Raw genomic sequence first — 57,487 nt, 5'->3', positions numbered from 1 at the left:
TGGAGATTTACCCACTGACCGAGAACATCCACACCAACGGTATCTTAAGCGTGTCGGTGGCAGCTGGCGACAATGATGCAGTTCAGGCTCAGGCTGAAGCCATGTTTAAAGCGGTGGCAGATACACTGGATTATGTCGGCGTATTGGCGATTGAATTTTTTGATGTCGGCGGCAACCTCAAAGTGAACGAGATTGCGCCGCGCGTGCACAACTCCGGTCACTGGACACAACAAGGTGCTGAGGTCTGTCAGTTTGAGAACCACCTTCGCGCTGTCTGTGGCTTACCGCTTGGCAGTGCCAAGCGCATCCGTCCGACGGCGATGATCAACATCGTCGGTGAAGTGACTGTCCCGATGAATGTCGTGGGACTGGCGCATGTACATTGGTACGACAAAGCGCCGCGACCAGGCCGTAAAATTGGCCACATCAACCTGTGCGCAGAGAGTGCAAAGGCGTTGGGTGAAGCACTTCAGGAAGTTGCCAAACACTTGGACGACACTGAGTTTCCCGCCCTTCAAAGTGCCGCAGAAACATTAAGCTGAATGAGCCAAGCCCAAAACGAGAAAAGCCGCTGCTAGCGGCTTTTCTTTTTTCGAATACCAAGCAAGTTGACTTTAGGTCATTGCCCCTGTTTGTGCTGACACTTTTTATCCGCACAGACTTTCACGATGCCCGCCGCCAGTTTTTTCTCCAGCAGAAGCGGATATCCGCAAACCTCACAGTTGCCCTTAATAGGCTTAAGGTTCACGGCGAATTTGCATTTCGGGTAAGCGTCACACGCATAGAAGGCTTTACCAAAACGCGATTTCTTCTCGTGCAGTTTTCCTTTGCGGCACTCAGGACAGCTGATGTCCATAGTTTCCGCTTCAGGTTCTTGATCGCGCTTTTCGATATGTTGGCATTCCGGATACGCCGAACAGCCAATAAACATACCGAAGCGCCCTTGGCGGAGCACCAACTCGTTACCACATTCCGGGCACGGCATACCAAGCTCTTTCACTATGTGTCCGTCATTGTGGTTCAGTGACTCGATGAAATCACAAGCCGGGTAGCCAGTACATGCTTTGAAAGGGCCGCGTTTACTGTGCTTGATAACAAGAGCGCTGCCACATTTAGGGCAGCGCTCTTCATTTTCCAGCGCATGTTCATGGGCGCTGAACAGGGAATCGTCAATTTTTCCAGCCAAAACAGACCAGCCTCAAATCAGTGAAGGTATTCATCTTCCGCTGTGCTGTAGAGTAACTCTTCCATTTGATCGTACGCGCTCTCGTTGCCAGGCACATTAAACAGCACCATCAGGATCACCCATTTCAGATCTTCCAGCACAAATTCCTGCGTATCGAGCTCCATAACACGGTCAATCACCATTTCACGGGTTTCAGGGCTCAATACACTAATTTGCTCAAGGAAAGTCAGAAAACCTCGGCTCTCAGTATCCAGTCGATCCATCTCTTTCGGGGTGTAGATACGAACAGAAGTGAGCGCACCGCCAGTAAGGTATGGGGTTTTGTCGGCGTCTTGAAGTAACGCCAGCTTTTCAAGCCAGTTCAGCGCTTTGTATATATCGTCTTGATGAAATCCAGCTCTGGAGAGTTCATCAGCCAGTTCGTCCTGATCCACCATCAACTCAACATCGCTGTGGATATAGGTTTCAAACAGGTACATTAAGATGTCCATCATGGCTATCCCCTCCTCGTTCTGACATAACCACCGGGTACCGCTGTTACCAGCCCCTGTAGCTCAAGTTCTAACAACTGCATCATGATTTCGTGAACGGGTTCATCGCAGATCTCTGCAAGCACATCGACACATCTTGCTTCATTTCCTACGTTAGCTAACAGTTCAGGAAATGGCAATTCTTCTTGCAAAACTTGGGCCTGATCGACCTCCAACTGGTGGTTAATTGCGCAGCCAGCCAATGCGCCAACCTGCTCTAAAATGTCGTCTACCGACTCCACCAGAAAAGCACCCTGCTTTATCAAGCCGTTACTGCCTTTCGCATGTGGGTTATGGATAGAGCCCGGTAAAGCAAAGACATCCCGCCCTTGTTCAAGCGCCAGCCTGGCGGTGATCAGCGAACCACTCTTCATTGCCGCTTCCACCACCAGCACTCCTGTAGATAGACCGCTGATAATGCGATTTCGTCTCGGGAAAAATGCAGGTTTTGGCGGCGACCAGGGCCAAAGCTCTGACACCAGTGCGCCATTATCCCTGATATCGTCAGACAGTTGACGGTGTCTGGCAGGATAAATTTTCTCAAGCCCCGAGCCCAACACGGCAATGGTTTTCCCTTTGCCATCGAGTGCGCCGCGATGAGCACGGCCATCAATACCCAGCGCCAAACCGCTGGTCACGATGACATCGTGAGCGGCAAGCTCTTTAGCAAAAGCATGGGCCAGTGATAAGCCATCGTTGGATGCATGACGACTGCCAACCATCGCTAGTTGCGGCAGTGACAGTATATGGGGATCGCCGTCGACAAATAAAAGAGGGGGAGCACCGCTGATTTGCTTTAAGAGGTAAGGATAGCGGGAATCGGTCAGCGAGATGATATGCCTGCCTGGTGCTGATGCCCAGGTCAGGCATTTGTCGATAATGGAAAAGTCAGGTTGTCGCAGCGCCTGAATTTGAGCGGGCTTTAAGCCAAGTGCTGCTAGCTCGATGTCCTCCAGCTCGTCCAGTTTGTGCGGTGGGTACCGGCTGATGATCTTACTGACCGCCTGACTGCCGAGGCGGGGAACAGCGGCGAGCCTAAGCCACCAATCAAGCTCGCGAGACATCTTATCCTTCCGCTGCGATAACCGGCATATCCGCTTTCAGTGGCTTATCGGCTTCCACCACCATGGCAAGACTGAAGAAAGGATAGCTGCGGATAACCAATAAAGTGCCTGCCGATGTTGATGGCAAGACTTTCACCAGTTCGCCGCCACCGTTGTCGATATCGCTGTCGTAGAGCATCTCACCCTTAGTGCCTTTCATTGCCACACCCGGCACCACCACCGAAAGGGTATGCCCTTCATTTAGGCCGTCCTGTTCGCCCAGATCGACCACTACGATTTGACGGTGTCCAACATAGTTGCTGCCGTAAAGGTGTCCAACCATTCTGCCTTCAACACCCTCAGGTGCGGGTTTGGGGTGGAAAATCTCTCCGGTTTTCGCACCAAGTGCAGGCAATAGAATATCGTTAGGTTTGATTTCCTGATTTTGGTGGGTCAGCGTCATCTCAGCAATATCATCGAGCGAGCGCACCAGCTTGGCTTCCCCGACTTTCTTGAGGCTTATCATGCGAACCATCGCATCCCCCTTCTCCCGCTGGAAATCCGTCACAGTGCGGTAAATAAACCACTCTTCCGTGTCTAAAGACTTATCAACAAAAAACGGCGTGCGTTTAGAGATGTAACTCCATCCTTCCTGCGTGCCCAATACTCGCGGAGCGAGCAAATACTCACGCTCATGAATGAGGGTGTCATAGGTCAAGAACTGGCGCAGAACCGATGGCGAAGTGCTGTTGATAGGGGTTGAGTCGGTACGGTTAGCCCCTGCCGTATAAGAAAGCACAGGTTTGCCATCAAGCCAGCTCAGGCGAAGTTTGTCGCCCGGATAGATAAGATGAGGATTTTTGATTGCCGGATTGTGTTGCCAAAGCGTCGGCCAGTGCCAAGGTTTTTCAAGATACAGGCCCGCAATATCCCAAAGGGTATCGCCTTTTTTCACCGTATAGTTTTCAGGCGCATCAGCGCTCAAACGCACTTCTGACGCAGCTATCACGCCTGGCATCCCCAGCGCCAGACAAAAAATGATAAGCTTTTTAAACATCCCTTGTCTCCAAAAGCGTACTTTCGATTTGGATGCTGTCATTTGAATAGCAAAATGTCTAGAATTAGCCCAATTACCGAAGCCGGATACGGCGCAGTTCAACATATTTAAGAGACGTTTATGAGTGTATTGCAGGTTTTGACCTTCCCGGACGATCGCCTACGCACGGTGGCGAAACCGGTAGAGAGCGTCACACCAGAGATCCAGACCATTGTTGATGACATGCTGGAAACCATGTACGACGAAGAAGGCATTGGCCTTGCGGCGACTCAGGTCGACATCCACCAGCGCATCGTTGTGATTGATATTTCAGAAACCCGCGACGAGCCTATGGTGCTGATCAACCCGGAAATCATCGAGAAGCGCGGTGAAGACGGCATCGAAGAAGGCTGCTTGTCTGTTCCCGGCGCACGCGCGCTGGTGTCCCGCGCATCAGAAGTGACGGTTAAAGCACTGGATCGTGACGGCAACGAATACCAGTTCGAAGCGGATGACCTTCTGGCTATCTGTGTTCAGCACGAGCTGGACCACCTTGAAGGCAAACTGTTTGTTGATTACCTGTCGCCCCTGAAGCAACAGCGCATCAAACAGAAGCTGGAAAAAATCAAACGCGCCAACCAAAAAGCCAGCTGAGGTTTCCTTGAGCGACTCATTGAAAATCGTATTTGCCGGTACGCCGGATTTCGCCGCCCGTCATCTGGCGGCGTTGTTGTCTTCACACCATGAGGTGGTAGCAGTTTATACCCAGCCTGACCGTCCGGCGGGCCGTGGTAAGAAATTGACTGCCAGCCCAGTCAAGCTGCTGGCGCACGAACACAACATTCCTGTTTATCAGCCAGCAAGCCTGAAAGCAGAAGACGCGCAGCAAGAACTATCTGCCATTGGTGCGGACATCATGGTCGTAGTGGCTTATGGCCTGCTGCTACCTAAAGTGGTGCTAGACACACCTCGCCTCGGCTGTATCAATGTTCACGGCTCTATCCTGCCACGCTGGCGTGGCGCTGCGCCTATCCAGCGCTCAATCTGGGCGGGCGATGCAGAGACAGGCGTCACCATCATGCAGATGGATGAGGGGCTAGATACCGGCGATATGCTGAAAATCGCAACCCTGAACATCGACGCCAAAGAAACCAGTGCCACGCTTTATGAAAGATTGGCGGAAATGGGCCCTGAAGCCTTGGTGGAATGTCTGGGTGATATTGTTTCTGGCAAAGCCGTTGCTGAAAAACAGGACGATGAGCTTGCCAACTACGCGAGAAAGCTCAGCAAAGAAGAAGCTCAAATCGACTGGACCATGAGCGCCGACGCCATTGAACGTTGCATCCGCGCCTTTAACCCATGGCCGATGAGTCACTTCTCTGTGGCGGACAACAACATCAAAGTCTGGAATGCCGAGGTCGAAACAGAAGACAGCGGCAAAGCACCAGGCACCATTTTGTCTGCCGACAAGAAAGGTATCCGAGTGGCAACCGGAGAAGGCGTGTTGCGCCTGACATCCATCCAGCCACCGGGCAAAAAAGCCATGAGCGCGGCAGACATTCTGAACTCCCGCCGCGACTGGTTTGAACCTGGCACCCAACTGTAATTGAGAAGGCCAGCTTGCTGGCCTTTTTTAGTGGCTCGCATTCACGTGAGCAAACACTGAGGTATATTCATGAACGTTAGAGCTGTCGCTGCACAGGTTATTTATCAGGTTGTCGACCAAGGACAATCCCTGTCAGCCGCCCTGCCGCCTGCCCAACAAAAAGTCGCCCCGCGCGATGGCGCCCTGCTGCAGGAGATCTGCTACGGCGTGCTGCGCTGGCTGCCGCGTCTCGAATCCATCACCCAATCACTGATGGACAAGCCACTCAAAGGCAAGCAACGCGTTTTCCATCATTTGATTTTGGTCGGCCTGTACCAGCTCAACTACATGCGCATTCCAGCCCACGCGGCGGTCGCAGAAACCGTGAATGCCACCAAGGTGCTGAAAAAACCTCAACTCCGCGGCCTTATCAATGCCGTGTTACGTAATTACCAACGCAACCAGGAAGCTTTAGATGCCGCCGCTGTCGCGCACGACGCGGGTAAATACGGTCACCCTGGCTGGTTGCTGAAACTGCTACAAAAAGCCTATCCAAGTGATTGGGAACTGGTGGTTGAAGCCAACCATGAAAAGGCGCCAATGTGGCTGCGTGTTAACCGCACCCATCACACCCGCGATGCTTACAAAGCGCTTTTAGATGAAGCAGGCATTGAGACTGCAATACATCCTGAAGCGGACGATGCACTGAAACTGGCAACACCTTGTGATGTCACTGCCCTCCCTGGCTTTTCAGAGGGCTGGGTCTCGGTGCAGGACGCGGCGGCGCAGCTGTCGGTCAACTACCTTAAACCTCAGGCTGGTGAACTCATCCTTGATTGCTGCGCAGCGCCGGGGGGTAAAACCTGTCACATCCTGGAGCACGAACCAACTGCAAAAGTCGTGGCAATGGATGTGGACGCCACCCGTCTTACCCGCGTGGAAGAAAACCTCAAACGCCTGAAGCTCGACGCGCAGGTGATTTGTGGCGATGCCCGCACTCCGAGTGAGTGGTGGCAGGGAGAGCAGTTTGATCGTATTCTGCTCGACGCGCCTTGTTCAGCTACCGGTGTTATTCGCCGCCATCCGGATATTAAGTGGCTTCGCCGCGCCGACGACATCGATCAGTTAGTGTCGCTGCAGTCTGAAATTCTTGATGCAATGTGGGCGCAGCTGAAATCTGGTGGTACGCTGGTCTATGCGACTTGCTCGGTCACCCCGCAAGAAAACGCAGAGCAGGTGAAAGCTTTCCTCGCCCGCGCATCAGATGCAACATTGGAAACCGGCACACCTGAGCAACCGGGCCGACAAATCCTGCCAGGTCAGGAAAACATGGATGGGTTCTATTACGCCGTCCTCAAAAAAGCGTAATGGAGTCAGCGCGGGCAACAACCACTGCCCGCGATAACAATAAAAAATTGAACCGAGGTTCACGCAGACGTTATGAAAATCATCATCTTGGGGGCTGGACAGGTCGGTGGCACACTGGCTGAAAACTTGGTGGGCGAAAACAACGACATCACCATCGTCGATAAAGACCCCGAGCGACTCAGAGAGCTGCAGGACAAATATGATCTTCGTGTGGTGCAAGGCTACGCCAGCCACCCCACCACACTGCTGGAAGCCGGCGCACAGGATGCCGACATGCTGGTCGCGGTGACCAACTCCGACGAAACCAACATGATCGCCTGTCAGGTTGCTTTTACCCTCTACAACACGCCCAACCGTGTAGCCCGTATTCGAAGCCCGGAATACCTCGCCACTAAAGACCAATTATTCCAGACCGACGCTTGCCCGGTTGAATACCTGATTGCGCCGGAAGAGCTGGTGACCCAGTACATTCAGCGTCTGATTGAATACCCAGGTGCACTGCAGGTGGTGAACTTTGCCGATAACCGAGTCGGTCTGGTTGCGGTTAAGGCCTATTACGGTGGTCCGCTAGTGGGTAATGCTCTGTCAGCCCTTCGCGAACACATGCCACATGTCGATACCCGCGTGGCGGCGATTTTCCGTCGTGATCGCCCTATCCGTCCGCAAGGCACGACTATTATCGAGGCGGACGATGAAGTCTTCTTCGTGGCAGCAAGTAACCACATCCGCTCAGTGATGAGTGAACTTCAGCGCCTTGAGAAGCCTTACAAGCGCATCATGATTGTCGGCGGCGGTAACATTGGTGCCGGTCTTGCACGAAGCCTTGAACGTGCATACAGCGTGAAGCTGATTGAGCGCAACCCAAGACGAGCAGAGCAACTGTCAGAAATTCTCGAGAACACCATTGTATTCTGCGGTGATGCGGCGGATCAGGAGCTTCTGAGCGAAGAGCACATTGACCAGATTGATGTCTTCATTGCTGTGACCAATGAAGACGAAGCCAACATCATGTCTGCGATGTTGGCCAAACGTTTAGGTGCCAAGAAGGTGATGGTGCTTATCCAGCGGGGGGCTTACGTCGACTTGGTGCAGGGCGGTGTTATTGATATTGCAATATCTCCGCAGCAGGCGACCATTTCTGCTCTGCTGACCCACGTACGTAAAGCCGACATCGTGAACGTTTCTTCGCTGCGCCGCGGCGCAGCAGAAGCGATTGAAGCCATTGCACATGGTGATTCCAACACATCGAAAGTAGTAGGGCGTGCCATTGGCGACATTAAGTTGCCACCAGGTACCACCATCGGTGCGATTGTTAGGGAAGAGGAAGTCCTGATCGCCCACGATAAAACCGTTATTCAGCAGGACGATCACGTGGTGATGTTTCTGGTGGATAAGAAGTATATCCCGGACGTGGAAAGGCTGTTCCAGCCAAGTCCATTCTTCCTCTAAAGACAAAACGCATCACAGTGTATGGTTAACTTCAAACCGGTACTGTTCGTCATAGGGCTGGTCTTATCCAAGATCGCCCTATTTATGTATGTACCCACCCTAACTGCCTTTTTCACCGGTACCGCCGGCTTTCTCGACTTTAGTCTTTCGGTCATCATTACCCATGTCGCTGCGTTTGCTTGTCTGACGCTCGGGAAAACCGAGGACTTCCGGCTAAACGCCCGCGACATGTTTGTTATCACCACCATGGTGTGGCTAATTGCCAGTGCCTTTGCAGCGCTACCTTTTGTCTTCATTAACCACATCAGCTTTACCGACGCCTATTTTGAGACCATGTCCGGTATTACCACCACGGGTTCTACCGTACTAAGTGGCCTTGATAATATGGCGCCGTCGATTCTGCTTTGGCGCTCCATACTGCAGTGGCTCGGTGGTGTTGGGTTTATCGTGATGGGCGTCGCCATCTTGCCGTTTTTGAACGTCGGTGGTATGCGCCTGTTCCAGACCGAGTCTTCCGATTGGTCCGCAAAATCCAGCCCACGTACCAAAAACGTTGCCATCAGTATCATGAAGGTTTATGTCTCACTGTCAGCACTCTGTTTTGTCGCCTACTGGCTGACAGGCATGACGGCGTTTGAAGCGGTAAACCACGCCATGACAACGTTATCGACCGGCGGCTACTCCACCTCAGACAGCTCAATGAACCATTTCAGTCATGCCGCGCACTGGGTCGCCACCTTGTTTATGTTCGCCGGTGGCCTGCCATTTCTTCTGATGATTAACGCACTGCGCCGACGGGAGCCCAGCATGCTGGTGAACGATGCACAGGTGCGAGGCTTTACCTATCTGGTACTGGCAACGGCGTTGATGGTGGCAATCTGGCTGGTACTGACCAAAGACTATGGAGTGATGGACGCAGTGAGAGTTTCGCTGTTTAACATTGTCTCCGTGGTAACAACCACTGGCTTTGGACTGGATGACTTTACCGCGTGGGGACCTTTCGCGTCGGTGATTTTTGCTTTTATGCTGATCGCTGGTGGCTGCTCAGGCTCAACCTCAGGCGGCGCAAAAATATTCCGCTTCCAAATTGCACTCGCCTTGCTGAAAAAACAAATCCAGCAACTGGTGCATCCTTCAGGCGTTTTCATCCAGCGCTACAATGGACGCCCGGTCAACGAAGACATCGTGCGCTCTGTGGTGGCATTCGCCATTACCTACATTATGACCATACTGGTGGTTGCGATGGTACTGGCCGCCACCGGGCTTGATGGTATCACTAGCCTGACAGGGGCAATGACTGCGGTAGCTAACGTGGGGCCAGGCATGGGCACTATGATTGGGCCAACAGGAAATTTTGCCGGATTATCTGATACTGCCAAATGGGTGCTCAGCATCGGCATGTTGATGGGACGGTTGGAAATTCTGACTGTACTGGTTTTACTGTTTCCGGTTTTCTGGCGCGACTAAGCGCGCCAGTTCACTCATACGGGCTGCACGTACCAGTAAATAGCCAGGAAGTGCAGCACCGTGCCGCCCAGCACAAACAGGTGCCAGATAGCATGGTTGTAAGGAATACTTTGCTTCACATAGAAAATCACGCCCAGCGAATACACCAAGCCGCCCAAGCCCAACAATACCATGCCGGCTGTCGGCATCACCTGCGCCAACTGATAAACCACTACCAGAGACAACCAACCCATTGCCAGATAAGTCGCCAGTGACAACGATTTAAACCGGTACACGAAGGCAATTTTCAGGATCACCCCGACCAGTGCTATACCCCAAATCAACGCCATTACCCAGTTTGCCAGCGGCGTTCTGAGACTTATCAGCATAAAAGGCGTGTAGGTGCCCGCGATGAGCAGATAGATGGCGCAGTGGTCGAACGTTTTGAGTGCGCGCTTCGCACCGTCAAAGGGAATCGCATGGTAGAGCGTGGATGCCAGATAAAGCAGGATGATACTGGCGCCATACACACTGTAGCTGGCAATACTGAGCGCGTCGGCATGCTCACCGACGGCTTTCACGAGCAGCATGACTAAAGCCACGATGCCAAAAATCACACCCAGGCCATGGCTGACGCTGCTGGCAATTTCTTCTTTCACCGAATATTGAGACGCAGAAGCCGCTGTTGTCATGCGACAGTCTCCTTAATTGCTAACGCATTTGAGAGGTCCAGCGGCGAGTATGACACATTTAAGCGTACACGTGTAAGCTTAAATTATTGCGAGATTTGCTCTAGCAACGTTTTAACCTCAGCAGCGACTTCCTCAGCGCTTCCTGTGACGGTTAGCTCACGGGAAAGCTTGTTGGCTCCGACAAATCGCCCTACTGCTGCCCCAATACCTTCACCCTGTCGTCCAAAGGTCATCGCAAGATGAAGGGAGCCATCAGATCTTGTCGCTACCAGCGTCATGTCCCTGAACACGGATTGATAAGGCTCCAAAACTGGCGCCCACTCGAACTGCTGCTCAAAGGGTATGGGCTGTCGCTCGACTTCTTCGTTTTTTACTTTTTCAATGCGAAAGCCTGAATCCTCAAGCGCGGAGAAAGCCGCATCTAATTGGGTATCCGGTTTCACCGTCAACTCGGTTTTCGATAAGGTGTCTTTACCCATCGGAATATCGAGGTTCACTTCAAGCCAAATTTTGCCATCCCCCATCGACAAAGGCGCATTCAGTGGAAGGCCCATGGTTGACTCAAAGCGCTGAGATTTACCCGGCTCAGAGGTAAATGCGTCCGGAAGAAACCACTTTGCCAAAACATGGGTTTTACGACGACGCTGCTTCTTTCTGCCTTGTTCGCCTTGGGTTCTGAGCTCTTCCCATCCCATGTAGTCACAGCAAACCTTGAGTTCAACCGCATCCACCTGTTGGACAACATCTCCGCCTGTTACCGTCACCAACACCTTGGTTTGCTCACCCTGCATCAAAGTTGTGGAATCCAGTTCAACGCTGACTTCTGCGCTGCCAAAACCCACTTTCGCCAACGTTTTTTTCAACCACCCCATGTTTTTCAGTCCTTATTTTTGCATACAGGCAATCAACGAAGTCTAGACACCAAACAATGACTAAGCTGTCACAGCAACGCGCTAAATTCAGTCTAAGATTATTAGACTGGTAACGTACGGCGGTCTTGCCTCGAAAAATGACGGAGAATAAGTCAGCCATGTCAAAAGAGATTTTTGCGCAAAGTTCTGGATATTTGAAGAAAGTTGTTCCCCTTCTAATGAAGTACCAAGTTCCCGCAACACCACCTAATTACGCACTTTGGTACACCTACGTCGCTAATGCCGATATCGAACTTTCCAAAAAGATTGATGAATCCATAAAAGAAATAGGGACGTTAAGTCCCACACTCAGTGAAGAGCTGTACAACGATCATGTCGCTGACGAGAAGGTGAAAGATGTCGACGAGTTCCAGCGCGGACTTCAAGCGCTGGCCCTTGAAATGAGTAACACTATGGAAGATACGCTCAAAGATACCGCCACTTTCCAAAGCACATTAGACAAGACTTTCTCCCAACTTGCCCGTGTTGGTGAAGAAGCCCTGTCGATGGAAGAAACCGTTGCCGTGGTCAGAAAAGCCGTGAAAAGCTCCAATGAACTGCGTCAGTCGACTAATTTCTTTAAAAGCCAGTTAGCTGATGCGCAAGAAGAGATATCCCGACTTAAGGAAACACTACAGCAGGCCAACGAAGATGCGCTTCACGATGCACTCACGGGTATCTACAACCGTCGCGCCTTTGATACCGAGTTAGAGTCTTTGGCTACCAGTCCGCCACCGAAAGGCTTCAGTCTGTTACTTTGTGATTTGGACCACTTTAAAAGTTTCAATGATACCTACGGCCATTTGATGGGTGATCAGGTGTTAAAACTCACCGCTAGGCGCCTCTCTGATTATTGCCGTGACGGAATACATGCTTACCGTTATGGTGGGGAAGAGTTTGCCTTGCTTGTACCCAACCGCCCACTGAGTGGCGGATGCCGCGTTGCTGAAACCATCCGAGCCACCATCGATAAACTTGCGATTAAAGATAAGAAAACCGGCAAGAAACTCGACAGTATCTCGGTCTCTATCGGTGTCGCTGAATATGAAAAAGGCGAGAGTATCCGAAACCTCATCAGCCGTGCCGACGCTCAGTTATACGAGGCCAAAAACTTGGGTAGAAACCGTGTCATGCCCGTGACATAAGGGCGAGACAATTAAGTGTAAAGGTGAGTTTACTCCGCTTTTTTTCTACGCGAATTATTTTTCCCGCTGCTGCTTTTTTCGGCAATTCTTTCCTGTTATTATCCGCGCAAATTCGCACTTCGCGAACCCCAGAGTGAACACGCAGTAAGGCTAGCAGCCATCGGAAACCCTGACGCCACTCTGTAAGAGAACCCTGTCATGGATGCGCAGCCAATGAGAACCTTAAATGCGCCCTGTTACTGTCCGTCCTGTTCGTGTTACCCGCACTCCTTCCCGCATGCGCGCTCACTTTTTTGCGCCAGCGTTCAAAAGCAAAACCAACACTGACCTGAAAGGTACTCCAGATCTGACCCTGGTGCGCCCAACACCTGTCATGGTTGAAATGACAGAAGGTGAGGCGGCTTAATTGACCCTTGCTGTGATTGGTCTGCCCGTCTGAATCTGTTACTGTAAGCAGATAAGTCACATAAAAAGTAAGGCCAAAATCCGGCCAGTTGGAGTCTTCAAAAATGAAATGTCATCGCATTAATGAACTTATCGAACTGCTTCATCCTGAGTGGCAGAAAGAGCCTGAACTGAACCTGCTCCAAATGATCGTTAAGTTAGCTGAGGAAGCCGGCTACGAAGGTAAACTAAAAGACCTGACCGATGACGTGCTGATTTATCATCTGAAAATGCGTAACAGCCAGAAAGATGACATGATCCCAGGTCTTGCAAAAGACTGCGAAGATGACTTCAAAACGGCGATTCTGCGCGCACGTGGCATTATCAACTAACGACTGCGCAATAAACCAGACATAAAGGCGAAGCTTCAGGCTTCGCTTTTTTATTTTCAAAACAATTGGCTGTTACACTTCAGTGGTGTGATTGCCCGGTTATTTTCCCACCATACGCACAGAATTCGTCTCTCCTCCTCAGATATAATCTGGCGTCTATGATTGAAGTGATAGTTAACTATCAAAGTGTTGAGTGTTAATCGATGAAAGGCACTGACAATGTATCAGTGTCAGCAATGTTCGGGAAATCCCGATAGCCCAAGGAATGCAGCTGTCATGAGCAAGGATAAAATTGAAGTCAAAGACGTTACCCCAAAAGAGTACAACCCTAAAACCCATAAAACGAGTGGCGATCGTTTCAACCCAGGTAACCGCATCTACGTGCGGGCAATGAGTGGGGTATTCCAGAAGCTGCGCCGTAAGATGGGCTGGTTCTTTATGCTGTTGTTCGTGCTGACGCCATGGATCCCATATGGCGATCGCCAGGCGATCCTGATTGATATCGGCAAACAGCAATTCAACTTCTTCGGCACCACACTTTGGCCTCAGGATCTTACCCTGCTTGCCACCCTGTTTATGATCGCCGCCTTCGGTCTTTTCTTTATCACCACCTTTTTAGGGCGGGTCTGGTGTGGGTATCTCTGCCCGCAAACAGTTTGGACGTTTATCTACATCTGGTTCGAGGAAAAGCTCGAAGGTACGGCCAACAAACGAAAGAAGCAGGACTCACTACCAATCACGAAAGAGTTATTCCTTCGAAAAACGGCTAAACATATCTGCTGGTTTGCCGTCGCGCTCCTCACCGGTCTCACATTCGTTGGCTACTTTGTGCCGGTCAAAGAGCTCTTCATTGATTTCTTTACCTTCAACAGCAGTTTCTGGGTCGCCTTCTGGGTGCTGTTTTTCAGTGTCTGTACATACGGAAACGCAGGCTGGATGCGCTCTATCATGTGTATTCACATGTGCCCTTACGCACGTTTCCAGTCAGCTATGTTCGACAAAGACACCTTTATCGTTGGTTACGACCAGAAACGCGGAGAAGCACGAGGCCCAAGACCACGGAAAAAAGATCCAAAAGAGCTGGGCCTTGGTGATTGTATCGATTGCAACCTGTGTGTTCAGGTCTGCCCGACAGGCATCGATATCCGTGATGGCCTGCAATATGAGTGCATCAACTGTGGCGCCTGTATTGATGCCTGTGACGAGACCATGAACAAAATGAACTATGCCAAAGGCCTCATCAGCTACACCACTGAGCACAAACTTGAAGGCCATAAAGTCGATGTCGTCAGACCTAAGCTGATTGGCTATGGAATTGTGATGGTGGCCATGCTGGGGTTGTTTGTCATGCTGTTTTCCGCGGTGCAACCAATGGGATTGGACGTTATCCGTGACCGCACACAGCTGTTCAAAACCAACAGTGAAGGCCTGATAGAGAACACCTACACACTGAAAATTCTCAACAAAACCCAATCACCGGAAACCTACTCGCTCACCGTGAAAGGTTTGGATGGTGTGGAATGGTATGGCAAGCAAGAAGTCACTCTGACCGCAGGTGAGATCTTCACCCTACCAATCAGCCTGGGGGTTGACCCCTATGAGCTGAGCACGCCGGTGGCCAATATCACCTTCGTGCTGGAGCGCCAATCGGGGGACGATAAGAAAATCATCGAAACAGAAAGCCGCTTTATCAGTAAGATGTAGCGCACTTTCCCGAAAAAACGGACGCCACCTGAGCGTCCGTTTTTTATCTTCGGCGGCAAACTCTGCTACCATCACAACCCACACACCTTAACCTAGCCAACTCTATGAGCGACGCCCAATTTAGCTATGAACATCTCACGCCAGACACCTTGCTCAATGCATTGGAGTCGGTTGGTATTCGCCCGGAATCAGGCCTGCTGGCATTGAACAGCTACGAAAACCGGGTCTATCAGTTTCAGGATGAAGAGCGCCGTCGATTGGTGACCAAGTTTTACCGTCCACAGCGCTGGAGCCGAGAGCAAATCCTCGAAGAGCACGCCTTTGCCGATGATCTCGAGCAGGCTGAAATTCCCGTCGCTGCACCTATGAAAATCGACGGAGAAACTCTGTTCAACTTCGAAGGCTATCAGTTTGCGGTTTTCCCAAGCGTCGGCGGCAGAACGTTCGAAGTGGACAACTGGGATCAGCTTGAAATGGTGGGTCGCTTTTTAGGTCGTATCCACAAAGTCGGCGCCAGTAAACCCTTTGTACACCGCCCGACCATTGGTCTGGATGAATACCTCTTCACGCCACGAAAAGCGCTGGAAAATTCTAGCTTCATCCCAATGCATCTCGAAAATGCCTTTTTTGCAGATCTGGACCGCCTGATCAGCGTATTGAAGGACCGCTGGAATCCAGATGTGAGCACCCTGCGTTTGCACGGTGACTGTCATCCCAGCAACATTCTCTGGCGCGATGGCCCCATGTTCGTGGACTTGGACGATGCCAGAAACGGTCCGGCGATTCAGGATATCTGGATGCTGCTCAACGGTGACCGACACGATCAGCTGGCACAGATCGATACCATTTCCGAGGCATATTCAGAATTTCACGATTTTCCCGCCAATGAGTTGCAACTTATTGAACCATTGCGCGGTCTGAGAATGGTGCATTACATGGCATGGCTGGCAAAACGCTGGGAAGATCCTGCATTTCCGCGTGCATTCCCATGGTTTGCTGAGGCAAAATACTGGGAAAATCAGGTACTCGCCTTTAAAGAACAATTGGCCGCCCTTGAAGAACCGCCACTCACACTGGTTCCTCAATGGTAAGCAGCCATGAATAACACTCAGGGAGAAAAGACGTTATGTTGAAAAAAATGTTGGCTGTAGCTGCAGCAGCAATGTTGGCCTTTTCGGCGCAGGCAGCGCGCTTCAACGCGGGTGAAGACTACCAGGTGCTGGATCTACCAAAGAGCGATACACCCAGTGTGGTTGAGTTTTTCTCATTTTATTGCCCACACTGCTTTAAAAGCGAACCACTGATGCAAGAGCTGAAGAAGAACATTCCAGATAATGCTAGCTTCACCAAAAACCATGTGTCATTTATGGGTGGCAATATGGGGAAAGCTCTGAGCAAAGCCTATGCAACCGCAGTGATGCTGGATGTGGAAGACAAAGTTGTGCCTGTAATTTTCAACCGTATCCACCTGATGCAGAAGCCACCACGCAATGAAGAAGAGCTTCGCCAGATGTTTATCGATGAGGGCGTGGACGCAGACAACTTTGACGGCACGTTCAATAGTTTTGCAGCGAATGGTATGGCAAACCGTTTCGATAAAGCGTTTCAGGAATCAGGCCTTCGTGGCGTGCCGGCACTGATCGTAAATGGCAAATACCACGTGACGCCAAAAACAGTGAAGACCAAAGAAGATTACTTCGCGCTGGTTAACTTCTTGCTGACACAGTAAGAGCTAACAACATGAAAAAAGGGCCATCAGGCCCTTTTTTGTTATCTATGACTTTTTTCAACTTTAACTTTCTAAACCGCGGTTTTCCGTCGCTCTGGGATTTCCACTTCAGGCTGCTCATCCCCATAGATTCCATCTAGTCTGACATCTTTCTCTTCCCAAACATCATTGAGCCACTGATGGAAGCGGCGCTTGAACACTTTGTCGTTGAAGTAATCGCCTTTGACGTTTTCATCCACGGGTAGTGTGTCGATGCGCACCACAATCTTTTTCATTTTGCCGCTCAGTAAATCCCTAAAAGGCAAATGACGGTTATCCGGATACGCCAACGTGACATTGATGATGGCGTCAAACTGATCGCCCATTGCGCCCAAAGTGTAAGCAATGCCGCCGGTTTTAGGAGGCAGTAGGTTGTTATATGGCGATCGAGTCTGACATTTCTTGTCATCGGTAAATCGGGTGCCTTCAACAAAGTTCACGACCGTGGTTGGAGTGTAGCGGAAGCGCTCACAGGATTTTCGGGTGGTTTCCAGATCACTGCCGCGCTTTTCAGGATGCTTTAACAGGTACTCGCGCGAATAGCGCTTCATGAATGGCATATCAACCGCCCAGCAAGCCATGCCGAGAAAAGGGACGTACAGCAACTGCTGTTTGAGGAAAAACTTCGCCATCGGAATGCGGTTTCTGAATACTGAAAAAATCACCACGATGTCCGTCCAACTGAGATGATTACAGATCAGCAAGTACCACCCATCTTTTTTCAGGGTCTCTCCTCCCTGAATGTCCCACTCAACATCAGAAGTGAAACTCAGTAGTTTATGGTTTCCGGTCGCCCACGCCCACATCATACCGTTGCAAAGTCGGGTTACGCACCGTTGCAAAGCCGGAATGGGTAACAACATTTTGATCAGGGCAAAACAGCAGATCAGCACTGACCAAAACGCAGTATTCAAGCAGACCAGAAAGGCGTTCAGATAAAGTAACAATGTCTCGATCTCGCGTTATATTCACTGAGTTATCATTCAATGGTCATAATACGACGCAGAAATAAAAAACACCATTCAGTTACAAGTGGTCACATCAGTCTATCCATGTCACTGACTGGGCTAACTCGCCAGTGATGTCAGCTGTTTAAGAAGCCTATCCATCGAGCGGTATCCCAACGCCTCGGCCAAATGACCACGCTGAATATTTGCCTCGCCGGACAAATCCGCAATGGTACGTGCCACTTTGATAATCCGGTGATATGCGCGGATAGACAGCCCTAATCGATGCAGTGCCGTTTCCAGAAAATCCGCGTCTGCTTTATCGAGCGGACAGTAGGTTTCAATCTCTCGACTGGAAAGCAAACTGTTTACCTTGCCAGATCGTGCGAGCATCACCGCTCTTGCTCTTTCTACCCGCGCTTTAATCACTTCTGTCGGATCGCCGCGATCGCCGCCTTCCGTTAACGTACCTCGCGGCAGTGCGGGGATTTCAATCGAAAGATCAAAGCGGTCAAGAAACGGACCTGATAAACGGTTGAGATAGCGAAGTGTCGCCTGTGGATTGGAGCGCGCCAACTGGCCTTCATAGTGTCCGGTCGGACTGGGGTTGAGTGCACCAATAAGCTGGAAGCGCGCAGGAAAACAGGTTTTACCGTTTGCACGGGAAATAACCACCTCACCAGATTCAAGAGGCTCACGCAGTGAATCCAACACCTTTCTTTCAAACTCAGGCATTTCATCGAGAAAAAGTAAGCCATTGTGCGCCAGCGATATTTCACCCGGTTTCGGGGTGCTACCACCGCCCACCAATGCGGCCATTGAACTGGAATGGTGTGGGGTGCGAAAAGGCCGTTTGCGCCAGTTACCCTCGTGCAATGGCTTTTCTGTCAGGGAAGTGATCGCCGCAGTTTCGAGCGCTTCTTTGTCACTCATTGGTGGCAACAGATCGGCCATACGTGAAGCCAGCATGGTTTTTCCGGTTCCAGGCGGGCCAAGGAACAAAAGGTTATGAGAGCCTGCTGCCGCAATCTCCAGCGCGCGCTTTCCTTGCTGCTGGCCGATAATGTCCTGCATACAGCGCCCAACGGTATTTGGCGTTACTTCGTCATCTTCAGGTTCTTTGAGCATCAGGCTGCCCTGTCCGCTTAGGTGACGGCAAACAGAAATCAGATCCGGCGCGGATACATGAATATCCCGACCCACCAGCGCCACCTGTCCACCATTTTCATCTGGCACCACCAAACTTCTCTTCGCTTCTCGGCACGCCACGGCAGCAGGCAAAGTGCCTTTTACTGCGCGTAGCTGGCCGGAAAGGGCCAACTCTCCTGCAAATTCATGACTATCGAGCTTGGTCATCGGAATTTGACCGGAAGCAGCCAAAATGCCGAGCGCGATGGGTAAATCAAACCGACCCCCTTCTTTAGGTAAATCCGCTGGGGCAAGATTGACTGTGATGCGTCTTGCGGGAAATTCAAAGCCCGAGTTCACAATGGCGCTGCGCACCCTGTCCCGCGCTTCTTTGACCGTGGTTTCGGCAAGGCCAACTAGCGTGAACGCAGGTAACCCATTGCTGATATGGACTTCGACTGTCACCTGTGGCGCTTCGACACCAACACAGGCGCGACTATGGATAATGGCAAGATTCATAGGGCGTAATCAGTAACTATTTAACTATCAATAAGTTATTTGCATAAACCATTAGTATTACTGCATTACGAAGCATAAATTGGAAATTCGAGCCACTTTTTGCTTGTCATGCGACAGAAGTCTGTGATACCACTATGAGCAGACAACAACTGTGCAAACAAACGTTGACATAAACATACAGCGCCGACACAAACGGCGCTCAAAGAGACAAAATGAATCATCTATCTCGCGCCCTAGTCATTATTATTTCAATTATCGTGGTGGTACTACCGCGAGGGGCAGCGACGGCTAGAACATAGCAAACAAACATCGCAACAGCCCCCGCATCGAAAGGTCCGGGGGCTTTTTTCACATTTGGACGTGCGGTTGTAAGACGCAAAAGGAAAACGCGGTATGGGACCATATCAGGAAGCAGAGCAAACAACCTCCTTAGCAGGACTTAACGGGAGGCCACAATGACAGGTGCACAGTTCGTCGTTGAAGCTTTGCGAAAGCAGGGTGTAACGACAATATTTGGTTATCCGGGCGGTGCGATCATGCCCGTTTACGATGCCCTTTATGACGGCGGCGTTGATCATGTCCTTTGCCGTCATGAGCAAGGCGCTGCCATGGCCGCTATCGGTTATGCGCGATCCACCGGCGGTGTCGGTGTATGTCTTGCCACGTCTGGCCCAGGTGCCACCAACCTTATCACTGGCCTTGCGGATGCCATGATGGACTCTGTGCCCGTCGTCGCTATCACAGGCCAGGTTGCCAGCCCACTTATCGGCACCGATGCCTTTCAGGAAGTTGATGTTCTCGGTCTTTCCCTTGCCTGCACCAAACACAGTTTTCTGGTGACCGACACATCTAAACTTGCTTCCACATTGGCTGAGGCCTTCGTAGTGGCCAAAGAAGGCCGTCCTGGTCCCGTCCTGGTAGATATTGCTAAAGACGTGCAGCTTGCCCAAATCGAAGAGGCATTTGCAGCTATCGCGCATCAGCCCGAGTCGCCTGAAGTGTCTGAAGCCTCGCTGCAGGAAGCCAATGCTTTAATTGCAGAAGCCAAGCAACCAATGGTGTATGTCGGCGGTGGTGTACAATTGGCTCATGCAACAGACACCCTTCGCCAGTTTTTAAATCACAGCCAAATCCCAGCCACCAGCACTTTGAAAGGGCTCGGTTCGGTAGACAAAGATTACCCCTATTATCTCGGCATGCTCGGTATGCATGGCACCAAAGCGGCGAATCTGGCAGTGCAGCAGTCTGATTTATTGATTGCCATTGGCGCACGCTTTGACGATCGCGTCACTGGCAAGCTGGATACTTTCGCGCCTAACGCCAAAGTCGTTCACATCGATATTGATGCTGCAGAATTCCACAAATTGCGCCGCGCCAATGTCGCGCTTCGCGGCGAGCTGAATACCGTGTTGCCGCAGTTGGGCGAGCCTTCTGATATTCAAGCATGGCAAGACAGCGTGCTGACCATGAAAAAGGACTTCGGCTGGCGTTATGACCACCCGGGCGACCCAATTTTCGCGCCGCTCCTTCTTAAACAACTGTCTGACATGATGCCGGACTCCACCGTCGTCGCGACCGATGTTGGCCAACACCAAATGTGGGTGGCGCAGCACGTTGAGCCACGTCGCCCAGAGAACCTGTTAACCTCCGCAGGTCTCGGCACCATGGGCTTTGGTTTGCCTGCTGCTATGGGTGCCAAAATGGCCCGTCCCGATGATGAAGTTGTATTAGTTTCTGGAGATGGTTCATTTATGATGAACATTCAGGAACTTGGCACCCTGAAACGCCGCAATATTCCGGTAAAAATGGTACTGTTGGATAACCAACGTTTGGGGATGGTGCGTCAATGGCAGCAGCTTTTCTTTGAAGAGCGCTACAGCGAGACCAACTTATCGGATAACCCTGACTTCGTGACATTGGCATCAGCCTTTAACATCCCAGGGAAAACCATTACCCGTAAAGACGAAGTGATCCCGGCATTGCAGGAGTTATTGGCGAGTGATAAAGCCTACCTGCTGCATGTTGCTATCTCAGAGGAAGAGAACGTATGGCCACTGGTTCCACCCGGTGCCGCTAATCAGGATATGTTGGAGCGTACATGAGCCAATCACACACTCTGCTAATCAATGCTGACGACCAGCCAGAATTGCTGGAGCGTCTGCTGCGCATTGTCCGTCACCGCGGATTCCGCCTGACAAGCCTCGACATGCATCATACCGATGACACCAATGCGGTTGAAATTACCCTGCAAGTGAAGAGCGATCGTCCTATCGCCAATCTTCAGAGCCAGTTAGACAAATTATGGGATGTCTCACGCGTACGTCTGCTCCCGCTAGAACAACAGTAATGCGTTATAAGGATTAATAAGAATGGCAAACACAGCGGATTATATCTGGTCAAACGGCGAACTGATCCCATGGCAAGATGCCACAGTTCACGTACTGACCCACGCCATGCATTATGGCACTTCGGTTTTTGAAGGGATTCGTTGCTACGATACCCCGAATGGCCCAGTGGTCTTCCGTCACCGCGAACACATGCAACGTCTGAAAGACAGCGCAAAGATCTACCGCTTCCCTATTCCTTACTCAGTTGATGAACTAATGGAAGCGTGCCGTGAAACATTGCGAGCCAACAACCTGAACTCTGCTTACATCCGCCCGCTGGGGTTTGTGGGTAATGTTGGTCTGGGCGTTTGTCCGCCGCCAGACACCAAAATGGATCTCATCATTGCTGCCTTCAGCTGGGGCACTTACCTCGGCGAAGATGCGCTGGCTAATGGTGTCGATGCCATGATTTCAAGCTGGAACCGCGCCGCGCCGAACACTATCCCTACCGCAGCTAAAGCGGGTGGTAATTATCTGTCGAGCCTGTTGGTCGGTGGTGAAGCCCGTCGCCACGGCTATGCTGAAGGTATTGCCTTAAGTGTGGATGGCTACCTGTCAGAAGGGGCTGGTGAGAACCTGTTCGTGGTGAAAAATGGCGTGATTTCAACGCCACCAGCGACCAGCGCCATCCTTCCTGGCATTACCCGTGACTCCATCATGACCATCGCCAAAGACATGGGTTATGAGGTGCGTGAAGAAAACATCGCGCGTGAAGCTCTTTATCTGGCAGATGAAGTCTTCATGACGGGCACAGCAGCGGAAATCGTGCCGGTTCGCAGCGTAGACCAAATCACTGTGGGTGAAGGCAAACGTGGCCAAGTCACAGAGAAAGTACAAACCGCCTTCTTTGGCCTGTTCAATGGCCAAACCGAAGATAAATGGGGATGGCTGGATCCGGTCTCTCCGGACGCCAAATAAGTAGTTTTAGAGGATAAGGAAATGCCTAAGTACCGTTCAGCCACCACCACTCATGGCCGTAATATGGCGGGTGCCCGCGCCCTTTGGCGTGCCACCGGCGTAAAAGATGAAGATTTTGGTAAACCTATCATCGCAGTGGTGAACTCCTTCACCCAGTTTGTACCAGGTCACGTTCACCTGAAAGATCTTGGCCAGCTGGTGGCGAAAGAAATCGAAGCAGCAGGCGGCATTGCAAAAGAATTCAACACCATCGCAGTCGATGATGGCATTGCTATGGGTCACGGTGGCATGCTTTACAGTCTGCCATCACGTGAGCTGATTGCTGACTCTGTGGAATACATGGTGAATGCCCACTGCGCTGATGCCATGGTGTGTATCTCCAACTGTGACAAGATCACTCCGGGAATGTTGATGGCGGCAATGCGCCTGAATATCCCAGCCATTTTTGTCTCCGGTGGTCCAATGGAAGCGGGGAAAACCAAGCTTTCGGATCAGATCCTGAAGCTGGATTTGGTTGACGCAATGATCCAAGGTGCCGATCCAAACGTGTCAGATGAGCAAAGCGAGCAGATCGAGCGCTCAGCGTGTCCAACCTGTGGCTCTTGCTCAGGTATGTTTACCGCCAACTCCATGAACTGTCTCACCGAAGCGCTGGGTCTCAGCCAGCCGGGCAACGGTTCTATGCTGGCAACCCACGCCGACCGTGAGCAGCTTTTCATCACCGCAGGTCAACGCATCGTTGAGCTGACCAAGCGTTACTACGAACAAGACGACGAGTCTGCTCTTCCGCGTAACATTGCCAGCAAAACCGCATTGGAAAATGCCATGGCATTAGATATCGCCATGGGAGGCTCGACCAATACTATCCTTCACCTGCTCGCAGCTGCGCAGGAAGGCGAGATAGATTTTGATATGACTGATATCGATCGTCTTTCCCGTCAGGTTCCGCACCTTTGTAAAGTGGCACCTTCCACGCAGAAATATCACATGGAAGATGTTCACCGTGCAGGTGGTGTCATGGGAATTCTGGGTGAGCTGGACCGTGCTGGTCTTCTGAAGACCGATGTGCCGAATGTTCTGGGTGAAACCCTTGCAGATACACTGGCGAAGTACGACATCACGGTAACGGACAACGAAGACGTGAAAACCTTCTACCGCGCTGGCCCTGCCGGTATCCGTACCACAAAAGCCTTCTCTCAGGATTGCCGTTGGGACACGCTCGATGATGACCGCACTGAGGGCTGTATCCGCACTAAAGAAAATGCCTACAGCCAAGATGGCGGACTTGCTGTACTCACAGGTAATATCGCTCTTGACGGCTGTATCGTGAAAACAGCGGGTGTGGAAGAAGAAAATCTGACCTTCCGCGGTCCGGCGCATGTTTTTGAGAGCCAGGAAGACGCTGTCAACGGTATTCTCGGCGGTGCAGTAAAAGCCGGTGAAGTCGTGGTTATCCGCTACGAAGGGCCAAAAGGCGGTCCAGGCATGCAGGAAATGCTCTACCCAACCACTTACCTTAAATCCATGGGTCTGGGTAAAGCCTGCGCACTAATTACTGATGGCCGCTTCTCAGGCGGTACCAGTGGCCTGTCCATCGGTCACGTTTCTCCGGAAGCTGCAAGCGGCGGCACCATTGGCCTGGTGAAGCAGGGCGACATCATCGCTATCGACATTCCAAACCGATCTATCGTGCTGGAAGTCGACGAAGCAGAACTTTCTGTACGTCGCGCCGAGCAAGATGCGAAAGGCTGGAAACCTGAGTCACGTGTGCGCGAAGTGTCGTTTGCATTGAAAGCGTATGCCAGCATGGCAACCAGTGCTGATAAAGGTGCTGTGCGCGATAAAAGCAAGCTGGAGGGGTAATCATGAGTCAGGCCCGCCAACAACACAGTGAACCTGCACCGCTCAGCAATGCCGACTACCTGCGTGATATTTTGCGCGCACCTGTGTATGAGGCAGCCATTGTCAGCCCATTGCAGGATATGCCGCGAATTTCGCAGCGTTTGGGCAATACCATTCAGCTGAAGCGTGAAGACCGCCAGCCGGTGCATTCATTCAAGTTGCGCGGCGCCTATAACATGATGGCGCAGTTAACTGAAGATCAGCAAAAAGCCGGTGTTATCGCCGCTTCTGCAGGTAACCACGCGCAGGGCGTTGCTCTGTCCGGCCATAAGCTGGGAATCAAAGCCACCATCGTGATGCCGCGCACCACACCAGACATCAAAGTAGCGTCAGTGCGTGGTTTTGGCGGCAATGTGGTTTTGCATGGCAACAACTTTGATGAAGCCAAAGCCAGAGCGGTAGAGCTATCAGAAGAACACGGCTACACCTTTGTGCCACCTTTTGATCACCCGTTGGTGATTGCGGGTCAGGGAACCATGGGTATGGAAATGCTGCAACAGAATGGTCATCTGGACTATATCTTCCTGCCTGTGGGCGGGGGAGGTATTGCCGCGGGCGTAGCAGTTATCGTGAAACAACTGATGCCACAGGTCAAACTCATTGCCGTAGAAGCGGAAGACTCTGCCTGTCTGAAAGCTGCATTGGATGCTGGAGAGCCTGTCACTCTGGATAATGTTGGCACCTTCGCAGACGGTGTGGCAGTCAAACGCATTGGAGATGAGACCTTCCGTCTGTGTCATGAGCATCTCGATGACATCATCACTGTGTCGAGTGACGAAATCTGTGCAGCTGTGAAAGATATCTTCGAAGATACCCGCGCGATTTCTGAGCCTGCTGGCGCCTTGTCTCTGGCCGGTCTAAAGAAATACACCGAGCAGCATCAGCTCAAAGGCAAGAAGATGGCCGCCGTGCTTTCCGGTGCGAACACCAACTTCCACAGCCTGAGATATGTCTCTGAGCGCGCCGAACTGGGCGAGAAACGTGAAGGCCTACTGGCCGTCACCATTCCTGAACGTACAGGCGCTTTCCTCGAGTTTTGTAAGATACTCGGAGGCCGCGCAGTTACAGAGTTTAACTACCGTCATAGTGACGATACGCTGGCAAACATCTTTGTGGGTGTGCGTTTGCAAAATGGACAGGAAGAGCTCGACGGCATCATCACCGATCTGCGAAAAGGCGGGTATCCGGTGCAGGACTTGTCTGACGATGAAATGGCGAAGGTTCACATCCGATACATGATTGGCGGACGCCCAACTAAGGCGATGAAAGAGCGTCTGTACAGCTTTGAGTTTCCGGAATACCCAGGAGCACTGCTACGCTTTCTCAACACGCTGGGAACACATTGGAACATCAGTATCTTCAATTACCGCAATCACGGCTCTGACTACGGTCGCGTGCTGTGTGGCTTTGAACTGGATGACAAAGACATCTTGTCGTTTACCTCGCACCTGCGCGAGCTGGGGTATGCCTGGAAGGATGAGACGGATAACCCATCCTATAAATTCTTTCTGGCTAAATCCCAGTGAACAGCTTTACCAAGAAGACAAAAAAGCCCAGCATTGCTGGGCTTTTTGTTATTTTTACTTATTGATCTCTTTCCAGCGACGTCATGTTTATCATGTACTGTGCCAGTAGCAATGCCTGATCCATCACGAGGTTACGCGCTGACTCCGGTAGCTGACTGAATAGCGCCAACAGGGTATTGAGATCATCCCTGTGTGTAAACGCGATGTCGCTTCGCGTGCTTTCGCCGTACAAAAACCAGTTTAATGGACGGCCGGTTACATCAGCGATGATTGCCAGAGAAGACACTTTGGGTTCCGTTTTACCGGATTCAATATCTAAATAGGTCTGACGGGCGACATCTAAATGCTGTGCCATCTCCACCTGTGTGATATCCCGATACTCCCGCGCTTCCCTAATGCGCTGTGCAACATGAGCTTTGACAATAAACATCGCTTGCCCCACAACTCGGCGCCTAGGAACAGATTCATTAGCACTGTTCACAATGACGCACTTTACTGCTAGAACTGCATTATGCACAGGGTCGATTTCTACACATGCAAAGCGTTGTTGAAGTGTGAAACAGGGCTGCTCTTGCCTAAACCAGATGACAAGGAAAATCAGCAATACCTATTTTGGCAGGCAAGGTTCTACCGAGCTTGCCAAGTAAGTAAGTGCTTAACTTCTTTGCGCTGATTTCGAGTAATTCACCAGGAATGATGCCATGTTTACGCTCTGATTTAGAATAGCAGTACGAGCCTCATGAGGCAGCTTGGAGAAATGTTCCAGCAAGCGATTAACATCCTGTTTGTACTGCACGTCGTGTAGTTCAACATCAGCATCACCATAAACGAACCATACCAGTGGACGTTCAGTGATTTCTGCAATTTCTGATAACATTCTGACACGTGGCTCGGTTTTACCAGTTTCAATGTCCAGATATGTTTGGCGAGCTACTTCGAGTAGTTTGGCCATTTTCACCTGAGTGATCCCTTTCCACTCACGTGCTTCTTTGATACGTTTTGCTACTTGTGCTTTCGAGTCGATCATACTTCACTCCCTACGACTTACAGCTATCTGTTATGTAGTTGTGCTGTTTATCGACAATATGCACAATGCAGGCCAACTATTTGGGCATCAAATAATGTATTTAATATCAATTACTTATTTTTACATAAAATTGACATGTTAATATTTCTGGACTCAGTGTCTTATTATGACTGCGAAATGATTTGCAAAATGCAAATAAGACAGAGTCACCGACAGTTGCAAAAAGCAAATCAGACAGATCCTGTACTGTATACAAGACATAAAAAGGAGCCATACGGCTCCTTTCCAGTTTTTACTTCTCACTAATAAGCGGTTTTATTCCACTGTTACAGCCTTAGCAAGGTTTCGAGGCTGATCGACATCTGTCCCTTTAATAAGGGCGACGTGATAAGACAAGAGCTGCATTGGCAAGGTGTAGAAAATAGGTGCACATACTTCATCAACATGCGGCATCGCCACGATAGTCATGCCTTCACTCTCTTCAAAGCCTGCATCTTTATCTGCAAACACATAAAGCTGCCCACCACGAGCACGAACTTCTTCAATGTTGGACTTGAGCTTTTCCAGCAACTCATTGTTCGGTGCCACCACAATCACCGGCATGTCAGCATCAATCAGTGCCAATGGGCCATGTTTAAGCTCACCTGCTGCATAAGCCTCTGCATGGATATACGAGATTTCTTTCAGCTTCAGTGACGCTTCCATAGCGATAGGGTAGTATTCTCCTCTACCCAGAAACAATGCATGGTGCTTGTCCGCGAAATCTTCCGCCAGCAGTTCAATCTCTTTATCATACGCCAGCGCTTGCTCCATGGTCGCAGGCAAGCGGTTCAATGCCTCTATGATGGTTTTTTCTCTCCCTGCATCAACGTTGCCTTTCTGTTTTCCCACTGCCGTCACCAACATCAACAATGTCGCCAACTGTGTAGTAAATGCCTTAGTAGACGCCACACCAATTTCAGCACCTGCACGGGTCATAAACGCTAAATCGGATTCACGAACCAAAGAAGAGCCAGCCACATTACAAATGGTCATTGCGCCCATAAAGCCCCGCTCTTTGGCTTTACGTAGCGCGGCCAGCGTATCCGCGGTCTCTCCGGATTGGGAAAGGGTAATTAACAAACTGTTAGGACGGGTAGCAAAATTTCGGTAGCGAAATTCAGAAGCTATCTCAACATCACAACTCACACCAGCAATGTCTTCGAACCAGTAGCGGGCAACCATACCTGCATTGTAGGACGTACCACAGGCGACTATCTGGATGTGCTCGGCGCGCGTGAGAATATCTGCCGCGCCATGACCAATACTCTCCACCAGCACGCTGTTGCCATCAATACGCCCTTCCAGGGTGTTAATGAGTGCAGAAGGCTGCTCAAAAATCTCTTTTTGCATGTAGTGGCGGTATGGGCCTTTGTCTGCAGCATCATGTTCAATGGACGACTCATGAACCTGACGTTCAACACACTCGCCATTCACATCGGTAATGCTGACTTCGCGTCGGGTGATTTCAGCCACATCGCCTTCTTCAAGGAAGATGAAGCGTCGGGTGACATTGAGCAGTGCCAGTTGATCGGACGCCAGAAAGTTTTCCCCAATACCGAGACCAATCACTAAAGGGCTACCAGATCGCGCGGCAATGAGGCGCTCGGGATCGCGTCTGTCCATCACTACCGTGCCGTAAGCGCCTTCCAGCTGTTTGACCGTGCGCTGGAACGCCTCCATTAAGGTGTGGCCTTGAACCAACTCCCAATCCACAAGGTGTGCGATGACCTCAGTGTCAGTTTGGGAGGTGAAGGTATAGCCACGGCCTTTGAGAAGCTCACGGAGTGATTCGTGGTTTTCAATGATGCCGTTATGGACGATGGCAATGTTATCGCCCGACATGTGCGGGTGTGCATTGGCTTCGCTTGGTTCACCATGGGTTGCCCAACGGGTGTGAGCAATACCGGTACCACCAAGAACAGGCGTTTCCTCCAGAGCTTCAGCCAGATTCTGAACTTTGCCCAATCGACGCAACCGACGCAGTTGTTGCTCGCTGTCAGTTACCGCTAGACCCGCAGAGTCATATCCGCGGTATTCTAACCTACGCAGACCTTCCAGCAAGATTTCAGCAACGTCCCTTTGCGCAACCGCGCCCACAATTCCACACATATCTTTCCCCGTATCTAGTCAGGGGCGCAGAACACCTCTGTGCCCGTCTTTTCAATGGCAAGTTTGGTGGTGGCATCAAGCTTACTGTCGGTGATCACTGTAGTGATGGCATCCCACGGCAATTCAAGGTTCGGAATTTTGCGGCCGATTTTATCGGATTCAATCAAAACCAAAACTTCCCGAGACACTTCCGACATGACCCGGCTCAGGCCGACAATTTCATTAAACGTTGTCGTACCGCGATTAACATCTATGCCATCAGCACCAATAAACAGCTGGTCAAAGTCATACGCACGCAACGCCTGCTCTGCGACCTGCCCCTGAAATGCTTCAGAATGTGGGTCCCAGGTGCCGCCTGTCATTAGTAGCGTCGGCTCGTTTTCCAACTCCTTAATGGCTTGTGCCACATTCAGGGAGTTGGTCATCACCACCAATCCGCGCTTTTGATCGAGAAGAGGGATCAAAGCTGCCGTCGTTGAACCACTGTCCACCACAATGCGATTATGGTCGCGAATCCTGGTTGCCGCCATTTTTGCGATCGATAACTTTTGTTCCGAAACTTTTACTGCGTTTTCCGAAACCATTTCATGAGGAACAGGAACTGCTCCGCCATAACGACGCAGCAGAAGTCCATTTTTCTCAAGCTCAGCAAGGTCTTTACGGATCGTTACCTCTGATGTTTCAAACAGAGTTGAAAGCATATCTACGCTGACTTCACCCTGTTCAGTCAGCATGGCAACAATCGCATGGCGACGTTGTTGAGTATTACGTTTCGACATGTAACCACCAAACTTTCGTTTCGAAAGATAATATAAACTTTAAATCAAAGATCAAGGATGAAATGCGATACACATCACTTCTAGTATGATCTGCAACACAGATTGAGAATTATACAGAGAGTTAGGCGCAGAGAGCGCGAGAAAAGAAGGTAAGAGAGTGGGTTGCAAACTGCAGATAGAAAAAAAGCAGGCTAAAAAGCCTGCTTTCAATCATGGTGCGGAAGGAGAGACTTGAACTCTCACACCTTGCGGCGCCAGAACCTAAATCTGGTGCGTCTACCAATTTCGCCACTTCCGCAAATTGTTTTACCTAATCCTTCTTGTTGAAGGCTTAAGTGATGTTTGGTGCGAAGGGAGAGACTTGAACTCTCACGTCCGTAAGGACACTAACACCTGAAGCTAGCGCGTCTACCAATTCCGCCACCATCGCAATTTTTTCGCCTGATATTGAGTCTATAACTCGTAGACACTGGTAGTGTGTCTTATCTGGCAGAAAGTCAGAGACTTTCGAAATAAGTGGTGGCTACGACGGGATTCGAACCTGTGACCCCATCATTATGAGTGATGTGCTCTAACCAACTGAGCTACGTAGCCAACCTGAAATATGGCTGGGGTACCTGGATTCGAACCAGGGAATGGCGGCATCAAAAGCCGCTGCCTTACCGCTTGGCGATACCCCAACAGCAACCACACTGGAAAGCATGATCTTTAAATAATGGTGCGGAAGGAGAGACTTGAACTCTCACACCTTGCGGCGCCAGAACCTAAATCTGGTGCGTCTACCAATTTCGCCACTTCCGCATACCTAATTGTTCATCTCACCTCTGGAAAGGAAGAGATGGCGCGTCCGGGAGGATTCGAACCTCCGACCGCCTGGTTCGTAGCCAGGTACTCTATCCAGCTGAGCTACGGACGCGCTGTTGGCTGGGGTACCTGGATTCGAACCAGGGAATGGCGGCATCAAAAGCCGCTGCCTTACCGCTTGGCGATACCCCAACAGAGGCGCGTATAATATTGCGGATTCAGAGGAGCGTCAACCCCCTATTTTTCGTTTGATGACGATTTAATCGCTTCAATAAAAAAACACCGCTTTTGCGGTGTTTTTTTATGCATAACAAGCGCTATTTCTGCTTAACCGGTCTCTTCCAGCCATCAATTGCACGCGCTTTTGCACGGGTAATAACGAGTTGGCCCTCTTCCACATTACTGGTCAGTGTCGTACCTGCACCAATCGTTGCGCCTTTTTTAATGGTCACCGGAGCTACCAACTGGCTATCTGAACCAACAAACACGTCATCTTCAATCACAGTTTTGTGTTTATTCGCGCCGTCGTAATTACAGGTGATAGTACCTGCACCGATATTTACGCGCTCACCGATTTCAGCATCACCAAGGTAAGTCAGATGATTTGCCTTAGAGCCTTTACCGATACGTGCATTTTTCACTTCAACAAAGTTACCCACATGTGCATCATCCACCAACTCAGCCCCTGGACGCAGACGAGCAAAAGGACCCACGGTACAATCTTCACCCACCGAAGCACCTTCAATCACGCTGTATGGGCGAACGACGGTGTTGTCGTCGATTTCACAGTCTTTCAATACACAGCCAGCGCCGATGACCACGTTGTCGCCTAAAGTGACTGAACCCTCAATCACGACGTTCACATCGATTTCGACATCAGTACCACACTGTAGCTGACCACGTAGATCAAAGCGTGCCGGGTCACGCAGCATCACACCGCTTTCCAACAACTTTTCTGCCTGGGCGGCTTGATAAGCACGTTCCAGACGTGCCAGCTGGATACGGTTGTTAACGCCTTCTACTTCAATCGCGCTTTCCGGGTGAACAGCTTCGACAGCACGGCCTTCATCGTGGGCGATCGCAATCACGTCCGTCAGGTAGTATTCGCCCTGTGCATTGTCGCTTTTCACTTCGTTCAGCCAACGGCGTAGATCACGTCCGGTAGCGACCATCACACCAGTGTTGATTTCTTTGATAAGCTTTTGCTCTTGAGTGGCATCTTTATCTTCCACGATCGCCACCACAGGCCCGTTACGGCGAATGATACGTCCGTAGCCCGCTGGCTTATCCAGTACCACTGTCAGCAATGCAATGCCGCCGTCCGGCTGCGCATCCAACAGGTTTTCGATGGTTTGCTCTGAAATCAGCGGCACATCGCCATATAGAATCAAAACCTGTTCATCATCAGCAAACTCAGGAGCAGCCTGATTCACTGCATGACCTGTACCTAGTTGTTCTGCCTGAAGGACCCAGTTTACCGGCTCTTCTTCAAGCGCTGCTTTCATGGCATCTCCACCGTGGCCATAAACAAGATGGATGTTTTTTGCACCTAACGAAGAGCAAGTATCGATAACGTGCTTAGCCATAGGTTTACCGGCAAGGGTATGCAGCACCTTAGGTAGGTTGGAGTACATACGGGTTCCCTTACCCGCAGCCAGAATCACAGCACTGAAATTCATGGAGAGTTGTCCTTGGTATTGAGGGTCTACTACAAATAATGGCGCTTATTGTAACGGTTCACTTTGTAAAACGGGATTCAAACCTATAAGAAATTCATAAATTTCCGTCATCTTGTAGCAATTTTCAGGCGATACCTCGCAGATAATCACTTAAGAAAACCCACATATGAATTTACGTTAACTTATTGATAATTAACTCATAAAAACTGAGCGTATCTTTTTCTGCCAAGGTTTAAAGACCGGAAAATTAGGCGATTGGAAAACGAGAAAAACAAGTATAAAAAAGGCGACCTATCGGTCGCCTTTCAGTCTTTGGGTGATACCTGGTACTTAGCGTGCCTTTTTGGTCAGCTCGATAACTCGTAGCTGGGCAATCGCCTTGGCCAGATCACTGGCCGCCTGAGCAAAGTCCATATCGCCATGTTTATTGAGGATACGATCCTCTGCACGGCGCTTCGCTTCTTCTGCCTTAGCTTGATCCAGATCGACGCCGCGAATTGCGGTATCTGCAAGCACAGTTACTGTGCTTGGTTGCACTTCCAGCATACCACCAGAAAGGTAAATTACCTCTTCATGGCCGTGTTGCTTAGTAATGCGGATCATGCCCGGCGTGATAGCGGTCAGCAGCGGGGTGTGGCTTGGGTAAATACCCAATTCACCTTCGCTACCCGTTACCTGGATTGCTTCAGCACGGCCAGAAAACAATTGTTTCTCTGCGCTTACTACATCCAGGTGAAAGGTCATCGCTGCCATGTCGCCTCCTACCAGCTATTACAGGTTCTTCGCTTTTTCCAGTACTTCTTCGATACCGCCACAGTACAGGAATGCCTGCTCAGGGATATCGTCGTACTCACCAGCCAACAGACCTTTGAAGCCTGTGATGGTTTCTTTCAGCGAAACATACACACCAGGTTGGCCTGTGAAGACTTCTGCTACGTGGTAAGGCTGAGTCAGGAAACGCTCAATCTTACGTGCGCGGGCTACTGCCAGCTTGTCGTCTTCAGACAGTTCATCCATACCCAGGATGGCGATGATGTCTTTCAGTTCTTTGTAGCGTTGCAGTACAGACTGCACACCACGTGCAACATCATAGTGCTCTTGACCGATAACCAGTGGATCCAGCTGACGTGAAGTCGAATCCAGTGGGTCAATGGCTGGGTACAGACCCAGTGCAGCGATGTTACGTGAAAGTACAACGGTCGCATCCAAGTGCGCGAACGTGGTTGCTGGAGATGGGTCAGTCAAGTCATCCGCAGGTACGTATACCGCCTGTACAGATGTGATAGAACCACTCTTGGTCGAGGTGATACGCTCCTGAAGAACACCCATCTCTTCTGCCAGTGTAGGCTGATAACCTACCGCAGATGGCATACGACCCAGCAGTGCCGATACTTCGGTACCTGCAAGGGTGTAACGATAGATGTTATCGATGAACAGCAGTACGTCACGGCCTTCATCACGAAACTTCTCAGCCATTGTCAGGCCAGTCAGTGCAACGCGCAGACGGTTACCCGGTGGCTCGTTCATCTGACCGTAAACCATTGCTACTTTCGATTCTGCTGGATTCTCAACGTTTACAACGCCCGCTTCCTGCATCTCGAAGTAGAAGTCGTTACCTTCACGAGTACGCTCACCGACACCTGCGAATACAGACAGACCAGAGTGCTGCAGTGCGATGTTGTTGATAAGCTCCATCATGTTAACGGTCTTACCTACACCTGCACCACCGAACAGACCGATTTTACCACCCTTCGCGAATGGACAAACCAGGTCGATAACCTTAACGCCGGTTTCCAGCAGTTCGGTTGCATTTGATTGGTCTTCGTAGCTTGGCGCTTCACGGTGGATAGAGTAACGCTCTTTCTCACCGATTTCGCCACGCTCATCGATTGAGTCACCCAGAACGTTCATAATACGTCCCAGTGTCTCAGTACCTACTGGTACTTCAATCGGTCTACCAGTATTTTCTACTTCCAGTCCACGACGCAGACCATCGGACGAACCCATTGCGATGGTACGAACGATACCACCACCAAGCTGCTGCTGAACTTCCAGCACCAGACGCTCGCCTTCACGTTTCACGTTCAGGGCATCATATACCTGTGGCACAGATTCCTGTGGAAACTCTACGTCGACTACCGCACCGATGATCTGAACGATCTTACCTGTAGCCATCGTTATTCCTCTAAAATAGTTCGTTGGCCCTTGCCTTACACCGCAGCCGCACCGGAGACAATCTCCGACAGCTCTTGGGTAATTGCAGCCTGACGGGCTTTGTTATACACCAGTTGCAGTTCATCAATCAGATTCCCTGCATTGTCTGTTGCAGCCTTCATCGCAACCATTCGCGCTGCTTGTTCACACGCGAGGTTTTCGACCACGCCCTGATAAACCTGAGATTCAACATAGCGAACCAACAAGGTATCAAGCAGTGGTTTTGGCTCAGGCTCATAGATGTAGTCCCAAGCATGGTTGCGCTGCATTTCTTCGTCTTCCGACTTAGGCAAAGGCAGCAATTGATCGATCACTGGTTCCTGCGTCATGGTGTTCACAAACTTGTTGTAAACCAAATACAGGCGATCCAGTTGGCCTTCATCATATTTCTTCAGCATCACACCAACGGTACCGATCAAATCTTCCAGTGAAGGGTTGTCACCCAGACCAGAAACTTGTGCGGATACGTTGCCGCCGCAGCTGTTAAAGAATGCAGTTGCTTTCGCGCCAATCAGTGCGGTTTCAACTTCCACACCCTTCTGGCTGTAAGCCTGCATATCTGTAATGACACGTTTGAACAGGTTGATGTTCAGGCCACCACACAGACCGCGGTCTGAAGATACGATGATGTAACCGACGCGCTTGGCTTCACGCTCTTCCAGATAAGGATGGCGATACTCAAGGTTACCAAGTGCGACATGACCGATCACTTTGCGCATAGTAGTCGCGTATGGACGGGAGGCTTCCATGGCGTCTTGCGAACGACGCATTTTAGAAGCGGCAACCATTTCCATCGCTTTGGTGATCTTCTGTGTACTTTTTACACTTCCGATCTTGTTACGAATTTCTTTTGCGCCGGCCATCGTTACTCTCCGTTATTAGAAGGCCGCTGAGCGGCCTTCTACGCATTACCAGGTTTGCGTTGCTTTGAAGTCTTCAACCAGCTTAACCAGTTGCGCTTCAATGTCGCCGTTGTAGTCGCCAGTCTCATCGATCTGTGCAACCAGCTCAGCAAACGTACCTTTAGCGTATGCAAGCAGAGCAGATTCGAAATCAGCCAGTTTGGTCAGCTCAATGTCTGCCAGATAGCCTTTTTCCGCAGCAAAAATCATCAATCCCTGCTCAAACACAGACATTGGTGCGTATTGCTTCTGCTTCATCAGTTCAGTTACTTTCTGACCGTGATCCAGCTGCTTCTTGGTTGCCTCGTCCAGGTCAGAAGAAAACTGAGCAAATGCTGCCAGTTCGCGGTACTGAGCCAGAGCGGTACGAATACCACCAGATAGCTTCTTGATGATCTTGGTCTGTGCTGAACCACCTACACGAGATACTGAGATACCTGGGTCAACTGCCGGACGGATACCTGCGTTAAACAGTTCCGATTGCAAGAAGATCTGACCGTCGGTGATCGAGATAACGTTGGTTGGTACGAACGCAGATACGTCACCCGCTTGGGTTTCAATGATTGGCAGCGCGGTCAAAGAACCGGTTTTGCCAGTCACTTCACCATTGGTGAACTTAGCAACGTAATCAGCGTTAACACGCGCAGCACGCTCCAGCAGACGAGAGTGGAGGTAGAAAACGTCACCTGGGAATGCTTCACGGCCTGGTGGTCGACGCAGCAACAGAGAAATCTGACGGTAAGCAACAGCTTGCTTAGACAGATCATCGTATACGATCAGCGCATCTTCACCGCGGTCACGGAAGTATTCACCCATCGCACAACCTGCGTAAGGTGCAAGGTATTGCAGTGCAGCTGCTTCAGAAGCAGATGCAACAACAACGATGGTGTTTTTCAGTGCGTCGTGCTCTTCCAGTTTGCGAACCACGTTAGCGATGGTTGACGCTTTCTGGCCGATAGCAACATAGATAGAGTAGATACCAGAGTTCTTCTGGTTAATGATCGCATCGATTGCCAGCGCCGTTTTACCGGTCTGGCGGTCACCGATAACCAGCTCACGCTGACCACGGCCGATTGGGATCATTGCATCAACTGCTTTGTAACCGGTTTGTACTGGCTGGTCTACCGACTGACGAGCAATTACGCCAGGTGCAATCACTTCTACAGGAGAAGTCAGTGCTGCGTTGATAGGACCTTTACCGTCAATTGGCTTACCTAGGGTGTTAACCACACGGCCCAGTAGCTCAGGACCTACTGGAACTTCAAGAATACGACCAGTACCGGTTACCTTCATGCCTTCCTGAAGGTCGGCATAAGGACCCATAACAACCGCACCTACAGAGTCACGCTCAAGGTTGAGCGCCAGTGCGAAACGGTTGCCAGGTAGTTCAATCATTTCACCTTGCATAGCATCTGCAAGGCCATGGATGCGAATGATACCGTCGCTGACTGACACGATGGTACCTTCGTTGCGTGCTTCACTAACAACGTTGAATTTTTCAATACGCTGTTTGATCAGATCGCTAATTTCCGTGGAATTAAGTTGCATGCTCCAATTCCCCAAATCAAGACTGCAATGCATCGCTCAGACGGCGCATACGGCCGCTAACTGAGTTATCGATGATCAAGTCTCCAGCTCGAATCACAACCCCGGCAACCAGGGTCTCGTCTACACTACAGTTCAGCTTCACTTTTCGCTCAAGGCGGGCTTCCAGCTTGCTTTCAATAGCATCCAGTTGCGCTTGTTCCAGCGCGACAGCAGAGGTGACCTCGACGTCAACTTGCTTTTCTAATTCACGGCGAAGTGCCATGAACTGGACAGTTACTTCCGGCAACGCTTTTAGGCGTCCGTTTTCAGCCATTACCTTCACCAGGTTCTGGCCGAATTCATTGAGCTGCTCACCGCACACTGAGAGAAAAATCTCAGTCAACTTTTCAGCTGAATAAGAACCATCGAGAAAGTCTGCGATGGTTTCATTGCGGGCAACTTCAGCAGCAAAAGCCAGCATTTCAGACCACTGGTCCAATTCGCCTTTTTCTACTGCCAGATCGAAGGCTGCTTTAGCGTAGGGGCGTGCGATGGTAGTCAGTTCAGACATAGCTGCCCCTCCTTCTTAAAGTTCTGCAGTGATTTTATCGAGAATATCTTTATGAGCATTTTCGTCGATTGAACGCTCAAGGATTTTCTCAGCACCGATTACGGCCAGAGTTGCAACTTGTTTGCGCAGTTCATCGCGGGCACGGTTACGCTCAGCTTCCAGTTCAGCCTTTCCTTGGTTAAGGATGTTTTCGCGTTCAGCAGATGCTTCTTCGCGGGCTTCATCAAGAATTTGTGCTTTACGCTTGTTCGCCGAATCGATGATCTCAGTTGCAGCGCGCTTTGCTTCTTTCAGTTGATCAGAAGCATTAGCCTGGGCCAAATCCAGGTCTTTCGCGGCACGCTCAGCCGCCGCAAGACCGTCAGCAATTTTCTTCTGACGTTCTTCAATCGCTTGCATGATTGGTGGCCACACATACTTCATGCAGAACCACACAAACATGGAAAACGCGATCGCCTGGCCGATAAGAGTAGCGTTCATATTCATAACTGCTTCTCCATCTCCCAATAGTTAACTACAGGTATAATCAGGCGACTTAACCCAGCTGACCAACGAATGGGTTTGCGAAGGTGAACAGCAGTGCGATTACGATACCGATCATTGGAACCGCATCCAGCAGACCAGCGATGATGAACATCTTAACTTGCAGCATTGGAGCCATCTCTGGTTGACGAGCCGCACCTTCAAGGAATTTACCGCCAAGCAATGCGAAGCCGATCGCTGTACCCAGGGAAGCAAGACCTACAATGATGCCAACGGCAATTGCAGAAAAGCTCAATAAAGTTTCCATCACTATCTCCAGTTTCTTGTTGTCGGCTTATATGCCGGAAGGTCGAACAAAGTTGCTTACTAAAAAATCTTTTATTAATGCGAATCTTCATGTGCCTGAGACAGGTACACAATGGTCAACATCATAAAGACGAACGCTTGGATGGTAATAACCAGAATGTGGAAGATTGCCCACGGTAATGAACCCAACCATTGCGCCCACCACGGCAGAAGAGCCGCAATAAGGATAAATACCACTTCACCTGCAAACATGTTACCGAACAGACGCATGCCGAGTGAGATTGGTTTCGCCAGTAGCGATACCACTTCAAGCAGCAGGTTGAACGGGATCATAAGTGGGTGATTGAACGGGTGAAGAGCCAGCTCTTTTGCAAAGCCACCTAGGCCTTTGATCTTGATGCTGTAGTAAATCATCAAGAAAAACACGCCCAGCGCCATTGCCAGTGTGATATTTACATCAGCTGTTGGTACGACCTTCATATAAGGAATACCAAGCTGTTCCGCTGGATAAGGAATAAAATCGATAGGAACAAGGTCCATCGTATTCATCAGAAATATCCAAACGAAAATGGTCAGAGCCAAAGGCGCGATCAGTGGATTCTTTCCATGGAAGGTTTCGCGAACGTTTTCATCAACGAACTCCACCAACATTTCCACAAAACACTGAAGCTTGCCTGGAACTCCTGTTGTAGCTTTTTTCGCTACTGCTCGGAACAGCCATAGAAAGCCGATACCGATGGCAATAGAGAAAAACAGGCTATCAATATGCACCGACCAGAAGCTACCTTCCTCCACCAGACCAAGCTTGTCCGAAGACAGGTTGGTTAAATGGTGGGAGATATAACCGGAGGGTGTAAGCGCTTCACCTGGCGCAGCCATAACTCATCCTATTTGTTGTTGTTAATGAATAAAACTGGCGCGAGGATATTAATTCCAAGTACCAGCAAATAGGTCAGTTTGAGGGGAACAAGTTCCACCTCGGCATACAGGTAAACAACGGAAAACAGCGCGACGGTAAGTAGAATTTTAAGCACTTCCCCGCTGTAGAAGGATGCCACAACGAGCTTTGCTGCTCTCGCTCCACTAAAGAGGAATGCACACAATGCAAAGGCTGCGTTGGCGATTACGAAAATGCCACCGCCTATGAGTGCGGAAATTCCCCAGTCGACATTGATGGTGGTGACCATCAAGATTGCCGTTGCTAACACGACGCACGCCTGTAACAGCAGCAACCTTTTCGCAAGCTTGCGACCTGGTCGCGTGAGCGTCGATACCATGTATTCGTTCCTCGATTCCTTTCCTCTTAGCACCTTGTCGTGCTGGGAAAACTGCAAAAATTATACGGGTCGCCCTTTTGAATGCAATCTCATCACATCAAAAAGGGAAACTAAATTTTACAACAGGGTAACCTGATCACAGTAAGCAAAAATATGTAACAAAAACCCAACGCGTCACGTCACAATTCCTCACCTAGAATTGCAAGAATTTGCATAAGTTTTTCGTTCTGATCAAAGGTGATAACCAACTTACCACTACCACTCCTGCTTTGGGACAGACTGACAGATGTGCCTAGCTTGTCAGTCAGCCTATCCTGTAACTCCACCAATTTTGGTGATACGGGTTCCTGTGTTTTTTCTACCGCCGGGGTCAGGGCTTTTTTCACTAAGGCTTCGGTCTGCCTAACTGTGAGTTTTTTATTGACGGAGACCAATGCAGCCTCGATCTGTGCATTGCCATCTAATGCCAGCAAAGCACGCGCATGACCCATTTCCAACTGACGCCCAGACAACAGTTTCTTTACGCCAGCTTCAAGGCCGTTCAATCTCAGCAGATTACTGATGGTAGTACGGGATTTGCCCAGCGCTTCGGCCAGTTGTTGGTGGGTGAGAGAGAAGTCATGGATCAAACGATCCAGCGCTTCCGCTTCTTCCATGGCGTTAAGATCTTCACGCTGGATATTCTCAATCAGTGCGATGGCGCTCGCAGCTTTGTCATTTAGATCTCGGACCAAACAAGGAACATGGGTCAAGCCAGCGATTTTTGATGCTCTGAAACGGCGCTCACCGGCGATAATTTCGTACTGTTTGTCACCGAGGTGGCGCACAACCAAAGGTTGGATAACGCCTTGTGCGCGAATAGACTCCGCCAGCTCTTCCAATGCTTCCTGCGCCATATCCTGACGAGGTTGATACACACCAGGACGCAATGCCGCTAATGGCAAATGCTGAAGCTCACTGTTGTTAACAGCTTCCTGAGTATCGTTATTCAGATCGACACGCGCTTGTGCCCTAGCACTAGTGGCCAGTAGCGCATCGAGTCCTTTACCCAATCCACGTTTGGTAGCGTTCATTCACGTTCCTTTAAGACGCGTTGGCAACAGCCTGCCTGGCCTGCTCTTCCCGTCGCAATATTTCACCGGCTAATGCCAGATAGGATTTGGCACCGCTGGAATATTTGTCGTAGTACATGGCAGGTTTGCCGTGACTAGGCGCTTCAGCCAAACGGACATTACGCGGGATAACTGTACGGTAGACCTTGTCTCCAAAGTGTTTTTTGATCTGTTCAGACACTTCTGTCGCCAGACGATTTCGCGGATCGTACATGGTTCTGAGCAAGCCTTCCACATGCAAGTCAGCGTTCACTACGCTTGCAAGCTTACTGATGGTGTCCATCAGTGCGGTCAGGCCTTCCAATGCAAAGTATTCACACTGCATCGGCACCAGTACGGAGTTTGCCGCCGTCATGGCATTGATTGTAAGAAGGTTAAGAGAAGGGGGACAATCAATGAAGATGAAATCATAGTTTTCACGAATGTCGGCTAATGCGCTGCGCAGCCTCACTTCGCGGGCAAACACTTCCATGAGTTTGATTTCTGCCGCAGTAACATCACCATTGGCCGCTATCAGGTGATAACCGCCCGTCGTTTCTGTCACCACCACATCGTTAAACGGGGTCTCTTCAACCAGCAAATCGTAGGCAGTGGCATGAACATCGTATTTGTCCACACCACTCGCCATGGTTGCGTTGCCCTGCGGGTCTAGGTCAATTACCAATACCTTACGCTGAGTCGCTGCCAGCGAAGCAGCCAGGTTGATACAGGTCGTTGTTTTACCAACGCCTCCCTTTTGGTTTGCTATAGCAATGACTTTTCCCACAAGACGACCTCGCCTAATAATCCTATCTAGCCAAGACTACTAGATGACGTTGACCTTCCAATCCCGGAACAGTCAAAGGTTTGATATCTGTCACAGAACATCCGGCAGGAAGTTCATCAATTTCGACTTGATCCACTTGTCCCTTCAGAGCAAGGAACCTTCCTTGAGCTGAAGGCAGGTGATGACACCAGTTTACCATGTCACTCATAGATGCAAATGCTCGGCTTAATACGCCGTCAAATCCCTGTTCAGGTTGAAAATCTTCCACGCGGCTCTGTACCGGCGTGACATTGGTGATTTTCAGCTCATGAAGAACCTGACGGATGAAGCGAATACGCTTACCCAAGCTGTCGAGAAGCGTGAAGGATTTTTCCGGGTTGATGATTGCAAGCGGGATCCCTGGCAATCCAGGCCCCGTACCCACATCAATGTAACTTTGGCTATCGAGGTGCTGACTCACCACGATGCTGTCCATGATGTGTTTGACGATCATCTCGTTTGGATCGCGCACCGAAGTGAGGTTGTACGCTTTGTTCCATTTGTTGAGCATTTCAACATAGCCAATCAATTGGGCTTGTTGCTCAGCAGGGATATTCATCCCTGCCTGTTCAATCAGTTTTGCTAGACGTTGTTTCACAGAAACTCAGGCCCCTTTTTTCAGCATGCCTTGTTTTTTCAGATGGACCAGCAGGATAGAGATCGCTGCAGGCGTGATACCGGAAATGCGTGACGCCTTGCCAATGGTCTCTGGACGGCTGTCTTTCAATTTCGCCACCACCTCGTTCGACAAGCCTTTGATTTGGGAATAATCCAGCTCTATTGGCAAATGGGTATTTTCGTGGCGGATAGATTTTTCAATCTCATCTTTCTGGCGGTCGATATAACCTGCGTACTTGACCTGAATTTCCACCTGCTCAGAGGCTTGAATGTCTTCGTGCGCTGGCGAGAATGTGGGAATTTTCACCAGATCGTTGTACGTCACTTCCGGACGACGCAATAACTCTTCACCGTTTGCCTCACGGGACAATGGCGTTTTCAGGATCGCGTTCAATGCTTCAGCGTGCTCTGAAGTCGGGTGGATCCAGGCACTGCGAAGACGCTGCGCTTCCTGTTCCATGTTTTCCAATTTCTGGTTGAAACGGGCCCAGCGCTCATCCTCAACCAAACCGAGCTCGCGACCGGTTTCAGTCAAACGCATATCCGCGTTGTCTTCACGAAGCAATAAGCGGTATTCAGCACGGGAAGTGAACATACGGTACGGTTCTTTGGTACCCATGGTCGACAGATCGTCAATCAACACACCCATGTAAGCCTGATCACGGCGAGGACACCAGCCCTCTTTGTCCTGAGCAAACAAGGCGGCGTTTGTACCTGCGAGCAAGCCTTGTGCAGCAGCCTCTTCATAGCCAGTCGTACCGTTGATTTGACCGGCAAAGAACAGACCTTTTATAAACTTGGTTTCAAAGGTCTGTTTCAGATCGCGCGGATCGAAGAAATCATACTCGATTGCATATCCCGGGCGGATCACGCGTGCGTTTTCGAAGCCTTTGATCGAATGAATGATCCCCATCTGGACGTCAAATGGCAGGCTGGTGGAGATCCCGTTGGGATACAGTTCATTTGTCGTCAGACCTTCCGGCTCAACGAAAATCTGGTGTTTATCCTTGTCCGCAAAGCGCATTACCTTGTCTTCAATTGACGGGCAATAGCGTGGGCCAATACCTTCAATCACACCGGCATACATAGGACTACGATCCAGATTACTGCGGATTACGTCATGGGTTTTTTCATTGGTGTAAGTGATGTAGCAAGGGATCTGACGAGGATGTTCAGACATATGGCCCATGAAAGAAAACACAGGGCATGGGTCATCGCCATGTTGAGTTTGCATCACACTGAAATCAACCGTACGCGCGTCAATACGTGGTGGCGTACCGGTTTTCAAGCGGTCAACACGGAATGGCAGTTCACGGAGGCGATCAGCCAGAGCGATCGAAGGAGGATCGCCTGCCCGGCCACCGGAATAATTCTCAAGACCAATGTGGATTTTTCCGCCGAGGAACGTACCTACGGTCAACACCACCGATCGGGCACGGAATTTCAGGCCCATTTCGGTCACAACACCAATCACTTGATCCTTTTCAACGATCAGGTCATTCACTGCTTGTTGGAATAACATCAGATTTGGCTGGTTTTCCAATGCCTCACGTACAGCAGCTTTGTACAGCGCACGGTCAGCCTGTGCTCGGGTAGCACGGACAGCAGGGCCTTTCGATACATTCAGGGTACGGAACTGAATACCACCTTTGTCAATCGCACGCGCCATCAGGCCGCCTAGTGCGTCGACCTCTTTCACCAGATGTCCTTTTCCGATCCCGCCAATGGCAGGGTTACATGACATTTGCCCCAATGTATCGATATTGTGTGTCAGCAGAAGGGTTTGCTGACCCATACGTGCAGCGGCCAGTGCGGCTTCCGTACCTGCATGACCACCACCAACAACGATGACATCAAAGTTATCCTGGTAAAACATGGTGTGACCTCAATAAGGAATGTGTTGATCGGTTGGTTGAGCAAAAGAGGATCATTCTACCGCTTTTCAGAAACGGAGAGAACCAAAAGTGTGATCTTTGATCGAGGGTGTGTCTCTTAAAATATATAAAGATCTTTATATAGATCTTTATTTTGATCTCTTATTAGGGAAGACGATCTTTGTGGATAACTAATAAATGATCAGCATGATCATGCGTTTAAGGAAGATCGTTTTCTGTGTGTTTGCTTGGATCTATTCTGGTACTTCTTGGGATCAAAATGGAATGTTATCAACAGGTGGGGAAAGAGAGGAAAGTTGTTATTTGGATAACTATAGGTTTATCACCGTTTAGATCTATAGTTATCCACAAAGCAAAGGTCACACTTTTGAATAAAGTTTTTATGGTCGACGCGTCATTTTATTCACAAAATACCGATTTGTGCTGGGATAACCATGCTTCAGCCGCTTCTTCAGGCAAAGGCTGCTCAAGAATATCAATCTCTAATCGGGGGGCCAGAGACTGCGCTCCCAGGCTTTTCAATAGTTCATCTGCCTGAATACCTGCGCCACAAAACGTGTCGTAACTGGAGTCGCCGATTGCGATCACGGCATACTTTAGGGCACTCAAATCAGGTGTCGTGTTTTTCAGGGCTTCCATCGCTGGCGCGAGGTTATCCGGATAGTCTCCGGCACCATGGGTTGATGTGATAAGGAGAAGGCTGGAGGCATTCGCGACGTCATCAGGCTCTGCTTCATTGATCACATTCACTTTGATGCCTTCTTGTTCCAGAAGATCAGAGAGGTGATCGCCCACGTACTCTGCGCCGCCCAATGTACTGCCGGTGATCAGGGTTAGTTCACTCATAAGTTTGTTCTCTAACAGTTTATCAATGGCCGTTAGTATTGAGTGACGGTCACTGCTGCGTCAAGTCAGCTTGGTTGGTAGTGTTCGTTGCGATAAAGGGCATTTCTCCCTTTAGGTGAAAGGGTTTGTATCTTGTTTTTGCCACGTTTTTTGGCATTGCTTACGGCACTAATGGCGGTGTCAATCAGTTGGAATCCCGCCAGACAGCCTTCGTTGGATGTGGTCACCCCGAGGCTTGCGGTGCGTTTTACGGCCGTGTTATCGAGCAAAACCACACTGCGCCCGATGACCAATTTCAGTTGCTCGGCCACACGGACGGCCTCATTGGAGGGAGTGTTTCGCAATAGAACGGCGAAGCTATCTGCATATAGACGTCCAATTGGGGTGGCGGGTGGTAATTGTTCCCTTAATAAATCGGCGATGTGGACAAGTACCTGATCACCTGTAGGCCTTCCATGCATTTCATTGATTTGTCTGAAGTCATCGAGATCGATGGCGATGATAGATAGGGGCTCTCCCCGCCTCTGTGCCTGATAGAAAAGCTCATCAGCCTGATTATATAAACTTTGGCTATTTGCGGTTTCTGTCAGAAGATCTTCGTGCATCAGTTTTCTTGATGATTCATCAATATTATGAAGATCCACAAGGTAAAAATCGGTTAACGCCACGGAGGCAAGTACCAGGATCAGGATGACACACAGGTAAGCCGCTCGGGCATCGGTGTCTGTTAGCGCTAGAACGGGATCCGTAGAAGGAACTGTTTTGGCAAGGAAAAGTAAGAAGATAGCGATAAGTGATAATCCGTAACGGGGCAAACGTTCATTGGGATCAAATACCAACATAACGGCGGTAGGTACTACCAGTAACAGCAGTTCGGTTTCAAAATTGGCCGACAGTACGAATAGGGGAAGGAAGAGTTGCTGTAGGAAAAAGGTCACGAATATCCAGTATTTCGCCATCCACAGAATACCCTCCCGGATCAGTAAAAAAGAGATCAGGTAGAGTATGGCAAACAAGCCGTTTAATAGCGCTGCGCTGGCACTGCCAAAGGCGAACCAGAATAAGGCAGAGAAAAGCAGAGTGCCACCAGCACAGAGGCAGGTAAGCAGATTCACCATACGAAGGTGATGTATCTGCAGTTTATCGCAGCGTGTTATACCCAAGTTAAGAATGGGGTTGAGGCTGTTGATCATTGCTTTAGCTGGCAGAAAGGGAGTTTGACAACAAGTGTAGCAAAAGCGGGATGATTCGGAGGTAAAGAAGCCACCCGAAGGTGGCTCTGAAAGGATTACTTACCAATACAGAATGAGCTAAAGATCCTGCCGAGAAGATCGTCTGAGCTGAATTCTCCAGTGATCTCTGAAAGATGCTGCTGGGCAATGCGGAGCTCTTCCGCGAGGATCTCTCCGGCCATGTAACCCTCAAGCTGATCTTTTCCGATATCGAGGTGTCGGGCGGCTGCATCCAGTGCTTCCAAGTGGCGGCGACGGGCCATAAAGCCACCCTCTGTCGCGCCGGAGAAACCCATACAGGCTTTCAGGTGCTCACGCAGGGCATCAACACCTGCTCCTGTCTTCGCGCTTAAACGGATAAGGGTAGGCTGACTGGCATGGCAAATTCCAAGGGTTTCAACAGTCATGTCTGCCTTGTTGCGGATAACCGTCATACCGATATTTTCTGGCAGGCGGTCGATAAACTCCGGCCAGATTTCTTCCGGTGATGTCGCATCAGTGGTGGTGCCATCCACCATAAAGAGCACGCGGTCCGCCTGAGCGATTTCATCCCAGGCACGTTCAATACCGATACGTTCCACCTCGTCTGAGGCGTCACGCAAGCCTGCTGTGTCGATGATGTGCAGCGGCATGCCATCAATGTGGATATGCTCACGGAGCACATCACGGGTGGTGCCGGCGATGTCGGTCACAATGGCGCTTTCTTTACCGGAAAGGGCATTGAGCAGACTGGATTTACCCGCATTCGGACGGCCGGCGATCACCACTTTCATGCCTTCACGCATGATAGCGCCTTGGTTGGCTGCTTTACGCACGTCATCCAGCGAGTTGATGATGTTGTCGAGATCGGCGGCGACTTTACCGTCAGAGAGAAAATCGATTTCCTCATCCGGGAAATCTATCGCCGCTTCCACGTAGATGCGCAGATGGATCAGCGCTTCCACCAGCGTATTAACTTTGCCCGAAAACGCCCCCTGAAGGCTTTGCAGCGCGCTTTTCGCCGCTTGCTCTGAGCTGGCATCAATCAAGTCGGCAATCGCTTCTGCTTCCGCCAGATCGAGCTTGTCATTCAAAAAGGCGCGTTCGGAGAACTCGCCCGGGCGGGCAGTGCGAACACCGTCGATATCCACAATGCGCTTGATCAGCATATCCATGATAACTGGGCCGCCATGACCTTGCAGTTCCAGCACATCTTCACCGGTAAACGAATTCGGCGCCTGGAAGTACAGGGCAATCCCCTGATCAAGTGCGTTGCCCTGTTCATCGTTAAACGGCAGGTATTCAGCGCGTCGCACCGGAAGTTCACGTCCGGTGACCGCCAGGGCAACTGCTTTGGCTTTAGGGCCTGATACGCGGATGATGCCCACACCACCGCGTCCCGGTGGTGTTGCCTGAGCAACAATGGTGTCTGAATGAGTCATGAAACTTTACCTGCGGTTTGAAATCGTTGCTTAGTGTATACCAATTTTACCTGACCGCCTGTCGCGTCTTCAGAAAGAAGAAAGGCGGCCAGTTGGCCGCCTTGTCAGTATTCAGTGCGATTAGGTGCGGCTGTGAAGGCCTTTTTTCTCCAGCGCACGGTAAATCATGGTCTGCTGGATAAGGGTCACAATGTTCGACACCAACCAGTACAGTACCAGACCTGCCGGGAACCACAGGAAGAACACGGTGAACATCACTGGCATGAAGTTCATGATCTTCTGCTGCATTGGATCGGTGATGGTGCTTGGGCTCATCTTCTGGATGAGGAACATAGAAGCACCCATCAGCAGTGGCAGCACATAGTATGGATCCGGTGCTGACAAGTCTTGAATCCACAGCATGAACGGTGCGTGGCGCAGTTCTACCGATTCCATCAGCGCCCAGTAAAGTGCGATGAAGATAGGCATTTGTAGAAGCAGAGGTAAACAACCGCCCAGCGGGTTCACTTTCTCTTTCTTATACAGCTCCATCATTTCCTGGCTCATGCGCTGGCGGTCATCACCAATACGCTCACGCATTTCTGCGAGTTTTGGCTGCAGCATGCGCATTTTCGCCATCGAGGTGTACTGCGCTTTGGTCAGCGGGTACATCACACCACGAACGATGAAGGTCAGGATGATGATTGCCACACCCCAGTTACCCACGAAACCGTGAATGGTTGACAGCAACCAGTGCAGTGGGCTCGCGATAAACCACAGCCAGCCATAGTCGACAGTCAGGTTCAGGTTAGGTGCCACTTCAGCCATTTTGTCCTGAAGCTTAGGACCGACCCACAGGGTCGCGTCCAGTTGTGCCGTTGAACCTGCTGCAACTGTGGTGGTTGGGTAGCGTACACCGATAAAGCCCTGGCCATTGCTGGTGCGGGTATACAGGTTCGCTTCACCTTCTGAATGTGGAATCCAGGCGGCAACGAAGTAGTGTTGCATCATGCCTGCCCAACCTTGATTGGCGATAGTCAGGTTCAGGTTTCTGTCCTTCATATCGTCAAAGCTGTATTTCTCGTATTTCGCATCGTCAGCCGAGTACACACCACCGCGGTAGGTCGGCATGGTCAGGCTGCCGCCGTCATCCAGCAGGTTTTGTTTTAGCTGCGCATACATTTGTACTGTCGCGGCTTTGTCGCTTTGGTTGTCTACTGTGTAGTCAACGTCAACCGCGTAGTTGTCGCGTTTCAGTACAAAGGTTTTGGTGAAGGTAATGCCGTCTTTCACCAGCGTCAGAGGAACACGCAACTCGTCCTGGCCATCAGCCATCACAAAGTCGGTGCCGTTTGCAGAGAACTGTGCACGGCCATCCAGGGTATCGATACCATCTGGGCCAATCAGGCCGCTTTGAGCAACGAATACGTGGTCAGGCTGGTTTTTGAGCATCACGAACTTGTCGACAGAGTCGAACTCTGCGTCGTAGTTGTTCAGTTCAGCGCGAAGAATGTCACCGCCTTGTGTGTCAACGGTCAAAGTCAGCACGTCACTTTTGATGGTGATCAGCTTGTTTGAAACTGCGTCCTGCGTCAGAGGCTGAGACGCATCTGAGCTGGCAGGTACATCACCACTGTGTTGTGCTTGCTGTGTTACGCCCTGGCCCTGTGGTTGAGGGTTGGTTGCTTCCGTCCAGTTGAGATACAACATGAAGGATACAAACATTAGGGCAATCAACAGGATATTGCGTTGAGAATCCATTGTTAATTGTCTCGATTTTTAGGATGACGCGGGGGTACAGGATCGTACCCACCATGATTAAGAGGGTGGCATTTTAATAAACGTTTGCTGGCGAACCAACACCCTTTTATCACACCGTGACGGTTGACCGCTTCTATGGCGTATTGGGAGCATGTCGGCGTGAAGCGACATCGGGGCCCCAGAAGTGGGCTGATGAAGAGTTGATACCCGCGAAACAGTCCAGTGACTATTTTTTTCGCGGCGGTCGAGACAAACGTTGCCATAACTTATCAAGCAGCTGACTCAGTTCTTCGTTACTGAGCTCATTCGCACTTTTCTTTGCTATCACAACATAATCTTTTGCCATCAGCGAGTGCTGGTTGAGACGAAAACTTTCACGTACCAGACGTTTAAAGCGATTTCGGTCAACGGCAAGTTTGATTTGTTTTTTTGGAACAGCTTGGCCTAGACGTGGGCGTCCAAGTTTGTTGTTTCGAGCAAGAATGGTTAAGTGTGGAGAGCCAGCGCGGTGAGGTTGCTGGAAGACGAAGTTGAAATGTTCGGGAGTTAACAGACGTAACTCCCGAGAAAAAGCTAGCTTATTCACAAATCGCTAAGGATTATTTTGAAAGCTTGCTACGGCCTTTCGCACGGCGAGCGGCGATAACCTTACGACCGTTCTTAGTTGCCATGCGCGCACGGAAACCGTGAGTGCGCTTACGCTTTAGAACTGAAGGTTGAAAAGTGCGTTTCATGGTTTCTACCTTAATTACTGATCAGTTTTTAGGTTTGTTAACCCGACGTGGGACAAAAGTCCGACGCCTCTCAACAAAGAGGGCGGATTGTAATCACTGACTGACTTATAGTCAATGTTAAAACCACAGGTGGTTTCAATCCGAATCTCTCAGGGCGCGCAATTATACGTGGTCGCCTGTCAAGCGCAAGGATCCTTTGCCGATCTTATCCACCTTTCCTTGTGTATTTCATGTGCGATCGTCAGGGATAACCCAGTATAGGGTGTGTAAATTTGATCAGGATGAATTTTTTAAGAACATCGATCTCCCGTGACGTTTTGTGGAGTGGGGGAGTCAACATTGTGATCGGATCATCGGATTTTTGAGCCAAAATCAGATAATTCTGTGAGTAAGTGGGGTGTTAGCTGTGCCGATCTGCAAACTAAATGTGCGATCTGTGTGTATAACTTAGATCTTATTCACTGCAAAAGGGATCTCTTCGCTAGCGATCCTCCTCGTACAAGTATAAACTTAGTTCCCTTTTCATTAATAAATAAGTGTGGAGTCAGACGTGTCATCTTCGCTTTGGTTGCAGTGCCTTCAGCGCCTTCAAGAGGACCTTCCTGCAACAGAATTCAGCATGTGGGTTCGACCGCTTCAGGCGGAGTTAAATGACAATACCCTGACTTTGTTCGCGCCAAACCGTTTTGTATTGGATTGGGTTCGCGACAAATACCTCAATAGCATCAATCAGTTACTGAATGAATTTTGCGGTAACGACTTGCCTGTGCTGCGCTTTGAAGTTGGCAGTAAGCCAGTTGCCCCGGTGGCGCCGCCAAGCCAGCCTGCAGCTCCTGCCCCTGTTGCACCAGCCGCTAAACCTGTTGGTCGCACGTGGGAGCCTGCACCTTCTCCTGTGCAATCAGATGTGAATCACCGTTCTAACGTGAATCCCAAGCATAAGTTCACTAACTTCGTAGAAGGTAAGTCGAACCAACTCGCATTGGCAGCAGCTCGCCAGGTGGCAGATAACCCGGGCGCGGCATACAACCCACTTTTCCTTTATGGCGGCACAGGTCTAGGTAAAACCCACTTGTTGCACGCTGTGGGTAATGCGATTTCTGATCGTAAAACCGATGCGCGCGTGGTGTACATGCATTCTGAACGTTTTGTTCAGGACATGGTTAAAGCGCTGCAGAACAACCAGATTGAAGAGTTTAAGCGCTACTACCGTAGTGTTGATGCGCTGCTTATCGATGATATCCAATTCTTCGCCAACAAAGAGCGCTCACAGGAAGAGTTCTTCCATACCTTCAATGCGCTCTTGGAAGGTAACCAACAAATCATCCTCACCTCTGACCGTTATCCAAAAGAGATCAGCGGTGTGGAAGATCGTCTGAAATCCCGTTTTGGCTGGGGTTTGACCGTTGCTATCGAGCCACCAGAGCTTGAAACCCGCGTGGCGATTTTGATGAAAAAGGCGGAAGATCATAATATTCGCCTGCCAGACGAAGTAGCGTTCTTTATCGCTAAACGTCTGCGCTCAAATGTTCGAGAGCTTGAAGGGGCGCTGAACCGCGTGATAGCGAATGCTAACTTCACCGGCCGTGCTATCACCATCGATTTTGTCCGTGAAGCCTTGCGTGATTTGCTGGCACTTCAGGAAAAACTGGTTACCATCGACAACATCCAGAAAACCGTCGCCGAGTATTACAAAATCAAAATGGCGGACCTATTGTCGAAACGTCGCAGCCGCTCTGTGGCACGTCCACGCCAGGTGGCGATGGCACTGTCAAAAGAGCTGACCAACCACAGTTTGCCGGAGATTGGTGACGCATTTGGTGGCCGCGATCATACTACGGTACTTCATGCATGCCGAAAGATTGAACAGCTGCGCGAAGAGAGCCACGATATAAAAGAAGATTATTCCAACCTGATCCGGACTTTGTCGTCTTAATATGAAATTTACAGTTACCCGTGACCAATTCTTGAAACCCCTGCAGCAGGTGTCTGGTGCATTAGGGGGACGACCTACGTTGCCTATTCTTGGCAATATCCTGCTGAAAGTAGAGTTCGGACAACTTTCCATGACCTGTACGGATTTGGAAGTTGAGCTGATTGCTAATCTGCCGCTGGAAAGTGAAGCAGAAGACGGGGCAGTGACGGTCCCGTCTCGTAAGTTTTTAGATATTTGCCGTGGTCTGCCAGACAGCGCACCTATCAGTTTTACGCTCGAAGGTGATCGCGCAGTAATCCGTTCAGGCCGCAGCCGTTTTACACTGTCGACATTGCCAGCTGCTGACTTCCCGAATATCGAAGATTGGCAGAGCAACGTGGAGTTCACAGTGCCACAAGGCAAGCTCCGCCAATTGATTGAAAGCACTGCGTTCTCTATGGCCAACCAGGATGTCCGTTATTTCCTGAACGGTATGTTGCTGGAGACTGATGGCACTACGCTTCGCTCTGTGGCCACAGACGGTCACCGTATGGCGGTAGGTACAACTGCGCTCGACAATGAATTGGCTGGCCAGCAAGTGATTGTGCCACGTAAATGCGTGACTGAATTGATGCGTATGCTGGATAACCCAGAAGCGCCAGTGACAATCCAGATTGGCAGTGCCAACATCCGCGCTCAGGTGAACCAGTTTGTGTTCACCTCTAAGCTGGTGGATGGTCGATTCCCTGATTACCGCCGCGTCATGCCGCAATCTTCCAACAAAATCATGGAAGCAGATTGTGACGAACTGCGTCAGGCATTTTCACGTGCAGCGATTTTGTCGAATGAGAAATTCCGCGGTGTGCGCTTGAACCTGAGCTCAGGCCAGCTTCGTATTTCTGCGCATAACCCTGAGCAGGAAGAAGCGGAAGAGTTTGTTGACGTTAATTACGATGGCGAAGACTTGGAAATCGGATTTAACGTCAGTTACGTGCTGGATGTATTAAATACGCTTAAGTGCGAACAAGTACGCTTTTCGATGACCGATGGTACGGCGAGTACACTGGTAGAAGATGTCAGTAATGATGACGCCATGTACGTCGTGATGCCTATTCGTCTGTAATATGGCGCTGTCCCGACTCTCTATCCATGATTTGAGAAATATTGAAGCCTGTGACCTTAGCCTGTCATCAGGCTTCAATTTTCTTGTAGGGCTTAACGGCAGTGGAAAAACCAGTGTGTTGGAGGCGGTTTACTATCTGGGGCATGGCCGTTCGTTTCGAAGCCAGCTGACCGGAAGGGTGATCCGACACCAGCAAGACAGATTAGTTGTACACGGTCGCGTGCAAGCAGGTGAGTCCTTACTACCAGTAGGACTCCAGAAAAACCGCGACGGTTCGACAGAAGTGAAAATTGGTGAGGAAAAAGGGCAGAAGCTGGTGCAGCTTGCCGAAGTCTTGCCGATGCAACTGATTACCCCGGAAGGGTTTGAACTGTTAACTGGTGGTCCGAAATTCCGCCGGGCATTTATCGACTGGGGTGTGTTTCACGTGGAACCCCAGTTTTACCTTGCGTGGTCTAGGGTGAAACGGCTTACCAAGCAACGCAATGCGCTGATGAAAACAGCGCGTAACTACCGTGAGCTTAGTTACTGGGATGCGGAATTAGCGCCTTTGGCCAACCAAATTGACCAGTGGCGTAAAGACTACATTGAAAAGCTCTCAGAACGTGCTTCCAAGCTATGTGAAGCGTTTCTGCCTGAGTATGAAATCAAACTCAACTACACACGCGGTTGGGATAAAGAGACAGATTACGCCGAGTTGTTGCGCGAGAACTTTTTACGCGATCAGCAACTCGGGTACACGGTCAGTGGTCCTCACAAGGCAGATCTTCGCCTTCGCGTGGGCGGCACCCCGGTGGAAGATGTACTTTCTCGTGGGCAGTTAAAGTTGATGGTTTTTGCCCTTCGTTTAGCACAGGGCCAACAATTGACCGAAGACAAACAAAAGCAATGCATCTACTTGATAGATGACTTTGCGTCCGAGTTGGATAGCCAACGACGGGCGCTATTGGCTGAGCAGTTAAAAGCCACAGGCGCGCAGGTATTTGTAAGTGCCATTAGTGCCGATCAGGTCGCTGAAATGTGCGACGAAAATAGTAAGATGTTTCATGTGGAAAACGGTAAAATAGCCGCAGAATAAAATTAAGCGAGAGTAACTCAATGTCCAACAATTACGATTCATCGAGTATCAAGGTACTCAAGGGTCTGGATGCAGTACGAAAGCGTCCGGGGATGTACATCGGTGATACTGACGACGGTACCGGTCTGCACCACATGGTCTTTGAGGTGGTCGATAACTCTATCGATGAAGCTCTCGCTGGTCACTGTAATGACATCGTGGTCACCATCCATGAAGACGGTTCGGTATCTGTAAAAGATGACGGTCGTGGTATTCCTGTCGACATCCACGAAGAAGAGGGTGTATCAGCAGCCGAAGTTATCATGACGGTACTTCATGCCGGTGGTAAGTTCGATGACAACTCGTACAAAGTCTCCGGTGGTCTTCACGGTGTAGGTGTTTCGGTAGTAAATGCCCTGTCTGAGAAGCTTGAGTTGACCATCTGGCGTCACGGCAACATCCACCAGCAAATCTACAAAATGGGTGTGCCTGAGCAGCCTCTGGAAGCTATTGGTGATACTGACGAAAACGGTACCCGTATCCGATTTTGGCCAAGTGACGAGACCTTCTCTGACACTACGTTCCATTACGACATTCTGGCCAAGCGCCTGCGTGAGCTGTCATTCCTGAACTCAGGCGTTTCAATCAAGCTGATTGACGAGCGCGAAGAGAACAAGCAAGACCACTTCATGTATGAAGGTGGTATCCGCGCATTCGTAGAGCACCTCAACCGTAACAAAACACCTATTCACCCAACTGTGTTCCACTTTGAACATGAACGCGAAGACGGTGTGTCGGTAGAAGTGTCAATGCAGTGGAATGATGGTTTCCAGGAAAACATTTATTGTTTCACCAACAACATTCCTCAGCGTGATGGCGGTACTCACCTTGCCGGTTTCCGTGCAGCTCTGACCCGTACGCTGAATTCCTTTATGGACAAAGAAGGCTATTCGAAGAAAGCTAAAGCAGCGACTTCTGGCGACGATGCCCGTGAAGGTTTGACTGCCGTTGTGTCTGTGAAAGTGCCTGATCCGAAATTTTCAAGCCAGACTAAAGACAAACTGGTTTCTTCAGAAGTGAAGTCTGCGGTTGAGTCAGCAATGAACGAGAAACTGTCTGAGTTCCTGATTGAGAACCCACAAGACTCGAAGATTGTGTGTAGCAAAATCATCGATGCGGCGCGTGCGCGTGAAGCGGCGCGTAAAGCACGCGAAATGACCCGTCGTAAAGGTGCACTGGATTTGGCAGGTCTGCCAGGCAAGCTTGCAGACTGTCAGGAAAAAGATCCTGCACTGTCTGAACTCTACATTGTGGAGGGTGACTCTGCAGGCGGTTCCGCGAAGCAGGGTCGTAACCGTAAGAACCAGGCTATTCTGCCACTGAAAGGTAAAATCCTGAACGTTGAGAAAGCGCGCTTCGACAAGATGCTTTCTTCTCAGGAAGTCGCAACGCTGATCACCGCGCTGGGTTGTGGTATTGGCCGTGACGAGTACAACCCGGATAAGCTGCGTTACCACAGCATCATCATCATGACTGATGCGGACGTCGATGGCTCGCACATCCGTACGCTGCTGTTGACCTTCTTCTACCGCCAAATGCCTGAGTTGATTGAGCGCGGTTACATCTATATCGCACAGCCACCGCTTTACAAAGTGAAGAAAGGTAAGCAAGAGCAATACATCAAAGATGATGAAGCGATGGAACAATACCAAGTTGCTATCGCGCTGGAAAATGCTTCACTCTTCGTAAACCAAGATGCACCCGCATTAAATGGTTTAGCGTTGGAAGAGTTAGTCAGACAGTACAATGGTGTCATGAAGCTGATCAAGCGAATGAACCGTCGTTACCCATACGCATTGCTGAATGAGCTGGTATACCAACCGCGTCTGAGTGTAGATACGCTGGGCAACGAAGGTGAAGTACGCGCCTGGATTGATAAGCTGGTGGATGTTCTGAATAAGAACTCGACCGGTGAGAGCTCTTACCGTGCAGAGATAAAGTTTGACGAAGAGCATCAAGCTTACCAGCCAGAGCTGATTGTTCGTACTCACGGTGTTGATCACGAGTATCTGATTAGCTACGATCTGCTGAACTCAAAAGAGTACGGCCGGATTGCTGATTTGTCAGAAGCGCTTAACGGACTTCTGGACGATACTGCATACATTCAACGTGGTGAGCGTAAGCAACCTGTTAAGAGCTTTGCAGATGCGCTGGCTTGGTTGATTAAAGAATCTAACCGTGGCCTTAGTCGTCAGCGCTACAAAGGTCTGGGTGAGATGAACCCTGATCAACTTTGGGAAACCACCATGGACCCAGAATCACGTCGTATGATGCGCGTGACCATTCAGGATGCGGTAGCAGCAGATGAGCTCTTCACGACATTGATGGGTGATCACGTTGAGCCACGTCGTGCGTTTATCGAAGATAACGCCCTGAAGGTTGCCAACCTCGACGTGTAACCTCGTGATTCTACGTAAAATCTGAGTAAATAACGCCGCATTAGCGGCGTTTTTTTACGTAGCGTGATGTGTTTATTTAAGTTGTTGAATTTTCAGACTTTAAGCGTGTCCAGCAATGCTGTTTATCAGTTCTTCATGAATGGCTAAAGACGGATTCTGATAAGACGCCAAGTTATCTTCTAGGTTATCGTTTACTTCCACCAGAACGTGATTCGTGGAACCGACTAATCTCAGGGCCACTTGTTTTTCGTTATCCGCATAAAGTGCAAGCGCATCTTCTTTTGTCACTTGTAAATCACGCTCTCCTTGAACAATGAGAGTCTTACCCTTTCTTTGGGATAGTAGAGAACAGGGGTTCTGTCTCAGTAAGGAATTCATATAAGGCTGGACTGATGGTCTAAATAGCTGAAAGAGGCTCTCGCTGATGTGAGTGACATTTTCACCTTGTTTTAATGCATCGATAATTGCTTTGGCTTCATTAACAAGTTGGGGAGCGCGTGCTGAAAGTTGTTCCAATATGATTTGGTCTATTGGGCGACCTGGTGTGGCTACGAGCACAAGCGTATCAATGTCTGTTTTCAGTCCTGCAGCAAGACCGATGAGCCCTCCTTCACTATGACCAATGACACCCACTTTAGATGTCGGATATCTATTTCGCAGCCAGTCAATCACGTAAACAGCGTCATAAATATAGGTATCAATGGTCAGGTTTTCTTCGTAAGCGCCCCATGAACCCACAGGGCTTGTTAGTGAGAGAAGTTCCACGGAAGTAGAGAGTCGATGTCAGGTTTAGGCTTCGCCAGCTCTTTCATACATTTCACCATGTAGTCGTAGAGGATGAGCC

The 57,487-nt window shown here is 50.2% G+C and carries 55 protein-coding genes and 7 tRNA genes (1 of these 62 cut by a window edge); 21 read left to right on the top strand and 41 right to left on the bottom strand.

Annotated features, from left to right (window positions below):
* A protein-coding gene (locus tag GMA8713_RS16480) for a 5-(carboxyamino)imidazole ribonucleotide synthase (RefSeq protein ID WP_062712308.1) crosses the window boundary here: on the top strand, positions 1-542 show its 3' end. 595 nt of this gene lie to the left of the window's left edge; 542 of the gene's 1,137 nt are visible here — the last part of the coding sequence; its start codon lies off the left edge, out of view; it ends in the stop codon at positions 540-542.
* A 77-nt stretch (positions 543-619) separates the two neighbouring features.
* Here GMA8713_RS16480 and GMA8713_RS16475 read toward each other — a convergent pair whose 3' ends face one another.
* The 4 genes from GMA8713_RS16475 to GMA8713_RS16460 are packed head-to-tail and all read right to left on the bottom strand — an operon-like array spanning position 620 to position 3,816.
* Complete coding sequence (locus GMA8713_RS16475) at positions 620-1,186, bottom strand: DNA topoisomerase family protein (RefSeq protein WP_046302763.1); 567 nt, start codon at positions 1,184-1,186, stop codon at positions 620-622.
* 17 nt (positions 1,187-1,203) lie between these two features.
* On the bottom strand, positions 1,204-1,680 hold the full coding sequence (locus tag GMA8713_RS16470) for a DUF494 family protein (RefSeq protein ID WP_062712307.1): 477 nt from the start codon (positions 1,678-1,680) through the stop codon (positions 1,204-1,206).
* A gap of 2 nt (positions 1,681-1,682) precedes the next feature.
* Positions 1,683-2,780, bottom strand: coding sequence for a DNA-processing protein DprA (gene dprA / locus GMA8713_RS16465; RefSeq protein WP_062712304.1), 1,098 nt, complete (start codon positions 2,778-2,780; stop codon positions 1,683-1,685).
* A 1-nt stretch (position 2,781) separates the two neighbouring features.
* On the bottom strand, positions 2,782-3,816 hold the full coding sequence (locus tag GMA8713_RS16460; protein WP_062712302.1) for a LysM peptidoglycan-binding domain-containing protein: 1,035 nt from the start codon (positions 3,814-3,816) through the stop codon (positions 2,782-2,784).
* Between the two features lie 120 nt (positions 3,817-3,936).
* Between GMA8713_RS16460 and def the strand changes: the two genes are divergently transcribed.
* The 5 genes from def to GMA8713_RS16435 all read left to right on the top strand — a co-directional run bounded on the left by def (position 3,937) and on the right by GMA8713_RS16435 (position 9,664).
* Positions 3,937-4,449 (top strand): peptide deformylase, encoded by a 513-nt coding sequence (gene def, locus GMA8713_RS16455; RefSeq protein ID WP_002540849.1) that lies wholly within the window; start codon positions 3,937-3,939, stop codon positions 4,447-4,449.
* A gap of 7 nt (positions 4,450-4,456) precedes the next feature.
* Positions 4,457-5,401 carry a methionyl-tRNA formyltransferase gene (gene fmt, locus GMA8713_RS16450; protein WP_062712300.1) on the top strand — a complete coding sequence of 315 codons (945 nt, stop codon included), beginning with the start codon at positions 4,457-4,459 and terminating at the stop codon, positions 5,399-5,401.
* A 69-nt stretch (positions 5,402-5,470) separates the two neighbouring features.
* Entirely contained in the window at positions 5,471-6,748 is a 1,278-nt protein-coding gene (gene rsmB / locus GMA8713_RS16445; protein WP_062712298.1) for a 16S rRNA (cytosine(967)-C(5))-methyltransferase RsmB, read from the top strand.
* A 72-nt stretch (positions 6,749-6,820) separates the two neighbouring features.
* Complete coding sequence (gene trkA / locus GMA8713_RS16440; protein WP_062712296.1) at positions 6,821-8,197, top strand: Trk system potassium transporter TrkA; 1,377 nt, start codon at positions 6,821-6,823, stop codon at positions 8,195-8,197.
* A gap of 21 nt (positions 8,198-8,218) precedes the next feature.
* Entirely contained in the window at positions 8,219-9,664 is a 1,446-nt protein-coding gene (locus tag GMA8713_RS16435) for a TrkH family potassium uptake protein (protein ID WP_062712294.1), read from the top strand.
* A 14-nt stretch (positions 9,665-9,678) separates the two neighbouring features.
* Here GMA8713_RS16435 and trhA read toward each other — a convergent pair whose 3' ends face one another.
* Together trhA and GMA8713_RS16425 are read right to left on the bottom strand one after the other, a co-directional pair.
* Complete coding sequence (trhA, locus tag GMA8713_RS16430) at positions 9,679-10,335, bottom strand: PAQR family membrane homeostasis protein TrhA (protein ID WP_062712292.1); 657 nt, start codon at positions 10,333-10,335, stop codon at positions 9,679-9,681.
* Between the two features lie 83 nt (positions 10,336-10,418).
* Positions 10,419-11,207 carry a sporulation protein gene (locus GMA8713_RS16425; RefSeq protein WP_062712289.1) on the bottom strand — a complete coding sequence of 263 codons (789 nt, stop codon included), beginning with the start codon at positions 11,205-11,207 and terminating at the stop codon, positions 10,419-10,421.
* 158 nt (positions 11,208-11,365) lie between these two features.
* Here GMA8713_RS16425 and GMA8713_RS16420 point away from each other — a divergent pair, with 158 nt between their 5' ends.
* From GMA8713_RS16420 to GMA8713_RS16395, 6 genes are all read left to right on the top strand, one after another.
* Positions 11,366-12,391, top strand: coding sequence for a GGDEF domain-containing protein (locus GMA8713_RS16420; protein WP_062712286.1), 1,026 nt, complete (start codon positions 11,366-11,368; stop codon positions 12,389-12,391).
* Between the two features lie 226 nt (positions 12,392-12,617).
* A complete protein-coding gene (locus GMA8713_RS16415) occupies positions 12,618-12,797 on the top strand; it encodes a hypothetical protein (protein WP_062712282.1) in 180 nt (59 codons plus the stop codon).
* A gap of 103 nt (positions 12,798-12,900) precedes the next feature.
* Positions 12,901-13,167, top strand: coding sequence for a YihD family protein (locus tag GMA8713_RS16410; protein WP_062712279.1), 267 nt, complete (start codon positions 12,901-12,903; stop codon positions 13,165-13,167).
* A gap of 276 nt (positions 13,168-13,443) precedes the next feature.
* Positions 13,444-14,871: a cytochrome c oxidase accessory protein CcoG gene (gene ccoG, locus GMA8713_RS16405; protein WP_062712277.1), complete on the top strand. Its 1,428-nt coding sequence runs from the start codon at positions 13,444-13,446 to the stop codon at positions 14,869-14,871.
* A gap of 104 nt (positions 14,872-14,975) precedes the next feature.
* Positions 14,976-15,962, top strand: coding sequence for a serine/threonine protein kinase (locus GMA8713_RS16400; protein ID WP_062712274.1), 987 nt, complete (start codon positions 14,976-14,978; stop codon positions 15,960-15,962).
* A gap of 35 nt (positions 15,963-15,997) precedes the next feature.
* Positions 15,998-16,600: a thiol:disulfide interchange protein DsbA/DsbL gene (locus GMA8713_RS16395; RefSeq protein ID WP_062712271.1), complete on the top strand. Its 603-nt coding sequence runs from the start codon at positions 15,998-16,000 to the stop codon at positions 16,598-16,600.
* Between the two features lie 71 nt (positions 16,601-16,671).
* On the opposite strand, the gene yihG is transcribed toward GMA8713_RS16395, so the two are convergent.
* On the bottom strand, positions 16,672-17,595 hold the full coding sequence (gene yihG, locus GMA8713_RS16390; protein ID WP_497707050.1) for a 1-acylglycerol-3-phosphate O-acyltransferase, YihG family: 924 nt from the start codon (positions 17,593-17,595) through the stop codon (positions 16,672-16,674).
* A gap of 111 nt (positions 17,596-17,706) precedes the next feature.
* Positions 17,707-19,233 (bottom strand): YifB family Mg chelatase-like AAA ATPase, encoded by a 1,527-nt coding sequence (locus GMA8713_RS16385; protein ID WP_062712268.1) that lies wholly within the window; start codon positions 19,231-19,233, stop codon positions 17,707-17,709.
* Positions 19,234-19,688: 455 nt separating this feature from the next.
* On the opposite strand from GMA8713_RS16385, the gene ilvG reads away from it, so the two are divergent.
* The 5 genes from ilvG to ilvA are packed head-to-tail and all read left to right on the top strand — an operon-like array spanning position 19,689 to position 25,966.
* Positions 19,689-21,335 (top strand): acetolactate synthase 2 catalytic subunit, encoded by a 1,647-nt coding sequence (gene ilvG, locus GMA8713_RS16375; RefSeq protein WP_062712261.1) that lies wholly within the window; start codon positions 19,689-19,691, stop codon positions 21,333-21,335.
* Positions 21,332-21,580 (top strand): acetolactate synthase 2 small subunit, encoded by a 249-nt coding sequence (gene ilvM / locus GMA8713_RS16370; RefSeq protein ID WP_046307966.1) that lies wholly within the window; start codon positions 21,332-21,334, stop codon positions 21,578-21,580. Before ilvG ends, ilvM begins: the two co-directional genes overlap by 4 nt.
* A 22-nt stretch (positions 21,581-21,602) precedes the next feature.
* A complete protein-coding gene (locus tag GMA8713_RS16365) occupies positions 21,603-22,538 on the top strand; it encodes a branched-chain amino acid transaminase (protein WP_062712259.1) in 936 nt (311 codons plus the stop codon).
* 21 nt (positions 22,539-22,559) lie between these two features.
* Positions 22,560-24,401, top strand: a complete 1,842-nt coding sequence (gene ilvD, locus GMA8713_RS16360) for a dihydroxy-acid dehydratase (protein ID WP_062712257.1) — start codon at positions 22,560-22,562, stop codon at positions 24,399-24,401.
* Between the two features lie 2 nt (positions 24,402-24,403).
* Positions 24,404-25,966: a threonine ammonia-lyase, biosynthetic gene (gene ilvA / locus GMA8713_RS16355; protein WP_062712253.1), complete on the top strand. Its 1,563-nt coding sequence runs from the start codon at positions 24,404-24,406 to the stop codon at positions 25,964-25,966.
* Positions 25,967-26,024: 58 nt separating this feature from the next.
* Here ilvA and GMA8713_RS16350 read toward each other — a convergent pair whose 3' ends face one another.
* The 32 genes from GMA8713_RS16350 to rpmH form a co-directional block, all read right to left on the bottom strand.
* Positions 26,025-26,396 (bottom strand): helix-turn-helix domain-containing protein, encoded by a 372-nt coding sequence (locus GMA8713_RS16350; RefSeq protein ID WP_062712250.1) that lies wholly within the window; start codon positions 26,394-26,396, stop codon positions 26,025-26,027.
* A 225-nt stretch (positions 26,397-26,621) separates the two neighbouring features.
* Positions 26,622-26,993 (bottom strand): helix-turn-helix transcriptional regulator, encoded by a 372-nt coding sequence (locus tag GMA8713_RS16345; RefSeq protein WP_062712247.1) that lies wholly within the window; start codon positions 26,991-26,993, stop codon positions 26,622-26,624.
* 315 nt (positions 26,994-27,308) lie between these two features.
* Positions 27,309-29,144 (bottom strand): glutamine--fructose-6-phosphate transaminase (isomerizing), encoded by a 1,836-nt coding sequence (gene glmS / locus GMA8713_RS16340; RefSeq protein WP_062712244.1) that lies wholly within the window; start codon positions 29,142-29,144, stop codon positions 27,309-27,311.
* A gap of 14 nt (positions 29,145-29,158) precedes the next feature.
* On the bottom strand, positions 29,159-29,923 hold the full coding sequence (locus GMA8713_RS16335) for a DeoR/GlpR family DNA-binding transcription regulator (RefSeq protein ID WP_062712241.1): 765 nt from the start codon (positions 29,921-29,923) through the stop codon (positions 29,159-29,161).
* A gap of 213 nt (positions 29,924-30,136) precedes the next feature.
* Positions 30,137-30,221 (bottom strand) — tRNA-Leu (locus GMA8713_RS16330).
* Between the two features lie 45 nt (positions 30,222-30,266).
* Positions 30,267-30,353, bottom strand: a tRNA-Leu gene (locus GMA8713_RS16325).
* An 87-nt stretch (positions 30,354-30,440) separates the two neighbouring features.
* Positions 30,441-30,517: transfer RNA gene (locus tag GMA8713_RS16320), tRNA-Met, on the bottom strand.
* 11 nt (positions 30,518-30,528) lie between these two features.
* Positions 30,529-30,603: transfer RNA gene (locus GMA8713_RS16315), tRNA-Gln, on the bottom strand.
* Between the two features lie 36 nt (positions 30,604-30,639).
* Positions 30,640-30,724 (bottom strand) — tRNA-Leu (locus GMA8713_RS16310).
* 38 nt (positions 30,725-30,762) lie between these two features.
* A tRNA-Arg gene (locus tag GMA8713_RS16305) sits at positions 30,763-30,839 on the bottom strand.
* Between the two features lie 5 nt (positions 30,840-30,844).
* Positions 30,845-30,919: transfer RNA gene (locus GMA8713_RS16300), tRNA-Gln, on the bottom strand.
* Positions 30,920-31,044: 125 nt separating this feature from the next.
* Positions 31,045-32,406 carry a bifunctional UDP-N-acetylglucosamine diphosphorylase/glucosamine-1-phosphate N-acetyltransferase GlmU gene (glmU, locus tag GMA8713_RS16295; protein ID WP_062712239.1) on the bottom strand — a complete coding sequence of 454 codons (1,362 nt, stop codon included), beginning with the start codon at positions 32,404-32,406 and terminating at the stop codon, positions 31,045-31,047.
* Between the two features lie 330 nt (positions 32,407-32,736).
* On the bottom strand, positions 32,737-33,159 hold the full coding sequence (locus GMA8713_RS16290; protein ID WP_002540819.1) for a F0F1 ATP synthase subunit epsilon: 423 nt from the start codon (positions 33,157-33,159) through the stop codon (positions 32,737-32,739).
* An 18-nt stretch (positions 33,160-33,177) separates the two neighbouring features.
* Positions 33,178-34,581, bottom strand: a complete 1,404-nt coding sequence (atpD, locus tag GMA8713_RS16285) for a F0F1 ATP synthase subunit beta (RefSeq protein ID WP_062712236.1) — start codon at positions 34,579-34,581, stop codon at positions 33,178-33,180.
* Between the two features lie 35 nt (positions 34,582-34,616).
* Positions 34,617-35,483, bottom strand: a complete 867-nt coding sequence (atpG, locus tag GMA8713_RS16280) for a F0F1 ATP synthase subunit gamma (protein WP_062712233.1) — start codon at positions 35,481-35,483, stop codon at positions 34,617-34,619.
* Between the two features lie 45 nt (positions 35,484-35,528).
* On the bottom strand, positions 35,529-37,070 hold the full coding sequence (gene atpA, locus GMA8713_RS16275) for a F0F1 ATP synthase subunit alpha (protein ID WP_062712230.1): 1,542 nt from the start codon (positions 37,068-37,070) through the stop codon (positions 35,529-35,531).
* A gap of 16 nt (positions 37,071-37,086) precedes the next feature.
* Positions 37,087-37,620 (bottom strand): F0F1 ATP synthase subunit delta, encoded by a 534-nt coding sequence (atpH, locus tag GMA8713_RS16270; RefSeq protein WP_002540814.1) that lies wholly within the window; start codon positions 37,618-37,620, stop codon positions 37,087-37,089.
* Between the two features lie 15 nt (positions 37,621-37,635).
* Positions 37,636-38,106: a F0F1 ATP synthase subunit B gene (gene atpF, locus GMA8713_RS16265; RefSeq protein ID WP_062712229.1), complete on the bottom strand. Its 471-nt coding sequence runs from the start codon at positions 38,104-38,106 to the stop codon at positions 37,636-37,638.
* A 49-nt stretch (positions 38,107-38,155) separates the two neighbouring features.
* Entirely contained in the window at positions 38,156-38,410 is a 255-nt protein-coding gene (gene atpE / locus GMA8713_RS16260) for a F0F1 ATP synthase subunit C (protein WP_002540812.1), read from the bottom strand.
* 74 nt (positions 38,411-38,484) lie between these two features.
* Complete coding sequence (gene atpB, locus GMA8713_RS16255; RefSeq protein WP_002540796.1) at positions 38,485-39,288, bottom strand: F0F1 ATP synthase subunit A; 804 nt, start codon at positions 39,286-39,288, stop codon at positions 38,485-38,487.
* An 8-nt stretch (positions 39,289-39,296) separates the two neighbouring features.
* Positions 39,297-39,686 (bottom strand): F0F1 ATP synthase subunit I, encoded by a 390-nt coding sequence (locus GMA8713_RS16250; RefSeq protein WP_046303095.1) that lies wholly within the window; start codon positions 39,684-39,686, stop codon positions 39,297-39,299.
* A 179-nt stretch (positions 39,687-39,865) separates the two neighbouring features.
* Complete coding sequence (locus GMA8713_RS16245) at positions 39,866-40,759, bottom strand: ParB/RepB/Spo0J family partition protein (RefSeq protein WP_062712227.1); 894 nt, start codon at positions 40,757-40,759, stop codon at positions 39,866-39,868.
* A gap of 10 nt (positions 40,760-40,769) precedes the next feature.
* Positions 40,770-41,564 (bottom strand): ParA family protein, encoded by a 795-nt coding sequence (locus GMA8713_RS16240; protein WP_062712225.1) that lies wholly within the window; start codon positions 41,562-41,564, stop codon positions 40,770-40,772.
* Positions 41,565-41,586: 22 nt separating this feature from the next.
* The gene (gene rsmG, locus GMA8713_RS16235) at positions 41,587-42,201 is read right to left on the bottom strand and encodes a 16S rRNA (guanine(527)-N(7))-methyltransferase RsmG (RefSeq protein WP_062712222.1); all 615 of its coding nucleotides are present in this window, start codon (positions 42,199-42,201) and stop codon (positions 41,587-41,589) included.
* 6 nt (positions 42,202-42,207) lie between these two features.
* Positions 42,208-44,097: a tRNA uridine-5-carboxymethylaminomethyl(34) synthesis enzyme MnmG gene (mnmG, locus tag GMA8713_RS16230; protein ID WP_062712219.1), complete on the bottom strand. Its 1,890-nt coding sequence runs from the start codon at positions 44,095-44,097 to the stop codon at positions 42,208-42,210.
* A 418-nt stretch (positions 44,098-44,515) separates the two neighbouring features.
* The gene (gene mioC, locus GMA8713_RS16225; protein ID WP_046303090.1) at positions 44,516-44,962 is read right to left on the bottom strand and encodes an FMN-binding protein MioC; all 447 of its coding nucleotides are present in this window, start codon (positions 44,960-44,962) and stop codon (positions 44,516-44,518) included.
* A 65-nt stretch (positions 44,963-45,027) separates the two neighbouring features.
* Positions 45,028-46,155, bottom strand: a complete 1,128-nt coding sequence (locus GMA8713_RS16220) for a GGDEF domain-containing protein (RefSeq protein ID WP_232314463.1) — start codon at positions 46,153-46,155, stop codon at positions 45,028-45,030.
* A gap of 95 nt (positions 46,156-46,250) precedes the next feature.
* Positions 46,251-47,615 (bottom strand): tRNA uridine-5-carboxymethylaminomethyl(34) synthesis GTPase MnmE, encoded by a 1,365-nt coding sequence (gene mnmE / locus GMA8713_RS16215; protein WP_062712216.1) that lies wholly within the window; start codon positions 47,613-47,615, stop codon positions 46,251-46,253.
* 120 nt (positions 47,616-47,735) lie between these two features.
* Complete coding sequence (gene yidC, locus GMA8713_RS16210; RefSeq protein ID WP_062712215.1) at positions 47,736-49,355, bottom strand: membrane protein insertase YidC; 1,620 nt, start codon at positions 49,353-49,355, stop codon at positions 47,736-47,738.
* Positions 49,356-49,357: 2 nt separating this feature from the next.
* A complete protein-coding gene (yidD, locus tag GMA8713_RS26870; protein ID WP_082111347.1) occupies positions 49,358-49,618 on the bottom strand; it encodes a membrane protein insertion efficiency factor YidD in 261 nt (86 codons plus the stop codon).
* Positions 49,582-49,941: a ribonuclease P protein component gene (rnpA, locus tag GMA8713_RS16205; protein WP_039850324.1), complete on the bottom strand. Its 360-nt coding sequence runs from the start codon at positions 49,939-49,941 to the stop codon at positions 49,582-49,584. The genes yidD and rnpA overlap by 37 nt, the downstream gene beginning before the upstream one ends.
* 13 nt (positions 49,942-49,954) lie before the next feature.
* The gene (gene rpmH, locus GMA8713_RS16200; protein ID WP_002540783.1) at positions 49,955-50,089 is read right to left on the bottom strand and encodes a 50S ribosomal protein L34; all 135 of its coding nucleotides are present in this window, start codon (positions 50,087-50,089) and stop codon (positions 49,955-49,957) included.
* A gap of 550 nt (positions 50,090-50,639) precedes the next feature.
* On the opposite strand from rpmH, the gene dnaA reads away from it, so the two are divergent.
* From dnaA to gyrB, 4 genes are read left to right on the top strand one after another with little or no spacing between them, the layout of a single operon-like run.
* On the top strand, positions 50,640-52,025 hold the full coding sequence (gene dnaA, locus GMA8713_RS16195) for a chromosomal replication initiator protein DnaA (protein WP_002540782.1): 1,386 nt from the start codon (positions 50,640-50,642) through the stop codon (positions 52,023-52,025).
* Between the two features lies 1 nt (position 52,026).
* Positions 52,027-53,127, top strand: coding sequence for a DNA polymerase III subunit beta (gene dnaN, locus GMA8713_RS16190; protein ID WP_062712212.1), 1,101 nt, complete (start codon positions 52,027-52,029; stop codon positions 53,125-53,127).
* A 1-nt stretch (position 53,128) separates the two neighbouring features.
* Complete coding sequence (gene recF, locus GMA8713_RS16185; RefSeq protein WP_062712209.1) at positions 53,129-54,205, top strand: DNA replication/repair protein RecF; 1,077 nt, start codon at positions 53,129-53,131, stop codon at positions 54,203-54,205.
* 20 nt (positions 54,206-54,225) lie between these two features.
* Positions 54,226-56,643 (top strand): DNA topoisomerase (ATP-hydrolyzing) subunit B, encoded by a 2,418-nt coding sequence (gyrB, locus tag GMA8713_RS16180; protein ID WP_062712206.1) that lies wholly within the window; start codon positions 54,226-54,228, stop codon positions 56,641-56,643.
* A gap of 99 nt (positions 56,644-56,742) precedes the next feature.
* Here the strand turns inward: gyrB and GMA8713_RS16175 are convergent, their stop codons facing one another.
* Entirely contained in the window at positions 56,743-57,381 is a 639-nt protein-coding gene (locus tag GMA8713_RS16175; RefSeq protein WP_062712204.1) for an alpha/beta hydrolase, read from the bottom strand.
* Positions 57,382-57,487 lie beyond the last annotated feature (106 nt).

This window comes from Grimontia marina (assembly GCF_900060185.1).
Lineage (GTDB): Bacteria > Pseudomonadota > Gammaproteobacteria > Enterobacterales > Vibrionaceae > Enterovibrio > Enterovibrio marinus.
The sequence above is the reverse complement of the archived record's forward strand: the minus strand, read 5'-3'. Positions and strand labels throughout refer to the sequence as shown.

Coding starts and splice junctions, on each gene's coding strand:
- GMA8713_RS16335 (WP_062712241.1), bottom strand. CDS start 29,923: ATGTCGAAACGTAATACTCAACAACGTCGCCATGCGATTGTTGCCATG.
- GMA8713_RS16350 (WP_062712250.1), bottom strand. CDS start 26,396: ATGTTTATTGTCAAAGCTCATGTTGCACAGCGCATTAGGGAAGCGCGG.
- GMA8713_RS16365 (WP_062712259.1), top strand. CDS start 21,603: ATGGCAAACACAGCGGATTATATCTGGTCAAACGGCGAACTGATCCCA.
- mnmG (WP_062712219.1), bottom strand. CDS start 44,097: ATGTTTTACCAGGATAACTTTGATGTCATCGTTGTTGGTGGTGGTCAT.
- atpG (WP_062712233.1), bottom strand. CDS start 35,483: ATGGCCGGCGCAAAAGAAATTCGTAACAAGATCGGAAGTGTAAAAAGT.
- GMA8713_RS16435 (WP_062712294.1), top strand. CDS start 8,219: ATGGTTAACTTCAAACCGGTACTGTTCGTCATAGGGCTGGTCTTATCC.
- GMA8713_RS16460 (WP_062712302.1), bottom strand. CDS start 3,816: ATGTTTAAAAAGCTTATCATTTTTTGTCTGGCGCTGGGGATGCCAGGC.
- GMA8713_RS16345 (WP_062712247.1), bottom strand. CDS start 26,993: ATGATCGACTCGAAAGCACAAGTAGCAAAACGTATCAAAGAAGCACGT.
- ilvG (WP_062712261.1), top strand. CDS start 19,689: ATGACAGGTGCACAGTTCGTCGTTGAAGCTTTGCGAAAGCAGGGTGTA.
- mnmE (WP_062712216.1), bottom strand. CDS start 47,615: ATGACTCATTCAGACACCATTGTTGCTCAGGCAACACCACCGGGACGC.
- def (WP_002540849.1), top strand. CDS start 3,937: ATGAGTGTATTGCAGGTTTTGACCTTCCCGGACGATCGCCTACGCACG.
- rpmH (WP_002540783.1), bottom strand. CDS start 50,089: ATGAAACGCACTTTTCAACCTTCAGTTCTAAAGCGTAAGCGCACTCAC.
- atpA (WP_062712230.1), bottom strand. CDS start 37,070: ATGCAACTTAATTCCACGGAAATTAGCGATCTGATCAAACAGCGTATT.
- GMA8713_RS16400 (WP_062712274.1), top strand. CDS start 14,976: ATGAGCGACGCCCAATTTAGCTATGAACATCTCACGCCAGACACCTTG.
- glmU (WP_062712239.1), bottom strand. CDS start 32,406: ATGAATTTCAGTGCTGTGATTCTGGCTGCGGGTAAGGGAACCCGTATG.
- GMA8713_RS16245 (WP_062712227.1), bottom strand. CDS start 40,759: ATGAACGCTACCAAACGTGGATTGGGTAAAGGACTCGATGCGCTACTG.
- glmS (WP_062712244.1), bottom strand. CDS start 29,144: ATGTGTGGAATTGTGGGCGCGGTTGCGCAAAGGGACGTTGCTGAAATC.
- trhA (WP_062712292.1), bottom strand. CDS start 10,335: ATGACAACAGCGGCTTCTGCGTCTCAATATTCGGTGAAAGAAGAAATT.
- atpB (WP_002540796.1), bottom strand. CDS start 39,288: ATGGCTGCGCCAGGTGAAGCGCTTACACCCTCCGGTTATATCTCCCAC.
- mioC (WP_046303090.1), bottom strand. CDS start 44,962: ATGAGTGAACTAACCCTGATCACCGGCAGTACATTGGGCGGCGCAGAG.
- GMA8713_RS16250 (WP_046303095.1), bottom strand. CDS start 39,686: ATGGTATCGACGCTCACGCGACCAGGTCGCAAGCTTGCGAAAAGGTTG.
- GMA8713_RS16220 (WP_232314463.1), bottom strand. CDS start 46,155: ATGATCAACAGCCTCAACCCCATTCTTAACTTGGGTATAACACGCTGC.
- GMA8713_RS16470 (WP_062712307.1), bottom strand. CDS start 1,680: ATGATGGACATCTTAATGTACCTGTTTGAAACCTATATCCACAGCGAT.
- GMA8713_RS16290 (WP_002540819.1), bottom strand. CDS start 33,159: ATGGCAGCGATGACCTTTCACCTGGATGTAGTAAGCGCAGAGAAACAA.
- yidD (WP_082111347.1), bottom strand. CDS start 49,618: ATGGCAACGTTTGTCTCGACCGCCGCGAAAAAAATAGTCACTGGACTG.
- ilvA (WP_062712253.1), top strand. CDS start 24,404: ATGAGTCAGGCCCGCCAACAACACAGTGAACCTGCACCGCTCAGCAAT.
- dprA (WP_062712304.1), bottom strand. CDS start 2,780: ATGTCTCGCGAGCTTGATTGGTGGCTTAGGCTCGCCGCTGTTCCCCGC.
- GMA8713_RS16385 (WP_062712268.1), bottom strand. CDS start 19,233: ATGAATCTTGCCATTATCCATAGTCGCGCCTGTGTTGGTGTCGAAGCG.
- atpE (WP_002540812.1), bottom strand. CDS start 38,410: ATGGAAACTTTATTGAGCTTTTCTGCAATTGCCGTTGGCATCATTGTA.
- GMA8713_RS16415 (WP_062712282.1), top strand. CDS start 12,618: ATGCGCCCTGTTACTGTCCGTCCTGTTCGTGTTACCCGCACTCCTTCC.
- yidC (WP_062712215.1), bottom strand. CDS start 49,355: ATGGATTCTCAACGCAATATCCTGTTGATTGCCCTAATGTTTGTATCC.
- ilvM (WP_046307966.1), top strand. CDS start 21,332: ATGAGCCAATCACACACTCTGCTAATCAATGCTGACGACCAGCCAGAA.
- atpD (WP_062712236.1), bottom strand. CDS start 34,581: ATGGCTACAGGTAAGATCGTTCAGATCATCGGTGCGGTAGTCGACGTA.
- recF (WP_062712209.1), top strand. CDS start 53,129: ATGGCGCTGTCCCGACTCTCTATCCATGATTTGAGAAATATTGAAGCC.
- gyrB (WP_062712206.1), top strand. CDS start 54,226: ATGTCCAACAATTACGATTCATCGAGTATCAAGGTACTCAAGGGTCTG.
- GMA8713_RS16410 (WP_062712279.1), top strand. CDS start 12,901: ATGAAATGTCATCGCATTAATGAACTTATCGAACTGCTTCATCCTGAG.
- trkA (WP_062712296.1), top strand. CDS start 6,821: ATGAAAATCATCATCTTGGGGGCTGGACAGGTCGGTGGCACACTGGCT.
- atpF (WP_062712229.1), bottom strand. CDS start 38,106: ATGAATATGAACGCTACTCTTATCGGCCAGGCGATCGCGTTTTCCATG.
- dnaN (WP_062712212.1), top strand. CDS start 52,027: ATGAAATTTACAGTTACCCGTGACCAATTCTTGAAACCCCTGCAGCAG.
- GMA8713_RS16420 (WP_062712286.1), top strand. CDS start 11,366: ATGTCAAAAGAGATTTTTGCGCAAAGTTCTGGATATTTGAAGAAAGTT.
- GMA8713_RS16395 (WP_062712271.1), top strand. CDS start 15,998: ATGTTGAAAAAAATGTTGGCTGTAGCTGCAGCAGCAATGTTGGCCTTT.
- atpH (WP_002540814.1), bottom strand. CDS start 37,620: ATGTCTGAACTGACTACCATCGCACGCCCCTACGCTAAAGCAGCCTTC.
- ccoG (WP_062712277.1), top strand. CDS start 13,444: ATGAGCAAGGATAAAATTGAAGTCAAAGACGTTACCCCAAAAGAGTAC.
- GMA8713_RS16425 (WP_062712289.1), bottom strand. CDS start 11,207: ATGGGGTGGTTGAAAAAAACGTTGGCGAAAGTGGGTTTTGGCAGCGCA.
- ilvD (WP_062712257.1), top strand. CDS start 22,560: ATGCCTAAGTACCGTTCAGCCACCACCACTCATGGCCGTAATATGGCG.
- rsmB (WP_062712298.1), top strand. CDS start 5,471: ATGAACGTTAGAGCTGTCGCTGCACAGGTTATTTATCAGGTTGTCGAC.